At 55.6% G+C, this 51,419-nt stretch carries 50 protein-coding genes (1 of these 50 running past the window's edge); 27 read left to right on the top strand and 23 right to left on the bottom strand.

The window, feature by feature from the left end; translation table 11 throughout:
• Positions 1 to 209 precede the first annotated feature (209 nt).
• Entirely contained in the window at positions 210 to 1,142 is a 933-nt protein-coding gene (locus tag ACVLVH_RS21075; RefSeq protein ID WP_192414746.1) for a LysR family transcriptional regulator, read from the bottom strand.
• Between the two features lie 92 nt (positions 1,143 to 1,234).
• On the opposite strand from ACVLVH_RS21075, the gene ACVLVH_RS21070 reads away from it, so the two are divergent.
• The 4 genes from ACVLVH_RS21070 to ACVLVH_RS21055 all read left to right on the top strand — a co-directional run bounded on the left by ACVLVH_RS21070 (position 1,235) and on the right by ACVLVH_RS21055 (position 5,388).
• Positions 1,235 to 2,440, top strand: coding sequence for an MFS transporter (locus ACVLVH_RS21070; protein ID WP_309832774.1), 1,206 nt, complete (start codon positions 1,235 to 1,237; stop codon positions 2,438 to 2,440).
• Between the two features lie 53 nt (positions 2,441 to 2,493).
• On the top strand, positions 2,494 to 3,843 hold the full coding sequence (locus ACVLVH_RS21065; protein WP_192414748.1) for a cation:proton antiporter: 1,350 nt from the start codon (positions 2,494 to 2,496) through the stop codon (positions 3,841 to 3,843).
• A gap of 26 nt (positions 3,844 to 3,869) precedes the next feature.
• The gene (locus tag ACVLVH_RS21060; RefSeq protein WP_101762791.1) at positions 3,870 to 4,217 is read left to right on the top strand and encodes a hypothetical protein; all 348 of its coding nucleotides are present in this window, start codon (positions 3,870 to 3,872) and stop codon (positions 4,215 to 4,217) included.
• A gap of 274 nt (positions 4,218 to 4,491) precedes the next feature.
• Positions 4,492 to 5,388: an alpha/beta hydrolase gene (locus tag ACVLVH_RS21055; protein WP_192414750.1), complete on the top strand. Its 897-nt coding sequence runs from the start codon at positions 4,492 to 4,494 to the stop codon at positions 5,386 to 5,388.
• Here ACVLVH_RS21055 and ACVLVH_RS21050 read toward each other — a convergent pair whose 3' ends face one another.
• Together ACVLVH_RS21050 and ACVLVH_RS21045 are read right to left on the bottom strand one after the other, a co-directional pair.
• Entirely contained in the window at positions 5,389 to 6,306 is a 918-nt protein-coding gene (locus ACVLVH_RS21050) for a bestrophin family protein (protein WP_192414752.1), read from the bottom strand.
• A 108-nt stretch (positions 6,307 to 6,414) separates the two neighbouring features.
• Positions 6,415 to 7,317: a LysR family transcriptional regulator gene (locus tag ACVLVH_RS21045; RefSeq protein ID WP_192414754.1), complete on the bottom strand. Its 903-nt coding sequence runs from the start codon at positions 7,315 to 7,317 to the stop codon at positions 6,415 to 6,417.
• Between the two features lie 95 nt (positions 7,318 to 7,412).
• Here ACVLVH_RS21045 and ACVLVH_RS21040 point away from each other — a divergent pair, with 95 nt between their 5' ends.
• On the top strand, positions 7,413 to 8,234 hold the full coding sequence (locus ACVLVH_RS21040) for an SDR family oxidoreductase (RefSeq protein ID WP_192414756.1): 822 nt from the start codon (positions 7,413 to 7,415) through the stop codon (positions 8,232 to 8,234).
• Positions 8,235 to 8,309: 75 nt separating this feature from the next.
• On the opposite strand, the gene ACVLVH_RS21035 is transcribed toward ACVLVH_RS21040, so the two are convergent.
• The 4 genes from ACVLVH_RS21035 to gorA form a co-directional block, all read right to left on the bottom strand.
• Positions 8,310 to 8,678 carry a helix-turn-helix domain-containing protein gene (locus tag ACVLVH_RS21035; RefSeq protein WP_110867668.1) on the bottom strand — a complete coding sequence of 123 codons (369 nt, stop codon included), beginning with the start codon at positions 8,676 to 8,678 and terminating at the stop codon, positions 8,310 to 8,312.
• An 87-nt stretch (positions 8,679 to 8,765) separates the two neighbouring features.
• Positions 8,766 to 9,041, bottom strand: coding sequence for a type II toxin-antitoxin system RelE family toxin (locus tag ACVLVH_RS21030; protein WP_101762732.1), 276 nt, complete (start codon positions 9,039 to 9,041; stop codon positions 8,766 to 8,768).
• A gap of 163 nt (positions 9,042 to 9,204) precedes the next feature.
• A complete protein-coding gene (locus ACVLVH_RS21025; RefSeq protein ID WP_192414758.1) occupies positions 9,205 to 10,137 on the bottom strand; it encodes a nucleoside recognition domain-containing protein in 933 nt (310 codons plus the stop codon).
• Between the two features lie 220 nt (positions 10,138 to 10,357).
• Complete coding sequence (gene gorA / locus ACVLVH_RS21020) at positions 10,358 to 11,710, bottom strand: glutathione-disulfide reductase (protein WP_192414760.1); 1,353 nt, start codon at positions 11,708 to 11,710, stop codon at positions 10,358 to 10,360.
• A 126-nt stretch (positions 11,711 to 11,836) separates the two neighbouring features.
• Between gorA and rnz the strand changes: the two genes are divergently transcribed.
• A complete protein-coding gene (rnz, locus tag ACVLVH_RS21015; RefSeq protein WP_192414762.1) occupies positions 11,837 to 12,748 on the top strand; it encodes a ribonuclease Z in 912 nt (303 codons plus the stop codon).
• Here rnz and ACVLVH_RS21010 read toward each other — a convergent pair.
• Both ACVLVH_RS21010 and ACVLVH_RS21005 read right to left on the bottom strand, forming a co-directional pair.
• Positions 12,745 to 13,557: a CPBP family intramembrane glutamic endopeptidase gene (locus tag ACVLVH_RS21010; protein ID WP_192414764.1), complete on the bottom strand. Its 813-nt coding sequence runs from the start codon at positions 13,555 to 13,557 to the stop codon at positions 12,745 to 12,747. The genes rnz and ACVLVH_RS21010 overlap by 4 nt on opposite strands.
• A gap of 40 nt (positions 13,558 to 13,597) precedes the next feature.
• Entirely contained in the window at positions 13,598 to 14,440 is an 843-nt protein-coding gene (locus tag ACVLVH_RS21005; protein WP_101762727.1) for a 23S rRNA (adenine(2030)-N(6))-methyltransferase RlmJ, read from the bottom strand.
• 329 nt (positions 14,441 to 14,769) lie between these two features.
• On the opposite strand from ACVLVH_RS21005, the gene ACVLVH_RS21000 reads away from it, so the two are divergent.
• From ACVLVH_RS21000 to rsmJ, 3 genes are all read left to right on the top strand, one after another.
• The gene (locus ACVLVH_RS21000) at positions 14,770 to 15,219 is read left to right on the top strand and encodes a YuaE family lipoprotein (RefSeq protein WP_225614580.1); all 450 of its coding nucleotides are present in this window, start codon (positions 14,770 to 14,772) and stop codon (positions 15,217 to 15,219) included.
• A 317-nt stretch (positions 15,220 to 15,536) separates the two neighbouring features.
• The gene (gene prlC, locus ACVLVH_RS20995) at positions 15,537 to 17,579 is read left to right on the top strand and encodes an oligopeptidase A (RefSeq protein WP_192414766.1); all 2,043 of its coding nucleotides are present in this window, start codon (positions 15,537 to 15,539) and stop codon (positions 17,577 to 17,579) included.
• Between the two features lie 8 nt (positions 17,580 to 17,587).
• Complete coding sequence (gene rsmJ / locus ACVLVH_RS20990) at positions 17,588 to 18,337, top strand: 16S rRNA (guanine(1516)-N(2))-methyltransferase RsmJ (protein WP_176972605.1); 750 nt, start codon at positions 17,588 to 17,590, stop codon at positions 18,335 to 18,337.
• A gap of 66 nt (positions 18,338 to 18,403) precedes the next feature.
• Here rsmJ and uspA read toward each other — a convergent pair whose 3' ends face one another.
• A complete protein-coding gene (gene uspA, locus ACVLVH_RS20985; RefSeq protein WP_007889892.1) occupies positions 18,404 to 18,841 on the bottom strand; it encodes a universal stress protein UspA in 438 nt (145 codons plus the stop codon).
• A 418-nt stretch (positions 18,842 to 19,259) separates the two neighbouring features.
• On the opposite strand from uspA, the gene uspB reads away from it, so the two are divergent.
• Entirely contained in the window at positions 19,260 to 19,595 is a 336-nt protein-coding gene (uspB, locus tag ACVLVH_RS20980; protein WP_008108136.1) for a universal stress protein UspB, read from the top strand.
• A 43-nt stretch (positions 19,596 to 19,638) separates the two neighbouring features.
• Here uspB and pitA read toward each other — a convergent pair whose 3' ends face one another.
• On the bottom strand, positions 19,639 to 21,138 hold the full coding sequence (gene pitA / locus ACVLVH_RS20975; protein ID WP_137386695.1) for an inorganic phosphate transporter PitA: 1,500 nt from the start codon (positions 21,136 to 21,138) through the stop codon (positions 19,639 to 19,641).
• A 242-nt stretch (positions 21,139 to 21,380) separates the two neighbouring features.
• Here pitA and ACVLVH_RS20970 point away from each other — a divergent pair, with 242 nt between their 5' ends.
• Positions 21,381 to 22,565, top strand: coding sequence for a BaiN/RdsA family NAD(P)/FAD-dependent oxidoreductase (locus tag ACVLVH_RS20970; protein ID WP_137386694.1), 1,185 nt, complete (start codon positions 21,381 to 21,383; stop codon positions 22,563 to 22,565).
• Here ACVLVH_RS20970 and ACVLVH_RS20965 read toward each other — a convergent pair.
• Positions 22,562 to 23,557 (bottom strand): autotransporter domain-containing protein, encoded by a 996-nt coding sequence (locus ACVLVH_RS20965; protein WP_192414769.1) that lies wholly within the window; start codon positions 23,555 to 23,557, stop codon positions 22,562 to 22,564. The two genes, ACVLVH_RS20970 and ACVLVH_RS20965, sit on opposite strands and share 4 nt — an antisense overlap.
• A gap of 566 nt (positions 23,558 to 24,123) precedes the next feature.
• On the opposite strand from ACVLVH_RS20965, the gene ACVLVH_RS20960 reads away from it, so the two are divergent.
• The 6 genes from ACVLVH_RS20960 (at position 24,124) to yfaU (ending at position 29,599) form a co-directional block, all read left to right on the top strand.
• Positions 24,124 to 24,471, top strand: coding sequence for a hypothetical protein (locus ACVLVH_RS20960; protein ID WP_192414771.1), 348 nt, complete (start codon positions 24,124 to 24,126; stop codon positions 24,469 to 24,471).
• Positions 24,472 to 24,738: 267 nt separating this feature from the next.
• Positions 24,739 to 25,275, top strand: coding sequence for a CCDC90 family protein (locus ACVLVH_RS20955; protein WP_192414773.1), 537 nt, complete (start codon positions 24,739 to 24,741; stop codon positions 25,273 to 25,275).
• A gap of 177 nt (positions 25,276 to 25,452) precedes the next feature.
• On the top strand, positions 25,453 to 26,235 hold the full coding sequence (locus ACVLVH_RS20950) for an IclR family transcriptional regulator (protein ID WP_101762719.1): 783 nt from the start codon (positions 25,453 to 25,455) through the stop codon (positions 26,233 to 26,235).
• 13 nt (positions 26,236 to 26,248) lie between these two features.
• A complete protein-coding gene (rhmD, locus tag ACVLVH_RS20945; RefSeq protein WP_192414775.1) occupies positions 26,249 to 27,451 on the top strand; it encodes an L-rhamnonate dehydratase in 1,203 nt (400 codons plus the stop codon).
• A 47-nt stretch (positions 27,452 to 27,498) separates the two neighbouring features.
• Positions 27,499 to 28,785 (top strand): MFS transporter, encoded by a 1,287-nt coding sequence (locus ACVLVH_RS20940; protein ID WP_192414777.1) that lies wholly within the window; start codon positions 27,499 to 27,501, stop codon positions 28,783 to 28,785.
• Positions 28,786 to 28,798: 13 nt separating this feature from the next.
• Positions 28,799 to 29,599: a 2-keto-3-deoxy-L-rhamnonate aldolase gene (gene yfaU / locus ACVLVH_RS20935; protein ID WP_192414779.1), complete on the top strand. Its 801-nt coding sequence runs from the start codon at positions 28,799 to 28,801 to the stop codon at positions 29,597 to 29,599.
• A 109-nt stretch (positions 29,600 to 29,708) separates the two neighbouring features.
• On the opposite strand, the gene ACVLVH_RS20930 is transcribed toward yfaU, so the two are convergent.
• Positions 29,709 to 30,200 (bottom strand): helix-turn-helix domain-containing protein, encoded by a 492-nt coding sequence (locus ACVLVH_RS20930; protein WP_192414914.1) that lies wholly within the window; start codon positions 30,198 to 30,200, stop codon positions 29,709 to 29,711.
• A 317-nt stretch (positions 30,201 to 30,517) separates the two neighbouring features.
• Here ACVLVH_RS20930 and ACVLVH_RS20925 point away from each other — a divergent pair, with 317 nt between their 5' ends.
• Positions 30,518 to 31,540 (top strand): alpha/beta fold hydrolase, encoded by a 1,023-nt coding sequence (locus tag ACVLVH_RS20925; RefSeq protein ID WP_312464145.1) that lies wholly within the window; start codon positions 30,518 to 30,520, stop codon positions 31,538 to 31,540.
• A gap of 30 nt (positions 31,541 to 31,570) precedes the next feature.
• Here the strand turns inward: ACVLVH_RS20925 and ACVLVH_RS20920 are convergent, their stop codons facing one another.
• From ACVLVH_RS20920 to proP, 3 genes are all read right to left on the bottom strand, one after another.
• Positions 31,571 to 32,542, bottom strand: a complete 972-nt coding sequence (locus ACVLVH_RS20920; RefSeq protein WP_192236953.1) for a GGDEF domain-containing protein — start codon at positions 32,540 to 32,542, stop codon at positions 31,571 to 31,573.
• Positions 32,543 to 32,651: 109 nt separating this feature from the next.
• The gene (gene hemB, locus ACVLVH_RS20915) at positions 32,652 to 33,629 is read right to left on the bottom strand and encodes a porphobilinogen synthase (RefSeq protein WP_110867652.1); all 978 of its coding nucleotides are present in this window, start codon (positions 33,627 to 33,629) and stop codon (positions 32,652 to 32,654) included.
• A gap of 116 nt (positions 33,630 to 33,745) precedes the next feature.
• Positions 33,746 to 35,251 carry a glycine betaine/L-proline transporter ProP gene (gene proP, locus ACVLVH_RS20910; protein WP_101762711.1) on the bottom strand — a complete coding sequence of 502 codons (1,506 nt, stop codon included), beginning with the start codon at positions 35,249 to 35,251 and terminating at the stop codon, positions 33,746 to 33,748.
• A gap of 360 nt (positions 35,252 to 35,611) precedes the next feature.
• Here proP and ACVLVH_RS20905 point away from each other — a divergent pair, with 360 nt between their 5' ends.
• The 3 genes from ACVLVH_RS20905 to ACVLVH_RS20895 all read left to right on the top strand — a co-directional run bounded on the left by ACVLVH_RS20905 (position 35,612) and on the right by ACVLVH_RS20895 (position 37,490).
• Positions 35,612 to 36,412: a hypothetical protein gene (locus ACVLVH_RS20905; protein WP_101762710.1), complete on the top strand. Its 801-nt coding sequence runs from the start codon at positions 35,612 to 35,614 to the stop codon at positions 36,410 to 36,412.
• Entirely contained in the window at positions 36,405 to 36,875 is a 471-nt protein-coding gene (locus ACVLVH_RS20900; protein WP_101762709.1) for a hypothetical protein, read from the top strand. Before ACVLVH_RS20905 ends, ACVLVH_RS20900 begins: the two co-directional genes overlap by 8 nt.
• Positions 36,876 to 36,986: 111 nt before the next feature.
• A complete protein-coding gene (locus ACVLVH_RS20895; RefSeq protein WP_192414786.1) occupies positions 36,987 to 37,490 on the top strand; it encodes a hypothetical protein in 504 nt (167 codons plus the stop codon).
• Here the strand turns inward: ACVLVH_RS20895 and ACVLVH_RS20890 are convergent.
• Both ACVLVH_RS20890 and ACVLVH_RS20885 read right to left on the bottom strand, forming a co-directional pair.
• Complete coding sequence (locus tag ACVLVH_RS20890) at positions 37,458 to 38,417, bottom strand: D-2-hydroxyacid dehydrogenase family protein (RefSeq protein ID WP_192414788.1); 960 nt, start codon at positions 38,415 to 38,417, stop codon at positions 37,458 to 37,460. The genes ACVLVH_RS20895 and ACVLVH_RS20890 overlap by 33 nt on opposite strands.
• Positions 38,392 to 39,996 carry an EAL domain-containing protein gene (locus ACVLVH_RS20885; protein ID WP_137386682.1) on the bottom strand — a complete coding sequence of 535 codons (1,605 nt, stop codon included), beginning with the start codon at positions 39,994 to 39,996 and terminating at the stop codon, positions 38,392 to 38,394. The genes ACVLVH_RS20890 and ACVLVH_RS20885 overlap by 26 nt, the downstream gene beginning before the upstream one ends.
• A gap of 227 nt (positions 39,997 to 40,223) precedes the next feature.
• Here ACVLVH_RS20885 and ACVLVH_RS20880 point away from each other — a divergent pair, with 227 nt between their 5' ends.
• On the top strand, positions 40,224 to 40,988 hold the full coding sequence (locus ACVLVH_RS20880) for a class II aldolase/adducin family protein (protein ID WP_137386681.1): 765 nt from the start codon (positions 40,224 to 40,226) through the stop codon (positions 40,986 to 40,988).
• 11 nt (positions 40,989 to 40,999) lie between these two features.
• Complete coding sequence (locus ACVLVH_RS20875; RefSeq protein WP_101762705.1) at positions 41,000 to 41,950, top strand: ABC transporter substrate-binding protein; 951 nt, start codon at positions 41,000 to 41,002, stop codon at positions 41,948 to 41,950.
• A 78-nt stretch (positions 41,951 to 42,028) separates the two neighbouring features.
• Here the strand turns inward: ACVLVH_RS20875 and ACVLVH_RS20870 are convergent, their stop codons facing one another.
• From ACVLVH_RS20870 to ACVLVH_RS20855, 4 genes are all read right to left on the bottom strand, one after another.
• The gene (locus tag ACVLVH_RS20870) at positions 42,029 to 43,075 is read right to left on the bottom strand and encodes an AI-2E family transporter (RefSeq protein ID WP_498950012.1); all 1,047 of its coding nucleotides are present in this window, start codon (positions 43,073 to 43,075) and stop codon (positions 42,029 to 42,031) included.
• A 115-nt stretch (positions 43,076 to 43,190) separates the two neighbouring features.
• Positions 43,191 to 44,840 (bottom strand): ABC transporter permease, encoded by a 1,650-nt coding sequence (locus ACVLVH_RS20865; protein ID WP_498950011.1) that lies wholly within the window; start codon positions 44,838 to 44,840, stop codon positions 43,191 to 43,193.
• A 3-nt stretch (positions 44,841 to 44,843) separates the two neighbouring features.
• Positions 44,844 to 45,815: an ABC transporter substrate-binding protein gene (locus ACVLVH_RS20860; RefSeq protein ID WP_192414797.1), complete on the bottom strand. Its 972-nt coding sequence runs from the start codon at positions 45,813 to 45,815 to the stop codon at positions 44,844 to 44,846.
• Positions 45,793 to 46,506, bottom strand: coding sequence for an ABC transporter ATP-binding protein (locus ACVLVH_RS20855; protein WP_101762698.1), 714 nt, complete (start codon positions 46,504 to 46,506; stop codon positions 45,793 to 45,795). The genes ACVLVH_RS20860 and ACVLVH_RS20855 overlap by 23 nt, the downstream gene beginning before the upstream one ends.
• A gap of 226 nt (positions 46,507 to 46,732) precedes the next feature.
• On the opposite strand from ACVLVH_RS20855, the gene ACVLVH_RS20850 reads away from it, so the two are divergent.
• Positions 46,733 to 47,956 carry an MFS transporter gene (locus tag ACVLVH_RS20850; RefSeq protein ID WP_498950010.1) on the top strand — a complete coding sequence of 408 codons (1,224 nt, stop codon included), beginning with the start codon at positions 46,733 to 46,735 and terminating at the stop codon, positions 47,954 to 47,956.
• A 214-nt stretch (positions 47,957 to 48,170) separates the two neighbouring features.
• On the opposite strand, the gene ACVLVH_RS20845 is transcribed toward ACVLVH_RS20850, so the two are convergent.
• Positions 48,171 to 48,986 (bottom strand): TIM barrel protein, encoded by an 816-nt coding sequence (locus ACVLVH_RS20845; protein WP_498950009.1) that lies wholly within the window; start codon positions 48,984 to 48,986, stop codon positions 48,171 to 48,173.
• A 127-nt stretch (positions 48,987 to 49,113) separates the two neighbouring features.
• Here ACVLVH_RS20845 and ACVLVH_RS20840 point away from each other — a divergent pair, with 127 nt between their 5' ends.
• From ACVLVH_RS20840 to iolB, 3 genes are all read left to right on the top strand, one after another.
• Complete coding sequence (locus ACVLVH_RS20840) at positions 49,114 to 49,296, top strand: hypothetical protein (RefSeq protein ID WP_280172167.1); 183 nt, start codon at positions 49,114 to 49,116, stop codon at positions 49,294 to 49,296.
• A 114-nt stretch (positions 49,297 to 49,410) separates the two neighbouring features.
• On the top strand, positions 49,411 to 50,916 hold the full coding sequence (locus ACVLVH_RS20835) for a CoA-acylating methylmalonate-semialdehyde dehydrogenase (RefSeq protein ID WP_008107947.1): 1,506 nt from the start codon (positions 49,411 to 49,413) through the stop codon (positions 50,914 to 50,916).
• Positions 50,917 to 50,940: 24 nt separating this feature from the next.
• Positions 50,941 to 51,419, top strand: partial view of a 5-deoxy-glucuronate isomerase gene (iolB, locus tag ACVLVH_RS20830; RefSeq protein ID WP_192414804.1) — the 5' portion only. It continues 337 nt past the right edge of the window; only the first 479 of its 816 coding nucleotides appear in the window; it begins with the start codon at positions 50,941 to 50,943; the stop codon falls past the right edge of the window.

The raw sequence follows: 51,419 nt of genomic DNA, 5'->3' as shown, positions 1-51,419 counted from the left end.
GACCTGAAGAAAAAGTCGATCACCATGGGTAAAGGATGTTAAAAAGTGTTCACCATGTCCCCGAACACCTGTCTACCATGTCCCCGGACTGTACACAAGCGGGCGAGGGGGCTAACCGTGCTACCATCGGCACAAGCGGGCGAGGGGGCTGACCGCGCTACCATCGGTTCCCTCTCCCGTTGGGAGAGGGTTAGGGTGAGGGACAACCGCTACCGCGTCGCTGGCTGCGTCCCGGCTAACTTCGGCATCACGTCCCGAATCATGGCGAAAAACTTCTGTAACCGCGCCGGATAGTAGCTGGCCCACGGATAAGTTAGCCACACCGGCAGCGGCGGCGCTTGCCACTCCGGCAACAGCTGAATCAAATCCCCTTTCGCTAAATCCTCCTGCACCACCCACGATGACACCACCGCCGCGCCCATCCCGGCAACGGCGGCTTTGCGCACCGCGTATAAACTGTCGCTGGCGAGGCGCGGGGCAATCGCCAGGTTCACCGGCTGACCATCGTTAATACGCTGCAGGGCGATTTCGTTGCGATAAAAACTGGTCAGCGCCAGCCAGGGCAGGTTGGTGAGCTGCGAGACGTCCTCAACTGGCGGGTGCGCTGCCAGCAGCGACGGTGCCGCCACCACAAAGCGTGGCACTTCCGCCAGTAACACCGCTACGATTGAAGCATCGCTGGGCGCACCGACCTGAATGGCGCAGTCGATGTTTTCGCTGATGAAGTCTGGCGTGCGGTCATTCAGCGTCCACTCCACGTTTAAGCGTGGATAGCGATGCAGATAATCAATCAGCGGTTCAATCAGCTGATCCTGACCAAACGCATGCGGTGCCCGCACGCGCAGGGTGCCAATCGGGTCGTCGCTGGCACCGGTGAGGTCATCCTCCAGCGCGTGCCAGGTCGCGACCAGCTGACGCGCCTGCGCATAACAGCGCTCGCCATCGTCGGTGAGTTTCAGCGCATGCGTGGTGCGCATAATCAGTTTGAGACCAAGCCGCTGCTCAAGCGCCTGCAGCCGTCGGCTGATAGTGGGCTGCGTGGTGCCGAGCTGGGCGGCGGCGGCGGAGAGCGAGCCGCTCTCGACGATGCGGATAAAGGTCTGCATCAGTTCGATACGATCAAGGCTGGATGGGTTGTTCATACGCACCGCGCATAACAGTTCTGTGTTTGAGCAGTCTACCGCGTATGGCGGCAACGCGCTTTAATAAGCGCACTTTCACGGGGGAATCCACTATGTCAGCTATATCAACGTCAGCCATGCCAGCTGAAAAACTGCCCGCGCCGCTGGTCTTCACGCTCGCGGCCGGTGCCGGACTCAGCGTCGCATCGATTTACTACAGCCAGCCGATGCTGGATATCATCAGCAAACAATTCAACGTTGGGATTGGCAGCGTCGGCATGGTGCCAATGCTGACGCAAGCCGGTTACGCGCTGGGGATTCTGCTGCTGGCTCCGCTCGGCGACCGCCACGATCGTCGCACCATTATTCTGATTAAAGGTTTGCTGCTGGTTGCCGCGCTGCTGCTGTGTGGCTTCTCGGGCGGATTGAACGCCTTGCTGATCGCCAGCTTCGTCACCGGTTTAACCGCCACCGTGGCGCAGGACATCGTGCCCGCTTCAGCGGCGTTAGCGCCGGAGCGCAGCCGCGGCAAAATCGTCGGCACGGTAATGACGGGATTGCTGGTGGGGATTTTGTTGTCACGCGTGGTAAGCGGCGTGGTGGCGGAGTATTTCGGCTGGCGCACCATGTACATGATTGCGGCGGCGGCGGTGTTGCTGATTAGCGTGGCGCTGTGGCGCGTGCTGCCGCGCTTTACGCCGGGCACGTCGGTGAGCTATCCGCGTTTGCTGCTGTCGCTGGCGCATCTGTGGCAGCACCATCAAACGCTGCGCCGCGCCGCGCTGGCACAAGGTTTGTTGTCGGTGGGCTTTAGCGCCTTCTGGTCAACGCTGGCGTTAATGCTCAGCCAAAGCTTCCATCTGGATAGCGCGGTCGCTGGCGCATTCGGCCTTGCGGGTGCGGCAGGCGCTCTAGCCGCGCCGTTAGCGGGCAGCGTGGCGGATCGCATCGGTCCGGCGCGTGTTACGCAGTACGGTGCCACGCTGGTGATGGTGTCGTTCGCGCTGATGTTCCTGCTGCCGCTGCTGCCGATGCCGGCTCAGCTTGGTCTGATTATCATCAGCACCATCGGTTTTGATTTGGGGGTGCAGGCCACGCTGGTGGCGCATCAGACGCTGGTTTACAGCCTGGCGCCAGAAGCACGCAGCCGCCTTAACGCCTTGATGTTTACCGTTGTTTTCATCGGCATGGCGACCGGCGCGGCGCTGGGTAGCCTGGCGCTGGCACATTGGGGCTGGACCGGCGTGGTTGCACTCGCAACATTGGCCGCTGCGCTTGCCCTGATGATTCGCCTCGCAAGCCGTCATCTGAAAAACTGATCGCCTAACATGTGCCAGGCTTAAAGGAGAATGTTATTTAAAAACGGAGCGTTATGAATTTCCTGGCCTGGACCGCCGCCACCGGCGGTCTTTTACTTCTTATGTCACTGGCTTCCGGTTGGATACACCGCGGGCCAGTGACCTCATTTGGTCTCTACCTGTTCGCGGGCATTCTGTGTGGCCCGTGGATGCTCAATCTGCTGCAAGTCGACATCATCGGTCACGCCAACCTCGCCGCGCATCTTACTGAAATCGCGATGGCAGCCTCGCTGTTTATCACCGGGCTGAAACTGCGCTTACCGCTCAACGCGCATTCGTGGCGGCTTGGCGTCAGGCTGGCGTTTCCCGCGATGCTGCTCACCGTCGGCGGCATGACGGTGCTGGTGCACTGGATCACCGGCTTTGACTGGGCGATGTCGCTGGCGTTTGGTGCCATTGTCGCGCCGACCGATCCGGTGCTCGCCAGCCTGATTTCAGTGAACGATGCGCGTGACGACGATGCCCTGCGCGTGGCGCTCTCCAGCGAAGCGGGCATGAACGACGGCTCGGCGCTGCCGCTGCTGATGCTGGCAATTTTGCTGTTGCAGCCGGGCGAACTCAGCACCGCTGCGCTCGGTGAATGGTTCGCCAAAGATGCGCTGTGGGCGATTGGCGGCGGGCTGGGAATCGGCTTTGCGCTGGGCTGGCTGATCGGCCAGCTGGCGACGCATTTACGTACCGCCAATCAGGATCTGGCACCCAACGATCTGTTCGCGCTGGCGCTGATTGCGCTCAGCTATGCCGCCGCGCAGTCGGTGGATGCGTCGGGCTTCCTCGCCACCTTTGCGGCTGGCGTCGGTTTACGTCGTGCGGAATTGCGCGTGGTGAAGCACTATCCGCAAGATGAGATGTCTGAAGAGGAGCGTTTCTTACCGGCTGAAGCGCGCGTGAATACCGGTCAGCGGATGGCGCAGGGCAGCAGCGGCATGGTGAAATCGGTGGGTTTGGTGATCGGCGATGCGCTCTCCTTTGGTGATACTATCGAGCGTTTGCTGGCGGCGGGCATGATGGTGGTGCTCGGTATTACGCTGGCGCAGCACTGGAATCTCACCGGCATTGGCCTGGCGCTGCTGCTGTTTGTGGTGGTGCGCCCGCTGGCGGTGTGGATCACCACATGGCGCTGCGATATTCCGCTGATGCGACGCTTGCTAATTGGCTGGTTGGGTATTCGCGGCATCGGCAGTATCAATTATATTGCCTATGCATGGGTGCACGGCATGCGTGGACCGCAGGCGGAACAGATGGTGGACATGGCGCTGACGTTAGTGGTGTGCAGCATTGTGTTGCACGGCATCACGGTCACGCCATTGTTAAACTGGCGTGCTGCCCGTCAGGCCGCCCGCGCCGAACAGAACGAAAAATGATTTATTGGAAATTATTGGAGCCTATTATGAAAGCGTTATTACTCGCCCTCGTTGGGCTGTCGCTGTCGGCCGGTGCGTTGGCTGCCGACGGTGACAATAATCAGGAAGAGAATGTTTATGCCAGCCAGCTGTGTCATCTGGTGAGCAGTGAAAAGAAGACCAGCGATTTGGATGGCTACACCGAGAAGCTGAAGTCGCAACTCGCGGCCAGCCAGTCTTCTTCGGCCATGCAGCAGCCTGAATTCAATGAAGAAATCGCGCAGGAAGTGATTAGCGCGTGGCTGGAGTTGGGCGAGGATGAGCGCGGCAAACTGCGTAAAGATCAGCAGCAGTGCGAACAAACAGTGATGACGCAATTCCAGCAACAAGATTAATACCCGTCATACTTCGAGCTGCAGGTGCGTTGGCTGCGTGTGTTCACCCCAGTCACTTACTTTTGTAAGCTCCTGGGGATTCACCCCCTTGCCGCCTTCCTGCAGCTCGAATTATTTAGGGTATTCGAAAAAGCTCGCGCCTTTTTAGGCGCGTTTTTTATGGCTTTTTTGTACGATTTACGTACATAATCGCCAACGTCGAAATCAGACACGCGTCACATAATGAGATTCAGCTGTTGAAGCTGGCATTTTTTGCATACTGGCACTGGGCAAGATGATTACACGTCGTCACTTTTTGTTGGCTACTGGAGCAACCGTTCTCTCGATGACCGCGGGCAAGCTGTTTGCCCGCGATGACGTCATTCCGTTGTGGCCCGACGATCCGCCGGGCGGCGGCGGTCCTTCCGGCTTGCTTAAAGTGAATTCGCACGGCTCCTGGACCAATATCGTTTCACCCGCGATTCAGCGTTTCCGCCCGGAAAATCCCAACGGCGAAGCGGTGATTGTGGCGGCGGGCGGCGGCTATCGTTTTATCGGCATGGGCCGCGAAGCCTGGCCGGTAGCGCGCTGGCTTAATGCCAACGGTTATACCGTGTATGTGCTCAGCTACCGTTTGCCGGGTGAGAAGTGGCAGGCGGGCAATCTGGCACCGCTGCAGGATGCGCAGCGCGCCATTCGTCTGGTGCGTTCGATGGAGCGCAAAGTGCATGTGCTGGGCTTTTCTGCCGGTGGCCATCTGCTTGGTATGGCGGCGGCGCGTCCGGATTTCGAATCCTATCCGGCGCAGGATCCGCTTGACCAAATCAGGCCGAAGGTGGATAGCGTTGGCCTGATTTATCCGGTGATCACCCTTGAAGCGCCGTATCAGCACACCAACACGCATCTGATGATGGTGGGGAAAAACGCCACGCCAACCCAGGAAGCCAACTGGTCAGTGCAAAATTACGTCACACGCCAATATCCACCCACGTTCCTCGCGCAGGCCGAGGACGATCGCACCTCCAATCCTCATAATACTGAACTGATGCGCGATACCTGCCGCCGCATGCGCGTGCCGGTTGAGCTGATTGAGCTCAGCAGCGGCGGTCACGGTTTTGGTCTCGGCAAAGCGGGCACGCCTGCCGCGTTGTGGGATCAGGCGTATGTGCGTTGGTTGGATAATCAGAGTTAATTACGTCAAATTGAAATGCGCATCCGGCTGCAGCGGTTCCGGTAGTGGCATATCGCCATTCATCGCTTTCAAATTGCGTTCGATAGTGACGCACAGCGCATCGAGCGGCAGATGATTCGGTGCGGTGCCAAACGGATGTTCCAGCTCCTCCGCCAGCGCTTCCAGCGATAAAAAGGTGTAGGAGATAAACATCGACACCAGCGGCGTCATCAGGTGCAAATCCGCTACCAGCGCAAACGGCAGCAGCGTGCAGAACAGATAAACGGTGCGATGCAGAATTAGGCTGTAGGCGAACGGAATCGGTGTGCTGGCAATGCGATCGCAACCGCCCAGAATCGCTGATAGCTGATTCAGATTCTCATCAATGCTTTGCCAGACAATATCCGACACCAACCCTTCATCGCGGCGTAGCGCCAGCCATTCACTCAAACACACTAAAATCTGCGACGTCGGCATCGGATGATGCAACACCGCGCTGCGCCAGTTAGCCGGCAGCAAACGCTTTAAATCGGCCTGCACATCGGTTTTACGCAGGCGATGTTTCAGACACCAGCAGAACGCCAGCAGCAAGCCGGTAAATTCCCGCACCTGTTCTTCGCTCACGCCACGCATGCTTTTGATCTGCCGCAGCAGCGAGCGCTGGGTGATATGCAGGCTGCCCCACAAGGTGCGGGCTTCAAGAAAGCGCGCATAGCTGGCGTTATTGCGAAAGCCGAGGAAGATGGCGATCGACACCCCAACCAGGCTAAAAGGCGCGGTGGTGAGGTGAATGCCGAAAGTGGAGTACCACGGATAGCCAAAGATGGCGATCAGCGACATCAGCAGGTTAAGCGACAGGCGGAACACGATGTTGCTGAGCACCGATCCATGCCAGTCAAATAGCCGGAGAAACCAGTGTTGGTGAGGACGTACGATCATTTTGCGATGGTGTATTTTTTAGGTTTTGTGGCGACAGGTTACGCCGCCGGGCATGAGGTGATCAACGCCATTGCTACAGGTTTTAAGACAAAAGCCGTGCTGCTCGCCTCACGCATGACGCGGCAGGCTGATTTTCAGCGCATCGATAAACAGCCGCAGCGCCATGGATTGATGCCGGTTGGGTGGGAACCACAGCGCAATCCCCGCCGATTGCACCCGCCAATCGGCCAGCAGCTCCACCAACTGGCCGCTGCGCATCTCTTTCTCGACATACAGCGACGGCACATAAGCAATGCCTAAACCGGCGAGAGCGGCCTGCGCCATCAGCGCGTTGCTGTCCAAAGTCAGCGTGCCTGGCACGTCAATCTCCTGCTTTTCTTCCGCCTGCGCATATTCCCACTGATAACGTTTTCCGCTCGGTAAGCGCTGGCGAATGCACTGTTGCTGTAGCAGATCGCGCGGATGATTAACCGCCGCGTTTCTCGCCAGATAAGCGGGCGCGGCGACGGTGACAAACGTCAGCGGGCCGCCAAGCGGAACGGCCACCATATCCTGCGGCACATCCTCAATCAGCCGAATGCCGGCATCAAAACCGGCGGCGGTGATATCCACCAACGCACCTTGCGCGGCAAAATCGAGCTGGATATCGGGATAGCGCGCGCTAAAGTCCGCCACCACGTGCTCCAGCAGCAAAGCGATCGCGGCATCGCTGGCGCTGATGCGCAGCGTGCCGTAATGCTGATGGCGGCTGGCGGAGATGTCGTGCAGCACATCATCCATCTGGTTCAGCAGCGGCGACAGTCGATCCAGCAGTTGCTGCCCGGCATCGGTGAGCGACACGCTACGTGTGGTGCGTTGAAACAGCTGTACGCCCAGATTGTGCTCCAGCGTTTTCACCAGATGGCTGAGTGACGAGCGCTTGAGGCCGAGCATTTCAGCGGCACGACGAAAGCTGCGCTGCTCGCCCAGCGTTTTGATGGCCTGCAGTTCGTGCCAGGAAGGACGTCTCATTGGTGGCTTTTCCTCACCGGATCATGCGCGATTAGGTGGATTATCTCCACCAGTAAAGCGATCTACCATCAGGTTTTCAATATGAGGAGCACAAGATGAAAACCTGGTTGATTACTGGCGCCAGCAGCGGGCTGGGCCGATTGATGAGTGAACGTTTACTGGCGCGTGGCGATCGCGTAGTAGCGACGGTGCGGCGTGAACAGGTGATGGCCGATCTGCAGCAAACCTATGGCGAACGGCTGCAGGTTATTACGCTCGATCTGGCGCACACCGCCAGCATCGCGCCCACCATTGAACGCGCCTTTGCCGCCGTCGATCGCATTGATGTGGTGGTGAGCAATGCCGCTTACGGCCTGTTCGGCGCAGCTGAAGAGTTGAGCGATGCGCAGATTGATCGGCAGATCGCCACCAATCTTACCGGCTCAATCCAGCTGATTCGCGCGGTGATCCCGCTCCTGCGCCAGCAAGGCGGCGGGCGCATCGCACAGGTTTCCTCGGAAGGCGGCCAGGTCGCTTATCCCAATTTCAGCCTGTATCACGCCACGAAATGGGGGATTGAAGGATTTGTCGAGGCGGTACGCCAGGAAGTCGCCAGTTTCGGTATCGATTTCCTGCTGGTCGAGCCGGGCCCCACCGCAACCCATTTTGGCGCCGGGCTGGACGTGGCAGATGCGCTAGAAGTTTATCGTGAAAACGCTGCTGGCCAATTGCGGCAGGCAATTCTTTCAGGCGATTTCACCATTGCCGGCGATGCCGGGAAATGCGTTACGGCGATGATCGCCACGCTGGATCAGGCCAGCATGCCGCTGCGTTTAGCGCTTGGCAGTACGGCGTATCAGAACATCGAAGCGGCGCTGGAAGGGCGGTTGGCGGAGCTGCGCGGGCAACGCGATGTGGCATTCGGCGCGGATGTGTAATCGTATAATTTAAAAATCACGCGAGTGCCATGCAGAACGCGTGGCACAAAAAAGCCGGGAAGACCGGCTTTTTGTTTAATCATCGGTAAGTTGTTCTGGCATGCACTCGTAAAGCTCAGCGAGCTTGGCGAGATTAAAATCACGCGGTTTTTCGCTTTTTTCCATGGCGGAGACAGACGCTTGCGTGATGCCAAGCGCTTCAGCAACCTGCTTTTGAGTCAGCTTACGATAAATACGCCATGCGGCATGAAGGGTGACACCCTTATTAATGGCGATGTCTACGACGTCACCTGGAATCAAGGCGTCATCATTAATACCGGATTCGTAAGGGATTGATTCCCATAGTTCAGTGAAATCAGCATGTTGAGTCATTTTTTCGAACAGCTCGATGGGAACAATTGCCGCTTTGCGGTTGCCAGCACTGTCAGTGATGAATTCGATCATAGGATGTATGTTCCAGTATTCAGCGTTATCAGTTTTTTGAAAACGAGTTGAGAATCTGTGAATTAAGGCAGCAAATCTCTACCTTGATTATTTATATGTTCCGCTGGTACGTCTCATTACCTGCTGAATAGCGATGATTTTCGGTTCCTCGCCTTTGTTATAGTCGAACAAAACACGATAATTTCCCCATCTAAGCCGATAGTCAGCCTGACCATTTTTCAAAGACTTAACATCCAGATTGGGCGGAACAAGCGGAAACTTTTTTAACTCATTCACTTGCTCATTCAGCTTCTTCCTTTCGTTAGCGTCTGCAATGGCTCGCATCTGCTTCAGAGCAGCTTTGCGCCAATGTAGCTCTGGCATTCCCTTACCTCACTTGTTACAAACACTCCTCACTGGATTTAGATATTATAGATATTATTTTCTATATCTGCAATGTATATAGATTTTTACTGTGTTTTAGTTCTATATAATCACAAAGCAGAGGGTTTGGCGGCTATCCATCATCAACGCTTTTGAGCCATCTTCAGAATAGAATGGCGTGCACCGTCGCACGCAGCGCAATACCGAGCAGAATGCCAGGCACGGCAAAGCGGAACAGGCGCGGGAATCGGCTCGACAGGCCAAGGTAAATCCCGATGCCGGGCAGGTCAAAGGTCTGAATCAGTAATCCCGCCGAGGCGTTGATGTTGTGCGCGCTGTATAATCCTTTCTCCACCAATCCCGCCACCACGCCGTAATAGGCGGTGCCGCCCGCCAGACATTTGGTCAGCGCCGGAAGAATATAGACTTTGGAAATATTCAGCTTATCCAGCAGCGGCGACACCAGACGCGTAAGCATTTCAATCCCGCCCGCTTCTTTCAACATGCCAACCACCGATAATGAAATAATCAGCATCGGCAGCGAACCCAGCGCCAGACGAATCGCATCGGATCCGGCGCTATTAATGATGCCAATCAGCCCCATTTTATTTTCGCTGTTGGTAACGGCCTCATCTTCATTTAATAGCGCCGCATCGGAAAGTTTGCGGCCAAACAGGTGATAGGTTGCCGCCGCTGCTAATACACCGCCGCAGATCGAAATAATTAGCGCTGTGCTCCAGTGTAATCCCGCCGGAATCAGGGGATAAAAGGTGCTGGCCTGGCCCATCGCAAACAGCATCGCCAGCGTGGCCGCCATATGACGATCGGACGTACCGCGCTTTTCCATGATGGCCAGCGCCGCCAGCGGGGCCGCGAAGCTGACGAAATTAAGTTGAATCATGGCAAAAAATGCCAGCCCGGTAATACCGAAGGGTTTTAATAACGGTGTGGCATGACGTACAACAAAATCCAGTACGCCTTTGACCTCCAGATATTTCATGATGAATAACATCACCACCATAATAGGAATCAATGTGTAGAGCGCCACGTCTACCGAGGCTTTGCCTGCGGACATAATGATATCAATAATATTCATGCCCGATTCCGACCTTTGCTCACACCGTTCTCCCCGTAAAAATAAATAAGCTGGCAATGCCATGAAGTTTGCGGTGCGCATTAATGCGCGCCCTGCAGCACAGAAATAAATCTTATCCTGTGCGTGGATTATTGAGTAGTGAAGAAAAAGGTATATAAATTGCAGCCATAAAAAAACCAGCCATATTAAACGGCTGGTTTTTCAATTCCGGCGGGAAATATTAACGCATCGTCACAAACTCTTCCGCCGCCGTTGGGTGAATCGCTACGGTGTTATCGAAGTCTTGCTTGGTTGCGCCCATTTTCAGCGCCACCGCGAAGCCTTGCAGCATCTCATCCATACCGTTGCCGATACCGTGAATGCCGACAATCTTCTCTTCCGGGCCAACGCACACCAGCTTCATACGGCACGGCTGGCGATGCTGGGTAACGGCGGTATACATCGCGGTGAAAGAAGATTTATACACTTTCACCTGATCGTCGCCGTACTGTTCGCGCGCCTGCGGTTCGGTCAGGCCCACGGTGCCAATCGGCGGATGGCTGAACACCACGGTCGGCACGTTGCTGTAATCCAGATGCTCGTCCGGTTTGTTGTTGAACAGGCGCTCGGAGAGACGACGACCTGCCGCCACGGCCACCGGCGTCAGTTCCACCGCGCCGGTGTTGTCGCCCACCGCGTAGATGCCTTTCACGCTGGTGTTCTGGAACTTATCGACCTTGATGTAACCTTTGTCGTTCAGCGCCACGCCGGTTGCTGCCAGGTTGAGGTTGTCGGTCGCCGGCTCACGGCCAATCGCCCACACCAGGCAATCCACGGTTTGCTCGTGGCCGCTTTCCAGCTGCAGCGTCAGGCTGCCGTCGGCGTTTTTAATCACGGCTTTTGGAATCGATTCGGTGTGCAGCGTTGGGCCTTCGGCCTGCATCACTTCTACCAGCGTATCGACGATCAGCGGATCGAAGCTGCGCAGTGGCGCATGCTTACGCACGAAGAGATGCGTTTCCGCGCCCAGCGCATTGACCACGCCCGCCAGCTCAACCGCGATGTAACCCGCGCCCACGACCGCCACGCGTTTTGGCAGCGCATCGAGTTCGAAGAAACCGTCAGAATCGATACCGTATTCCGCGCCCGGCACCTTTGGATGGCTTGGACGCCCGCCGGTGGCGATCAGAATATGATCGGCAGTGAGTGTTTCACCGTTCACTTCCACGGTGTTGGCATCGATAAAGCGCGCGAAACCTTTGATCACCTCAACCTTGTTTTTACCCAGCACGTTGTCGTACGAGCTGTGAATGCGGTCGATGTAGGCGCTGCGGTTTTTCACCAGAATTGACCAGTCAAACCGGTTTACCGTGGTATCAAAGCCATAATCTGGCCCATAAAGATGAATAGCTTCAGCGATTTGCGCCGCATGCCACATAACCTTTTTCGGTACGCAGCCGACGTTGACACAGGTGCCGCCCAGCTCTTTGGCTTCAATCAGCGCACACTTCTGGCCGTGCATCGCGGCACGGTTAATCGAGGCGATACCGCCGCTGCCGCCGCCGATGGCGAGGTAGTCAAAATGTCTGGTCATCCGTTATGTCCGTCTGTTGGAAGAAAATTGGCATAGAGTTTAACGCTATGACGATTATTGACGCAAAGATTGCACCTATGATTGTAATAGCATTGATTTTTATGTCCGATTACAGGGAAGCATAGCATGCAACTGACATTCCTCGGCACCGGCGGCGGTGCGCCCAGCCTGCAACGTAACGTCACGGCGATAGCGCTGACGCTATCGAAACGTGGCGACACCTGGCTGTTTGACTGCGGCGAGGCGACGCAGCATCAATACATGCGCTCTGCGTTAAAGCCGGGCAAGCTGGAGAAAATCTTTATCACCCATCTGCACGGCGACCACATCTTTGGACTGCCGGGCTTGCTCACCAGCCGCTCCATGGCCGGCATCCCCGAACCGATGACCATTTACGGGCCGAAAGGTATTCGCCAGTTTATTGAGACGGCGCTCAGTTTGAGTGGCTCGTACACCTCTTATCCGCTGGAGATTATCGAGATCGACGCCGGTTTAGTGCTGGATGACGGCGAAGTGCGCGTGACGGCCTGGCCGATGAATCATGTGATTGAGTGTTATGGCTATCGCATCGAGCAGCACGATAAACCAGGCTTCCTTGATGCGCCGCGCCTGAAAGCCGAAGGCGTACCGCGCGGGCCGTGGTATCAGGATTTGAAAGCGGGTAAGCGTATCCAGCTGGAAGATGGTCGCGAGATCAACGGCGCGGATTATCTTGGCCCGGCAACCAAAGGCAAAGTGCTGGCGATATTTGGTGATACCGCGCCCACCGACGTGGCGCTCCAGCTGGCCGCGAATGCCGATGTGATGGTGCATGAAACCACGCTGGAGGCGGCGCTGCAGGAGAAAGCCAATGGACGCGGCCACTCAACCACCATTCAGGCTGCGGAAGTAGCGAAACAGTCGGGGGCGAAGCGCATGATCGCCACGCATTTCAGCTCGCGCTATTTATCGAAGGATCGGGAAAAACTGCTGGCGGAGTGCCAGTCGGTGTTTGCGGCGACCGAGCTGGCACATGATTTCGCGGTGTTCGAGGTTTAGTGCTGTAGCGCCGGATAGGTGAAGAACAGCAGATGCGTCATGTTGAACAGGAAATGGATGCCGGTGGCGACCCACAGGCGTCCGCTCCACTGCCACGCCAGGCCGTAAATCAATCCGGCGAGCGTGGCGAAGATCATCAGCAGCGGTCCGCCAGGGAAATGCGCCAGACCAAACAGCAGCGACGTCAACAGCAATGCCGCCACGGCACCAATGTGCTGGCGCAGACGCTGTTGCAGATAGCCACGAAAGAACGCTTCTTCTGCAAGTGACACGAAGAACAGGTTCGCCAGCATAAAACGGCCCAACCATTCCGGCCAGTGGGGTTCAACGGCCAGGCCACCCAACTGCACCGCGACATACAACAGCAGCGGAATCGCCGCCAGCAGCGCCAGCCACAAAATTTTAAGTCGCGGCGGCGCGGATTGGGTGCGGAACAGCTGCGGCAAGCAGATGAGCAGCACAAACGGAATCAGCGCTTTATCGAAGTTGTACGAGAAACTAAAGGGCAGGCTGAGCGGCCCGGCCTGCACATCTTCCACCTGGCGCGGATTTTTGAAGCCCGGGAAAAAGTGTACAAACAGGCCGATGGCAATGGCAACCAGCGCGGCTTCACTCACCCACTGAATCCAGCGCGCGTTATTTTCCACGCGAATCCAGGCGATGACGGCAATGGCGCCGAGCAGCAGCATCGCCGGCCAATCCAGCACATCCTGGAACAGCCCAAGAATGGTGGCGAGCGTGAGCAGCAGTACCGAAAAACGTTTGGCGGGCGATAGCATAGCAAGCGCGCCAGCCAGAATGATCCACATGATAATAGTCCTGATAGGCTGGCGACGCGGTAAGGCGAACTTACTCTGGCACGATCTGCGTGACGCTGAAGTGACCGGTTCCGGCGGGCACCAGCTTCTGATGCAGCCACGGCAGCAGCTCTTCCATCTGCGCTTTCAGCTTCCACGGCGGGTTAATCACGATCATGCCGGAAGCCGTCATGCCGCGCTGATCGCTGTCTGGACGCACCGCCAGTTCAATCTGCAGAATGTTGCGGATATTAGTGGCCTGCAGATCTTTAACCATGTGTTTGATCTGCTGACGCATCACCACTGGATACCACAGCGCAAACACGCCGGTGGCGAAACGCTTGTGACCTTCCTGAATGCCTTTCACCACATCCTGATAATCGCTTTTCAACTCATATGGCGGATCGATCAGAATCAGGCCGCGACGGCTCAGCGGCGGCAGCTTGGCTTTCAGCTGTTGGTAGCCATCACCACGCGCCACGCGCGCACGTGAATCTTTGCTGAACTCGGTGCGCAGCAGCGGGTAATCGCTGGAGTGCAGCTCGGTCAGCTCCATTTTGTCCTCTTCACGCAGCAGGAAGCGGGCAATCAACGGCGAACCAGGATAGTACTTTAAGGTGCCGTGCGGATTGAGATTACGCACCGCCGAAAGATACGGCTTGAGCAACTCCGGCACATCCGGCTGCTGCCAGATGCGGCCAATGCCTTCCAGATATTCACCGGTACGCTCGGCGTGCTCTCCGCTCAGCAGGTAACGTCCGGCACCGGCGTGGGTATCCAGATAGAGGAAAGGTTTTTCCTTCTCCATCAGGGCGGTGAGGATCAGGCTTTCAACGGTGTGTTTCAGCACGTCGGCATGGTTGCCGGCATGAAAACTGTGGCGATAACTCAGCATAAAAAAAGGGGGTCCGCGGTTGGATCAAAGGGAGTGAAAACATCGTGTGTGGCGCGATTATAGCCGCGCTGCATAAAAATTGCTGACGTTTTGGCTGCCGCTTAAGTTTTGCGCCCATGCGCCGCTATAGCCGGTTGCGATCAGACTTCTTGTCGGTAATTTGCTACGAAATGACGTGATACTCGAAATTTCATCACGGATTAAGTAAGTTAGTTTCCGATAACGAAGCGGTCATGAGCGAAATGCCAGGTGGTTCTGGCAGGAAACTTTCCGGTGAAGACCGTATAATTTTTTGCTTAAAGCATCTCAAACAACTCCTGGTGACAATAATGAAAAAAATGACTGGTGTCGCGGTGGCAAGCCTGTTGGTACTGACTGGCTGCGCGAAACAACAACCCGTTCATAGTTTAGTAACGCCGCCGACTGCGGACGAACAATCCGCCGCGCAAACCGCGCCAGAGCAGCAAGGTACGCCATTTGTGGCTTCAGCGCCGGCGCAACCCGCGACGGCTTCACTCAGTGACGACCGTTCCAGCAACATTCAGCAGTGCCGTAAAGAGCTCGACGCGATGCGTCTGTATAGCCAGGCGTCATTTGACAGCTATCAGGTCGAATTCCAGAAAATCGGTGCCCAGACCAATAAATACCTGCAAATTAAAGATTCCATTGGCGCGGATATTAACGACTTAGTGATGCCGCGTTATCAATTCCAGATTCGTGAATTGTGCTTCCGTATTAAGACACGTCTGTCACAGCTGATTATTCGTCAGGCCGGTTAAACATCTGTATTTAACCCCCTGAGCATTAAGCTGCCGTACGATAATTCCCGCTTTGCATGGGCTTCAGCACTATTAAACCAATAGCGCTGAAGCCTTTGTTGCTTTTTGGCCGTGACAGGAACATGTGATGAGACAACGTCATCGGCCGTGATGCTGGATTATTACCGTGTTTTTACTCTCCGCCTGAGTCTTAGCGCAGCCTTTTCTTCGTGGGTCCGGTCTCAGTGGCATTGATTTTCCTGTCATCAAGCCGCATGTTAGTAAAATGCGTCGCGCGAGCATTCGCGCCACTACTTCATCATGAAAGGACTGCGCTTATGACCAATCCGTTACTCACGCCTTTTTCGCTGCCCCCGTTTTCTGCTATCAAACCTGAACATGTGGTTCCTGCGGTTACCGAAGCGCTGAACGACTGTCGCGCAGCGGTGGAGCGCGTTGTGGCGCAAGGCGCGCCTTACACCTGGGAAAATCTGGTGCAGCCGCTGGCTGAAGTTGACGATCGCTTAGGTCGCCTGTTCTCGCCGGTCAGCCATCTGAACTCGGTGAAAAACAGCCCGGAACTGCGCGAAGCTTACGAGCAAACGCTGCCGCTGCTGTCCGAATACAGCACCTGGGTCGGCCAGAATGAAGGTTTGTATCAGGCCTATCGCAACCTGAAAGAGGGCGATAGCTACGCGGCGCTGGATACCGCGCAGAAGAAAGCGGTGGATAACAGCCTGCGTGATTTCGAGCTGTCCGGTATTGGCCTCGATAAAGAGAAGCAAAAGCGCTACGGCGAAATCGCGGCACGTCTTTCTGAACTGGGTTCGACCTACAGCAACAACGTGCTCGACGCCACCATGGGCTGGAGCAAGCTGGTGACCGATGAAGCGGAGCTGGCGGGTATGCCGGAAAGCGCGCTGGCCGCCGCCAAAGCGCAGGCCGAAGCCAAAGAGCAACAAGGCTGGCTGCTGACGCTGGATATCCCAAGCTATCTGCCGGTGATGACTTACTGCGACAACGCTGCGCTGCGTGAAGAGCTGTACCGCGCATATTCAACGCGTGCTTCCGAACAGGGCCCGAATGCCGGCAAATGGGACAACGGTCCGGTGATGGCGGAAGAGCTGGCGCTGCGTCATGAACTGGCTCAGCTGCTGGGCTTCGACTCTTACGCCGACAAATCGCTGGCAACCAAAATGGCGGAAAATCCGGCGCAGGTCATCGACTTCCTGACCGATCTGGCGAAACGTGCCCGTCCGCAGGGTGAAAAAGAGTTGGCTCAGCTGCGCGCCTTCGCCAAGAAAGAGTACGGCGTCGACGAGATGAATCCGTGGGATCTGACGTATTACGGCGAGAAACAGAAACAGCATCTTTACACCATCAGCGACGAGCAGCTGCGTCCGTACTTCCCGGAAGCGCGCGCGGTGAGTGGTCTGTTCGAGGTGGTTAAACGCATTTACGGCATCACCGCTAAAGAGCGTAAAGACGTCGATGTTTACCATTCAGACGTGCGCTTCTTCGACCTGTTCGACGAAAGCGGTGAACTGCGCGGCAGCTTCTACCTCGATCTCTACGCACGTGAACACAAGCGTGGCGGTGCGTGGATGGACGATTGCGTCGGCCAGATGCGTAAAGCCGACGGCAGTCTGCAGAAGCCGGTGGCCTATCTCACCTGCAACTTTAACCGTCCGCTGCAGGGCAAACCGGCGCTGTTCACGCACGATGAAGTGATCACGCTGTTCCATGAATTCGGTCACGGTCTGCATCACATGCTGACGCGCATCGAAACGCCGGGCGTGTCTGGCATCAGCGGTGTGCCGTGGGATGCCGTCGAGCTCCCGAGCCAGTTTATGGAAAACTGGTGCTGGGAGCCGGAAGCGCTGGCGTTTATCTCCGGCCACTACGAAACCGGTGAACCGCTGCCGAAGGAACTGCTGGATAAAATGCTGGCGGCGAAAAATTATCAGGCGGCGCTATTTATTCTGCGTCAGCTGGAGTTCGGCCTGTTCGATTTCCGTCTGCATACCGAGTTCGATCCCGCCCAAGGTGCGCGCATCCTCGAAACCCTGCGTGAAGTGAAGAAGCAGGTTGCCGTGGTGCCAAGCCCGGAATGGGGCCGTTTCCCGCACGCCTTCAGCCACGTCTTTGCTGGCGGATATGCGGCCGGTTACTACAGCTATCTGTGGGCCGACGTGCTGGCTGCCGATGCCTATTCGCGCTTCGAAGAAGAGGGCATTTTCAACCGTCAGACTGGTCAGTCGTTCCTCGACAACATCCTGACGCGTGGCGGTTCCGAAGAGCCCATGGAGCTGTTCAAACGCTTCCGTGGCCGTGAACCGCAGCTCGATGCGATGCTGGAACACTACGGAATTCAGGGATAAGCCGGCTTGTGAAAATTGGTTTAATCGATGAAACGGGCGCCGGAGACGGCGCCTTATTACATTTAGCCGAGCGCTGGGGTTTGCAGCAGGACGAACAGGCGACGATGGCGCTGGTGTTAACCGCTGAGCATCTCGAGCTGCGTAAACTGGATGAGCCGAAACTCGGCGGCATCTTCGTGGATTTCGTCTCTGGCGCGATGGCGCATCGGCGTAAGTTTGGCGGCGGTCGCGGCGAAGCGGTGGCGAAAGCGGTCGGCATCAAAAGCGGTTATCTGCCAGACGTGGTTGATGCAACGGCCGGTTTGGGGCGCGATGCGTTTGTGCTGGCGGCGCTGGGCTGTCGCGTGCGCATGCTGGAGCGCCATCCGGTGGTGGCGGCCTTGCTGGACGATGGCTTGCGTCGCGGTTATCAGGATGCGGAGATTGGCGGCTGGCTGCGCGATCGGCTGACGTTGCTGCACGCTGTTAGCCAGCAAGCGCTGAGCGATATCACGCCCGCGCCGGATGTGGTCTATCTCGATCCGATGTATCCGCATCGCCAGAAAAGCGCGATGGTGAAGAAAGAGATGCGGGTGTTTCAGTCGCTGGTCGGTGCGGATGATGATGCTGATGCGTTGCTGGAACCGGCGCGCCGTCTGGCGAAGAAGCGCATTGTGGTGAAGCGTCCGGATTACGCGCCGCCGTTAGCGGGCGTGGTGACGCAGGATGCGGTGGTGACCAAAAGCCATCGTTTTGATATTTATCCGCCGCTGGGGTAATAACGCAAACAATGCGCAATACATTGCGCCGCTACAAAAAATCAGGCCGGTAACCCGGCCTGATTTTTATTCTTCGTCTTCGTCGCGTAACGGCACAATCAACATGTCGATATGCACGGTGTTAATCAACTGGCGCGCCGATGACATCAGCTTGCTCCAGAAGTCCTGATGGTGACCACACACCACCAAATCCACATCATATTTCTTAATCGCATCCACCAGCACCTGGCCAAGATCGCCGCTGCCGCTCAGGGTTTCACTGATCGGATAACCGGCATTGATCGATAGCTCTTTCAGCGCGGTATGCGTCTCTTCAGAAATACGCTTCTGCATGTCGCCCAGATTGACATCAATCAGCCCGGTGTAGAGGTCTGAATAGTTCACATCAACGTGGATCAGCGAGATTTTTGCATCATAAGGACGGGCCAGCGAAACGGCTTTATCAACCAGCAACTGGCTTTCCGGGGAAAGGTCTACTGCAATCAGGATGTGTTTATAAGCCATGATAAAACTCCTTTCTCAAGATTCGGGGCAATCTTCCTGCTTTCACGGTCGGCGATTCCTTTGCGCGAGACGGCGATGAAGCGCCACCAACCAACTATTTCAGCCTTGCAGGCGGTTTTTGTTATGTCCTGAGTATAGCCAGAGTTGTTAACAAATGCTGCAAGCGCAAGTTCGCTTGTGAGGCAGATCAAGCGTTATCGGCTTTTTCACTCGCCCTGAACGAAAATCATCGCTGGAAAAAAATTCAACAGATCTCCTACACTGAAAATAAGTGCCACTGCCATATGCGTTGCGCACTCAGGTTCGCATAACAACAATGCAATCGACATCATTCAATGGCTGGTTTATTTCCCGTGCGGCGTCTACAGCAATTCCCCGCTGCGTTCGACGTCGTTGCGGCTCCAGCCGGGAGGGGAACATGATCAGCACTATCGCGCTTTTTTGGGCTCTGTGTGTGGTTTGTCTGGTGAATATGGCGCGCTATTTCTCTTCTTTGCGCTCACTTTTAGCCGTTTTGCGCGGTTGCGATCCGCTGTTATATCAATACGTGGATGGTGCGGGTTTCTTTACGTCGCACGGGCAGCCGAGTAAGCAGGTGCGGCTGGTGCGCTATATCTGGGAGAAGCGCTATCACGATCATCATGACGACGAGTTCATTCGCCGCTGTGAGCGCGTGCGCGGGCAGTTTGTGCTGACCAGCGGGCTCTGCTTTTTGGTGGTGGTGAGTTTGATTGCGATGGCGATCTGGCAATAAAAAGGGCGACATCGCGTCGCCCTCGAATATTTCTGCGCTTTGCTTAGATCAGTTTCAGTGCAATCCAGTAGAGCGAACCCGACAGCAAAATACACACCGGCAAGGTGAACACCCACGCCATAGCGATATTTTTGATGGTGCGACTCTGCAATCCACCGCCATCGACCAGCATGGTACCGGCCACCGACGACGACAGAATGTGCGTGGTAGAAACGGGCATACCGGTGTAACTGGCCACGCCAATCGATACCGCGGCCGTCACCTGCGCCGACATCCCTTGCGCATACGTCATGCCTTTCTTACCGATTTTCTCACCAATGGTGGTGGCAACACGACGCCAGCCAATCATGGTGCCGATGCCCAGCGCCAGCGCCACAGCCACAATAATCCAGATCGGTGCGTACTCAACGGTGCCCAGCAAATCGCTTTTCAGCTTGTTGAGGAAGCGCTTATCGTCCGCGCTGGTTTCCGGCAGCTTGGCCACTTTATCTACGGTATCGGAAACGCACAGCAGCAGGCGACGCATCTGGCTGCGTTGATCAACCGTCAGCTGATCGTAGCTCTGCAGATTGTTCAGCAGCAGCTGCGCACGATCGATAGCCTGCAGCGCACGGCTGCTGTCGCAATGGAACTCCTGCGGACCGCCAAGCGATTCATCTGGCGTTGGCACCACAGGCGGCGCCATCTGCACCATGTGCGTCAGTGATTCGTTGTGCTGCTGATAATACTGCTCCAGATGGTTTACGGCATCGCGCGTGCGGGTGATGTCATAACCCGACGCATTCAGGTTCACCACAAAACCAGCCGGCGCAACGCCGATCAGCACCAGCATAATCAGGCCAATGCCTTTCTGACCATCGTTAGCGCCGTGTGAGTAGCTCACGCCAATCGCGGAAACGATCAGGGCAATGCGCGTCCAGAACGGGGGCTTTTTCTTGCCATCAATCTTTTCACGGTCAGCAGGCGTCATGTGGATGCGTGAACGCTTGGTGGTTCCGCTCCAGTAGCGACGCAGGATAAAGATCAGACCGCCTGCAATCACCAGACCTACAATCGGCGAAAGAATCAGGGACATGAAGATATTGATGACTTTCGGCAGGTTGAGCGCGTCAACCACCGAGGTGCCGGTCATCAGGGCGTTGGTGAGACCAATACCGATGATGGCGCCAATCAATGTGTGAGAACTGGACGCCGGCAAACCCAAATACCAGGTGCCAAGGTTCCAGATAATCGCGGCCAGCAGCATGGAGAAGACCATGGCGAGTCCGTGAGCCGAACCGACATTCAACAGTAAATCGGTCGGAAGCATGTGAACGATGGCATACGCCACGCTCAATCCACCAAGCAAAACACCTAAGAAGTTGAAAACACCCGCCATGACAACCGCCAGTTGCGCCCGCATCGCACGGGTATAAATGACAGTCGCGACCGCGTTAGCAGTGTCGTGAAAACCGTTGATTGCTTCGTAAAACAATACAAACAGCAGAGCAAGAATCAGTAACAGGCTGGTACTGAGGTCGAGACCAGCAAACAGATGTAGCATAAACGTTACGCCATTTTGGGAGGACATGAACGCGGCGCATTATCTGCGACAACGTGCGCGATATGAAAGAAAAATATAGCTCTTTATTGTCTTAAAATTGTAATGCAGCGTATAGATTTAGCTGAAAACAGCTTAAAATTAGTAAGTTACATTATGACACATTTACGGCATTTTTTTGAAGCTGGCGCTAAAAGCCGCAAATCCCTACAATCAGCGCCTTTCGAGCAAGGCGGATAAAAGCAGTGGAAAAGTTTGACGTTATCATTATTGGTGCAGGCGCAGCCGGCATGTTCTGCGCTGCGCAGGCAGGGCAATTGGGTCGCCGCGTATTGCTGCTGGATAACGGCAAAAAAGCCGGTCGCAAGATTTTGATGTCGGGCGGCGGTCGCTGCAACTTCACCAACATGCACACCGAACCGGCGGCGTATCTGTCGCACAATCCGCATTTCTGCAAATCGGCGCTGGCGCGCTACAACCAGTGGGATTTCATCGATCTGGTCAATCGCCACGGCATTGCGTATCACGAGAAAACGCTCGGGCAATTATTCTGCGATGACTCCGCACAGCAGATTGTCGATCTGCTGTTGAAAGAGTGTGATGCCGGCCAGGTGACGCTGCGCCTGCGCAGTGAAGTGCTGAGCGTTGAGCGCGACGATAACGGTTATACCTTGCAGCTGAACGGCACATCGGTGCAGGCAGAAAAACTGGTGATCGCCAGCGGCGGGCTCTCGATGCCAGGCCTCGGCGCCACGCCGTTTGGCTATAAAGTGGCGGAACAGTTCGGCCTGAAAGTGTTCCCGACGCGTGCGGCATTGGTGCCGTTCACGCTGCATAAACCGCTGCTGGAACAGCTCAACACGCTGTCGGGCGTCGCGCTGCCCACCACCATCACCGCGCAGGACGGCACCTTATTTAAAGAAGCGATGCTGTTTACCCATCGCGGCTTATCGGGGCCCGCCGTGCTGCAAATCTCCAGCTACTGGCAGCCGGGTGAATTCGTCACCATTGATTTGTCACCTGCCACTTCGCTGGATGATTTCATTCATGTGCAGCGCGAAGCGCATCCCAATCTCAGCCTGAAAAACAGTCTGGCGAAAATTCTGCCAAAACGGTTGGTGGAAGTGCTGCAGGAGCTAAAGCAGATTCCTGACGTCACGCTGAAGCAGCTTAACAGCAAGCAGCAGGGCGAACTGGTCAGCACGCTGCATCAATGGCGCGTGCAGCCAAACGGCACCGAAGGCTATCGCACCGCAGAAGTGACGCTAGGCGGCGTCGATACCACCCAACTGTCGTCAAAAACCATGGAAGCGCGCGATGTGCCAGGTTTGTTCTTTATCGGCGAAGTGGTGGACGTTACCGGTTGGCTGGGCGGCTACAACTTCCAGTGGGCGTGGAGCTCGGCCTGGGCGTGCGCGCAGGCGCTTTAAAAGGTAATCTTTACACCCAGTTGTGTCTGCCAGTTGCTGGCACCTTCCTGACTTAGGCGATGTTGCCACTTAAGCTGGCTATTAAGCTGAACATTCTCAGTCAGTTGCCAGCCAACGTCGCCGCTATATTGCAGGTGCTTACCGCCTCGGCCAGTACGCAGATTATCTTTATCTACCGCAACATTGCCCGCATGGCCGCTGTACTGCACATAGCGTGTTTCAAGGCCAAATTTCAGGCTATCTGTTGGTCTGAAGTCATATTTCATACCGCCAGAGAACTGCAGCTGTTTTTGCTGTGAATAACCAATATGTAGATTGTCGTTGTCATGAATATCCTTGATGCGTGCCCATTGCATGGTGGCGCCCAGCACTGGGGTGAACGCATGTGAACCCTGCTGCCAGCGCCAGCCAACATCCATACCGATATTGGCGCTGCGGGCTTTTACCTGCGCCACCTTATCTTTTTCATCACTGCTTATATTGCCGCGATAGTGACCGACGCTAATCGGCAGAGCCAGTTGCAGGCCATGCTGTGGCTGCCAGCTCAACATGGCATTGATACCTTGAGTATCAACCTGCCCGTGGCTGTTGCCGCTGGACTGTGAGGGCTCCAGAGTGAAGTGACCTTTACTGATCGCCACACTCAGTGCCAGCTGTCGTTGCTCATCTTCCGTCAGTAATCCACGTAAGCCTACCAGCCAGCCGTAATAGCGGTTTTCACTCTGGTTGTGATTGGCTTCGCTGCGATAGCGCTCATCAACGCTAAAACCCGAAATGAACAGGTCATGGCGACCATCCCGACCTGCAAGTTGTGCATCATAGATAAAGCGTGCTTGCAGATTTTCATCCATACCAAAGAGTGCGGCAGGCAGAGCGGCATAAGCTGGGATTTGTGGCTTAGGTCCTGGCACGGAGGGCGGCGGCGGGGGAGGTGGATTGCCATCGAGCACGGGGTCGATCAGATCCGGATCGGGTGGAAGCGGAGCAATCATCGAGCTCTGCAGCCGGTAAAACCAAAATAAATGGGGCCTGCTACCGGCAAGCTTTCCCTGAATATGCGGGCGATTAGCCGCCGGATTGAAATCATCATACCAGCTGTTTCGTGCGAAAAATTTCCCCACCATTTTTAAGCTGTCAGCGGCTGCATGTTTAACGTTATGCAACAGCGAATCGGAGTGGGGATGCTCGGATAAAGGCGCTAAAACCGCTTCGGTTGATGAGTGAGAAAGGGGGGTTACAGGAAGCGGTGGAATGTCTGAAGAAAAGGGTTTTATCTCTTTAGCATATAACGGCTCGAAGCTACAAAGTGCACCGATAGCCAGCGTCAGCTGAGTCAGGTTCATCGTATCTGGTCGATTTATGGCGAAAGGGTTTGCAACTTATAGTGACCTGTTAGTCGAGCTATTTAAGACCTGTCTTGTTTTGACGGGCAAAATGAATCGCTCGGCAGCTGATCACAGTTAACTGGTTACGTTATGGATGCGGCCGGCAAAATATGTGCGGCCAGCCGAATGCTGTTACTATCGCGCGTTTCCTTTTTCCAGCGGATAAACCATTCATGTTAAAACTCAAATTTATTGTGCCGTTGCTGATCGTCATCAGTGCCGCGGTTTGGTGGCTGATGCCGCATTACAGCGATGAGGACAAAGGCTATTACATCGCCATGTTCTGTTCGCTGACTCACGACGGACGCGGCAATACCGCGCAGGATATGCAGCAGATTATTGAAGGCAGTAATGCAGATTACGCATTGCAGAAGATTCATTTCCAACAGGGTTTGGCTGATCATCTGCAAGCGGTGTGGCAGGATTTGTCGCCCGAACAGCAGCAACAAGCGCGGCAGGAAAGACTCTCCTGCCGCCGTTTGATGTCTGAGAAATTGCTACCGGGCCAGCCGGTTCAGTAATTATTGAACGGGCAGCGCAGGGATTAAAAGCTGCGCCGCCGTTTTAAGAAGCCGCTCAACACCTTCCCGCTCCCATATCGCAAAACGTTTCGCAGCAGAATCTGACGCCAATTTTGCGAGACGCCCCGCATCCGCTTGGACGTTACTTGTTGTACTAATTGATATTTTTCGCAGCGCCGCGCAAAATACACACAGTCACATGGTGCAGCAATCGCTCGCTGAGCATGATGTTGGCACGCGCCTCACATCAACTCAGGAGCTTCACGGATGACACTCGCGATGATGAACACACACAAAGCCTTTAAAGCACTGCAGTTGGCCGGCGTCAGCGACCAACAGGCCGAAGCCATGGTCGAGATCTTTACTGAGATGCAGCAGGATAATGCGTTATCTCGTGCTGATTTAATGAAGGCCGGTGAAGGAATTACAGGGAGCATTAAAGAACTGGATGTTCGACTTACCGGCGATATCAGAGAGCTGGATATTCGGCTTACTGGTGCGATTAAAGAACTGGATAAGCGGCTGAGTGGTGCGATTAAAGAGCTGGATGACCGGCTTAGTGCTGCTATTCGAGAACTGGAGGTTCGGCTTACTAATCTGGATGTTCGACTGAGTAGTGAGATTAAAGCAGTCGATGTTCGCCTGACCAGAGTCGAAGCTCGCCTTGATCGCATAGAAAAAGACATTGAAGTTATCAAAGCCGATGTCTCTGCTTTAAAAACCGATATGCGCTGGATCAAACGTTTGCTAATGGTGATGACCACCACGATGGTCATTGCAGCGATCAAATACATTTTCTCTTAGATCTTGTGCTCCTGCGGCAGGAGTACAGTCGGCTGTACTCTCAGCGCGGCGCGATTCACATTCCCGCACACGCGCTGCCAGCAAACGCGCTCAGCGCCGCGTAATTTGAAGCGGCGCACACTTATCACGAAGTAAAACTACAACACTGCGCTCCAGATCATCAGACTGGAGTCCAGCATGTTGGAAATTACGCCTGTCCCCGCGCTGACGCGCGCCATTGCGATTCTCGACTTTATTGCCCAGCACGGACCGTGCAGTGCCGCCGAGATCATCGAAACGCTGGCGCTTCCCAAAAGCAGCGCCTATCTGCTATTCGCTGAACTGAAAAAACAGCGTCTGATCACTATCGATCGCAACAACAACTATTGCCTGTGGACGCGGCTGGTGGAGTTTGCCGGTCACGCACTGCAGCGCATGGATATCCGCGATATTGCGCGTCCACCTCTGACACGTTTAATGCAGCAGACCAATCTGCTGTGCCACCTCGGCATCCTCGAGGGTGGTCACGCCTGTTACATCCTCAAACTCGAATCCGCCGCCACCATCAGCGTGCGCTCACACGAAGGCAAAAGCCTGTCGCTGTATCGCTCGGGCATTGGCAAATGTCTGCTTGCCTGGCAGCAACCTGAAGAGCAGGAACGCATCATCAGCGGCCTGCGTTTTGTGGCGGTGACGCCAACCTCGCTGCGTAATGCCGACGCGCTGCGTACCGAGCTGGCACGCATTCGCCGTCAGGGCTGGAGCTTTGATAACGGTGAAGATTATCCCGATGTGCGCTGCGTCGCCGCGCCGATTTTCAATGCCCGCCAGCAGCTCGTCGCCGCCATTTCGCTGGTGGGCACCCGACTCGACATTGACGACGACAAACGCGATTACCTTGCTGGCCAGGCGATTGCCTGCGCCCGCGATATTTCCCGTCTGCTGGGCTGGCGTAGCCCGGCGGAAAAACACGCCTCGTAACCAGGAGAAGAGCATGTCCCTACCTAAAATTAAAACTGTCCGCGCCTACTTTGCCGGTGGCGCTACCGCGGATAAAGCAGCGGCTGGCGGCGATTATCACGATCAAGGTGCCAATCACTGGATTGACGACCACGTCGCCACGCCCATGAGCAAATACAAGCAGTATGAGCAGTCGCGTCAATCCTTTGGCATCAACGTGTTAGGCACGCTAATTGTCGAAGTCGAAGCCGATAACGGTCAAACCGGTTTTGCCATTACCACCGGCGGCGAAATGGGCTGCTTCATCGTGGAAAAGCATCTCAACCGCTTCCTTGAAGGACGCTGCGTCAGCGATATCAAACTGATTCACGACCAGATGATGAACGCCACCCTGTATTACGCCGGATCGGGCGGCCTGGTGATGAACACCATTTCATGTGTCGATTTGGCGCTATGGGATCTGTTCGGCAAAGTCACCGATCTGCCGGTGTACAAACTGCTGGGCGGCGCGGTACGCGATGAACTGCAGTTCTACGCCACCGGTGCGCGTCCGGACCTGGCGCAGCAGATGGGCTTTATCGGCGGCAAAATGGCGGTGCAGTGGGGACCGCACGATGGCGATGAAGGCATCCGTAAAGAGGTGGCGCGCATCGCTCACTATCGCGAAAGTTGCGGCCCGGATTTCTGGCTGATGCTTGATTGCTGGATGAGCCAGGACGTCAATTTCGCCACCAGGCTGGCCCACGCCTGCGCACCTTATAACGTCAAGTGGCTGGAAGAGTGTTTGCCGCCGCAACAGTTCGAAGGATACGCCCAGCTGAAACAGCAAGCGCCGCAGGGCATGTTGATCACCAGCGGCGAACATCACGGCACGCTGCAATCTTTCCGCACGCTGGCTGAAACCGGCATCGATATTTTGCAGCCTGATGTCGGTTGGTGCGGCGGCCTGACCACGCTGGTGGAAGTGGCGGCGCTGGCGAAATCACGCGGCCAGCTGGTGGTGCCGCACGGCTCCTCGGTTTACTCGCATCACGCGGTGATCACCTTCACCAACAGCCCATTCAGTGAATTCCTGATGACCAGCCCGGATTGCAGCACGCTGCGCCCGCAGTTTGATCCGCTGCTGATCAACGAACCGGTACCGGTTAACGGTCGCATGCACAAATCGGTGCTGGATAAACCGGGCTTCGGCGTGGAGCTGAATCGCGATGGACTGAAGCGTCCTTATCAACACTAATCGCAGCGGCTGCGGCGACGCGTCGCAGCCCTGCGTGAGGGTTTACCATGAATAATCTGGTGTTAAGCGCGGTTAAAAAGAATCGCGCACGTCTTATTCCTTTCATGTTGATGCTCTACGTGCTGGCGTTTCTCGATCGCGCCAACATTGGTTTCGCCAAAGAGGCATATCAACTTGATACCGGCCTGAGTAATGAAGCTTACGCGTTAGGTGCTGGAATCTTCTTTGTGGTGTACGCGCTGCTTGGCGTGCCGGCCAATTTGCTGATGCGACGCTTTGGCGCGCGCAGCTGGATTGGCGGCACCACGCTGCTGTGGGGATTGCTTTCGGCGGCGATGGCATTTGCTGATACCGAAGCCAAATTCCTGCTGGTGCGTACCTTGCTCGGCGCCGCTGAGGCGGGTTTCTTCCCGGGCATGATTTATCTGACCTCGCTGTGGTTCCCGCAACAGCAGCGCGCTAGCGTCATGGGACTGTTCTACATGGGCGCGCCGCTGGCGTTGACGCTGGGTTCACCGCTCTCTGGCGCACTGCTGGAAATGCACGGCGTGCTAGGCCATCCCGGCTGGTTCTGGATGTTTATCATTGAAGGATTACTGGCGGTGGCAGCCGGCGTTTTCACTTTCAGCTATATCGACGACACACCGGCGAAAGCGCGTTTTCTCAGCGCCGAGGAGAAGCGGGCGCTGCAACGTCAGCTGGAGAGCGAAGAGCAGCAGAAGCCGACTTCACATCTGCGTGATGCGCTGCGCAATGGTCGCGTCTGGCAGCTCGCCATTATCTATATGACCATTCAGATAGCGGTTTATGGCCTGATTTTCTTCCTGCCTTCTCAGGTCGCAGCGTTGTTGGGCACCAAAGTCGGTTTCCTCGCCTCGCTGGTGGCGGCCATTCCGTGGGTGGCCGCGCTGTTTGGCACCTGGCTGATTCCGCGCTATTCCGACCGCAGCGGCGAGCGTCGCCGGGTCGCGGCGTTCACCTTGCTGGCTGCTGCCGTCGGGATTGGTTTGTCCGGATTGGTTTCGCCGCTGTTGGCCATCATTGCGCTTAGCGTCGCAGCGGTGGGTTTTATTGCCGTGCAGCCGGTGTTCTGGACCATGCCGACGCAGCTGCTTTCTGGCACTGCGCTGGCGGCGGGCATCGGCTTCGTCAATTTGTTTGGTGCTGTAGGTGGCTTCCTCGCACCGCTGATTCGCGTAAATGCCGAAATGCACTTTAACAGCAGCGCTGCCGGATTGCTGGCGCTGGCGCTAATTGCCGCCATCGGTTCACTCATTATCCTCAGCCTGAAAGTGGAGCGTCAGTTGCCACACTCTCAGCAGCCAAGTCATTAAGTAAGGAGCAGCTATGCAGGATCCGTTAAATAATCCCTTCAAAGCCGGATTGGCGAAAGGCGAAACGCAGATTGGTTTGTGGCTGAGCAGCACATCGTCGTATCTGGCCGAAATTGCTGCCACCAGCGGCTACGACTGGTTATTGATAGATGGCGAACACGCCCCGAATACCGTACAGGATCTCTATCATCAATTGCAGGCCGTTGCGCCTTATCGCAGCCAGCCGGTGATACGGCCAATCGAATTCCAGACCGCACTGATTAAGCAGGTGCTGGATATCGGTGCGCGCACCTTGCTGGTGCCGATGATCGATACCGCTGAGCAGGCACAGGCGCTGGTGAAGGCGACGCGCTATCCGCCTTATGGCACGCGCGGCGTCGGCGCAGGCGTGGCGCGGGCGGCACGTTGGGGGCGCGTGGAAAATTATATGGCGCGCGCCAATGAAGAGTTATGCCTGCTGATTCAGGCCGAAAGCAAAACGGCGATTGATAATCTCGATGCGTTGCTGGAGGTTGAGGGCGTTGACGGAATCTTTATTGGTCCGGCTGATTTGTCAGCCTCATTGGGCTATCCCGATAATGCCGGGCATCCTGAAGTGCAGAAAGTGATTGAGCAGAGTATCAAACGCATCCGCAGCGCAGGAAAAGCGGCCGGTTTTCTGGCGGTTAATCTGGAGATGGCGGAACGCGCTATTCATTGGGGAGCTAATTTCGTTGCCGTCGGTGTGGATACCATGCTGTATACCGATGCGCTGGATAATCGGCTCGCGCATTTTAAAAAGAGCGTAAATGCGCTGAATAAATCGAGTTACTAATTGAGAAACGGATGGTATGCCATCCGTTTCTATTCAATTAAAGCGTTCATGAATTGGAATGAAGAAGTCTGTTGGCGTCAAATGGCGCCAAAAAAGAGTCAATTATTTATCAACGCATCGCACAACCAATTCGCGGCATATATTTATCGTTACGTACCGCGGGCGTGATAATTGCTTTATTGCGTTCCGTGGCGTCAAATTCCGCCTGACGGCAAAGCACACAGGGATCGCTACTTTCACGCATTGCAAGTTTGGCTTCCTCATCCAGCTGGCGCTTACGGCAATAAAGAGGCGTGCAGCCCAGCACATGTTTAAATGAGCGCGTGAAAGATTGTTGGCTTTCAAAATGATATTTCACTGCCAGGCTAATAATTGGCACATTGCTGTCTTTTAAGTCATTAATGCAATGAGCCAGTTTCTTTTTTCGGATGTAGCGTGCCAGCGTCTCATTGTGATAACGGGCGAAGAGTTTCTGTAAATACCATTTCGAATAGCCAGACTTCAGTGCAATATCATCAATCGTTAAACGTTGATCCAGGTTAGCCATAATCCATTCGGTTACCGAATCAATTACCCCTTCATTATATTTTTGCTGTGTCATCATAGTCCTCCATTAACAGTGGCAGAGTGTAATTTAATTAATCTTTCCAATCTGCAATTAATGTAAAGTTTTCTGGTTATTTGGCTGTTTTAATATTTGTCATCAAGACCGGTCTTGGTTTTCGTGAATTTACAGGTTTTCTTGTTGTGATGATGTTGAGTATTTATCGTAATAACGGGCGTTATTATTAACTCAAATTTTTCATCGCTTCGCGGCGCTTAATAGTAAAAGGTGTGCTTTCTGGCGGCACACCTCATCAATACTTAACGCGGATTAACGTGCCACACTGAAGGTTTTCACTGTTGAGGAATCACCTAATGGGTTTTCGTTTCAAGCCAAAACAGTCACTTGCCGTGATTCTGGCATCAGTGGCGTTAGGCGCTGTTGCTCCGGCGCTCGCCGGCAATGTGTATGGTGAACAGCTCGAAGGCTTTAACTATCCCTATCCGCTGCAGCACTTTAACTTCTCCTCGCAGCAGCAAGCGCTGAGTATGGGTTATATGGATGTCAAACCTACGCAGCAGGCCAACGGTGAAACCGTGGTGCTGATGCACGGCAAGAACTTCTGTGGCGCAACCTGGGATGACACCATCAAAGCGCTGAGCCAGAAAGGGTATCGCGTCATCGCGCCAGATCAGATTGGCTTCTGCAGCTCAACTAAACCAGCTAACTATCAATACACCTTCCAGCAACTGGCACAGAACACCCATCAACTGTTGCAGCAACTGGGTATCGACAACGCCATTATGGTTGGGCACTCGACCGGCGGCATGCTGGCGACGCGCTATGCGCTGATGTATCCCAGACAAACGCAGAAGCTGGTGCTGGTCAATCCCATCGGCTTAGAAGACTGGAAAGCCAAAGGCGCGCCGTGGCGCTCGGTGGATCAGTGGTATCAGCGTGAACTCAAGCTGGATGCGGCGGGCATCAAGAAGTACGAACAGCAGACATATTACAGCGGCCAGTGGAAGCCGGAGTATGACAAATGGGTCAATATGCTGGCTGGGCTAAACAGCGGGCCAGGCCACAAGAAAGTGGCGTGGAACTCGGCGCTCATCTACGACATGATTTTCACTCAGCCGGTGTATTACGAGTTTAAAGATCTGCGCGTGCCGACCACGTTGATGATTGGCACCGCAGATACCACGGCGATTGGCAGTGATATCGCGCCGCCGGAAGTGAAAGCAAAACTCGGGCATTACAATGTATTGGGCAAGCAGGTGGCGCAACTGATTCCCGGCGCACGCTTAATCGAATTCCCGGGCATGGGGCACGCGCCGCAGATGGAAGAACCGCAGACGTTTAATCAGGCATTGATCACGGATTTAGTGGGTCATTAATTGCAGGGTCGCCATTCACGGCGACCAACATCAACTCAGCTTCTTTTTCCCGTTCTTAGCGGCGTACATCCGTTCGTCGCTACCTTCCAGCAGCTGTTCCAGCGACTGCGGATGATCGGGATCGAACTCAACAATGCCCGATGAGAAGTGCAGAGCGTAGCGGCGCTCGAGGTTCTGGGTTTGCTGTTGCAGGAAACCATCAAAGCGCGCCAACACACCTTCGGCATCGGCTTGCTGCAAGCCATTAAACAGCACCACAAATTCGTCGCCGCCCAAACGGGCAAAGATATCCGCATGGCGAAAACTCACCTTCATGGCGTTGGCAAAGTCCATTAATGCGCGGTCGCCTTCGCGATGACCGAGCGTATCGTTAATGGCTTTAAAGCGATCGAGATCGAGGAAAGTCAGGCTGGCCGGTAACTGCTTCAGCTGGCACTCATTCAGCGCCAACTGGCCGAGCGTCATAAAGCCACGGCGATTGGTGATTTGCGTCAGTTCATCGGATGTTGCGGTCTGGAACGCCACCAGCTCCGCTTCCGCCATTGCGGCTAAATCACGCAATGTATGGATATCATCCGCATCGAACTGGCGCGCATGATGATCGATAATGCACAAGGTGCCGACTTTCGCACCAGCCGGCGTGCGCAATGGGCAACCGGCGTAGAAACGCACCGGATTTTCGGCATTTTTAACCAGTGGATTATCGAAGAAGCGCTCGTCATCAAGCGCGTTTTCTACCACCATCACATCATCCTGCAGCACGGCGTGGCCACAGAAAGAGGTATTGCGCGGTGCGGTGGTATCGCTTGAACCCGCAGTGGATTTGAACCACTGATGGTCCTCTTCCAGCAGGCTGACCAGCGCAACGGGTACACCAAACAAACGACGGGCAAGGCGGGTTAAACGGTCGAAACGCTCTTCGGCAGGCGTGTGCAGAATGTTGAGCGCACGTAACTGGGCCAGACGATATGACTCGTCTGCAGGCAGTGCAGGTGCTTTCATCGCGTTACTCTTATTAATTATGGAATTACAGAAACACTGGTGTTTAAGCCACAAAGGCTGAAAGCGCCTGGCAACGGTATGCGATGTCCGATGCCAGGCGTAACGATAATCAGAGCACTTTTTGCTCAGCGAGATCAAGGGCAAAATAGCTGAAAATGAGATCCGCGCCGGCACGTTTAATCGCGCCAAGGCTCTCCAGAACCACATTACGTTCGTCGATGGCACCCGCCTGCGCGGCGAATTTGATCATCGCGTACTCACCGCTCACCTGGTACGCAGCGAGCGGCAGCGTGGTGCGTTCGCGGATATCGCGCAGGATATCGAGGTAAGCGCCAGCTGGTTTTACCATCAGAGAATCTGCACCTTCCGCTTCATCAAGCAGCGACTCGCGCAGCGCTTCACGGCGGTTCATCGGATTCATCTGGTAAGTCTTACGATCGCCTTTCAGCGCGGTGCCTGCGGCTTCACGGAACGGGCCGTAGAAGGAGGACGCGAACTTCGTCGAATAAGACATGATGGCGGTATCGGTGAAGCCGGCGGCGTCGAGCGCCTGGCGAATGGCTTTCACCTGGCCATCCATCGCGGCAGAAGGAGCGATAAAGTCTGCGCCGGCTTGTGCCGCAACCACGGCTTGCTTGCCGAGGTTAATCAGCGTTTGGTCGTTATCGACGCCGTGATCGCACAGCACGCCGCAATGGCCGTGGCTGGTGTATTCGCAGAAGCAGGTATCAGACATCACGATCATTTCTGGCACGGTGTCTTTGCAGATACGTGACATACGCGCCACTAAACCGTTTTCATTCCAGGCATCGCTGCCGGTGGCGTCGGTGTGGTGGGAAATACCGAAGGTCATCACTGAACGAATGCCCGCTTTGGCAATACGTTCAATCTCATAAGCTAAACGTTTCTCGGGGATACGCACCACGCCCGGCATGGCGTTAATGGGCACATACTCGTCCACGCCTTCTTCAACGAAAATGGGCAGTGCCAAATCGTTGATGCTGAGGTGAGATTCCTGGAACATTTCGCGCATTGACGCGCTTTTGCGCAGCCTTCTTGGGCGCTGGATCAGATTAAATTCAGACATGCTTTACAACTTATGCAGGTTAAAAAAGTGGCAATAGTTTACCCCTTTTCGCGGCTGTGCATGAAGGATTGTGTGCGGAAACGAAAACTCCCGCCGGGTGGCGGGAGTAGGGAAGATTACTCGTTGATGTCCGGATGCTGCTGCACCAGGTTTTTACGTTTCGCCTCAAGCTTGGCGATCTCGTCATCAATATCTTCGATTTTCTGCTCGATGTTGTCGTGATGCTCCTGCAGGATCTCACGTGCTTCATCCATGTCCGACGCGGCTGGCGTAGCACCGCGTAGCGGCTTGTTGGCGGTCTCTTTCATGAAGATACCGGTAATCAAACCAATCACCGCGACAACCATCAGGTAGTATGCCGGCATATACAGATTGTTGGTGGCTTCCACTAAATAAGCGGCGAATGTCGGTGTTAGACCGGCAATCAGCACCGAAATATTGAAGGCACTTGCTAATGCGCTGTAGCGAATGTGGGTTGGGAACATCGCAGGTAGCGAGGATGCCATTACACCGGTAAAGGCGTTTAAGATCACAGCCATCAGCAACAGACCGGCAAAAATCAGACCCAGCACGCCACTGTTAATCAGCATAAAGGCCGGAATCGCGAAGGCAAACAGGGCGATACTGCCGATGATGACAAATGGACGACGTCCAAAGCGGTCACTCAGCATGCCCATTACTGGCTGCACAAACAACATACCCATCATAATGGCGATGATGATCAATACGCCGTGATCTTCCGAGTAGTGCAGGTTATGTGACAGGTAACTCGGCATGTAGGTCAACAGCATGTAGTAGGTCACGTTGGTGGCAATCACCAGACCGATACAGGCCAACAGGCTTTTCCAGTGTTTGGTCGCGATCTCTTTAAACGACACTTTCGGGCCGTCGCGCAGACCTTCACGGTCGCCTTGTTCCAGCTTGTCAACGTGCTGCTGGAACGCCGGCGTTTCTTCCAGGGCATGACGCAGATACAAACCGATAATGCCGAGCGGCAGCGCAATAAAGAACGGAATACGCCAGCCCCACTCGAGGAATTTCTCTTCACCGATAATGGTGGAGATCAGCACCACGACGCCCGCACCGAGCACAAAACCGGCGATGGAGCCGAAATCAAGCCAGCTGCCCATAAAGCCGCGCTTGCGGTCAGGCGAGTACTCGGCAACGAAGATCGATGCACCGGTATATTCACCGCCGACCGAGAAGCCCTGCGCCATTTTTGCCAACAGCAGCAGAATCGGTGCCCAAATACCAATTGAGGCATAGGACGGTATCAAGCCGATACAGAAGGTACTGATCGACATGATAACGATGGTAATAGAAAGGATTTTCTGGCGACCATATTTATCGCCCAACATGCCGAAGAACAAACCACCGAGTGGACGAATCAGGAACGGAACTGAGAACGTACCCAGTGCAGCAATCATCTGTACACTTGGAGAAGCATCCGGGAAGAACACCTTACCCAGCGCGTAAGCCACAAAGCCATAAACACCAAAATCAAACCATTCCATCGCGTTGCCCAGCGAAGCCGCGGTAATGGCTTTACGTAAACGGGAGTCATCGATAATGGTGACATCATCAATCCCGATAGGTTTTACACGCTTCCTACGTAGTTTCATGCAGATACCCTGTATTGGAATTCGAAAAATCCTCAACGCTGCGGACTCAAACAATGCCAACAGTCCGCGGCGTTGAGAAAATTAAAGCATAGCGGGGAAATAACGCTTTTTCCCTGCCCTGCCGGGCAATTATTAGGAAAGTAATGATTGCCAACCGCGACAGAGTATACCGATTTTGTGTGATATTTGTCATGTTCTCACCATTAACTGGCTATTTTTTAGCTAATGCTGTGGCCTGTTAGCGCTTAAAACGCGTCGAAAAAAGGCCGCAATTTCACGCAGCGATTTGCAGTAAGCGTGCGCCATCTCGCGAAACTACATATACTTGCGTGAGTTGCTTTTTTGGAAATCAGGTTTCATATGGCGCGCTTTGTTTTATTTGCCAAAAGTCTCTGTTTTGATGCCGACCAACAGGTGTTTTATCCACTCAATTCTCCCGCTCAACGCGTGGCATTAAGTCCGCTGCAAAGCGCGGTATTACGTCGCGTGCTCAATGCCCAAGGCAAGCTGGTGCGTAATCAGGCATTGCATGTGCTGTTTCAGCGCGAACCTTCTGAGATCCCCTTTGCCGATCGCTTAACGTTGACCATTGCTGAGATCAATCGTCTGGCGCAGCAGGCGCACGCGCCAGGTGCATTGGTACATCAGGTGCCGCTGATTGGCTGCGTGCTGGCCGAGCAGGTCGATGTCGAATCCTTCAATGAGGTCGCTACGCCTGCTGCTGAAGCTGAAAAGCCGGTCACGGTGCAGCCCGAACCTGCTGTGAAAGCGGTCGCCGTGAAGAAAAAATCCTGGCTGTGGCGTGGCGTGCTGGCGGGATTATTACTGCTAAATGTGGCGCTGGCACTAATTATCCGTCAGGAGTTTGCGCCAACCGAACATGATGGCATGCAATTTAAATTTTATGGCCAGGAAGCGCAGACGCAGGTCTTTATCAATGAAAGACTTTCTGCCGATTCTTTTGTCGTTCAGGATGCTATGCGCCGATTCCGCGAGTTAAAACCGCGCCTGCCGGATGGCTCAGTCCCGCCGTTGCTGTACATCAACCGTTCACGCATTCGTGCCTTCAGCAGTGCTTTCCTTTGCCTCCAACCCATCGAGCAAAAGAATAATGGATGTATTTCATGGTTGATATCTAATCAGGAGCTACCTGATGCGTAAGTCATTACTCACATTGGTTGTTATTATTGCGTTCATTCTTCCCTGGGCGTGGGTTCTGTTGGTCCGCCCAACCGTTGTGGTACCCGAATGGTGTGATGTTCCCTATCGCATTGATAATGAAGGGAAGCCAACGGGTACGCTGGATGCGACGGTACGCACACGTTTTAAAGCGGATGGTAGCGGCGCATCAACGCTAATCGGCACGGTGACATTGCCGGATCGTCAATATCGTTTAAATCGCGTTTCTGTCAGTAGCTGGCATCGTCAGGGCGATTTTATGCTGGTGAATACCCGTAAAGTGCAGGCGATGGCCGATGATACGGTGCCCGAGCCACTCGCTGCGCAGATACTTTTCACCTCGGCGCGAGAATCCCACAGTGATTATTATCAGATGTATCAACTCCCCAATGGCGATCAAATAATCAATTATTCTGGTATGCCGCGGCTTTATTGCCATACCTAATTGATGCGCAAATAAATAAGAAAAATTTACTATTAAGCGAGGCGGCAACCTCTGCTTGCCAGCTCCAAAACATTGGGTAATACTCTGCCGCCGTGCTTTGGTGGAGTGTTCATGTCGAGGATAAACGCCCAGTCTTTTAAGAATCCCTGGCTGTCGATGAGCGACAGTGTAGAAAGCAATCTTATCAATCTTGTGCCTGCGGCACAGCGTACGACTGCCGTTTCCATTAGCTCGGTGGCGTGGATTAACTGTGGCGAACGAACCGATGCGCAGCTGGCATTATTGGCGCAACAACCCGATGAACTGCTGCAGCGCCTGAAAAGCTGGCGTCAGGCCGGATTACTCTCCCGCCAGGCGACCGAGAGCTTGCGTCAGCTGCAACGGTTGACGCAAACCAGCATCGCATGTAACCAACCCATCACGCAGCTTGATGAATATCAGCAGTTCGTGGGGCAGTTAACGCCGACGCTGGAGCGCATTAATCAACGTCTCAATGCCCAGCGCGATGTGCCGAATGGCGCGCTGGCGGAAGACAGCCTTGAAGTGGCGCTGCGCATTGCGGAAAAACGGCGCGCAGGCCGTTCAGAGCAGCGAGCGCAGCGGCGCACCCGTTAACCATCCCTGAATATCTTCCACCGCCTGCGTGAAGTAGGTGCGATAATTGCTGTCGGCGACATAGCCGAGATGCGGCGTCGCCAGCACGTTCGGCAGCTGACGCAGCGGATGATTGGCGGGCAGCGGTTCCTGTTCAAACACATCTAATCCCGCACCGGCTAACTGACCCGATTGCAGCGCGGCGATCATCGCCTGTTGATCGACAATGCCGGCGCGCGATGTGTTAATCAGCAGCGCGCCGGGTTTCATCTGCGCCAGCGCCGCTGCATCAATTAAATGGCGTGAGCGCTCGCTCAATACCAGATGAATGGACACCACATCGCTGCTACTGAGCAGCGCCGCCAGCGATGGCGAACGTTCTGCGCCACACTCGGCGGCACGTTCGGCGGTTAAATTCTGGCTCCACGCACACACGCGCATCCCAAACGCCTGCGCCACTTTTGCCATCTCGCCGCCGATTTTACCCAATCCAATTAATCCCAGCGTTTTGCCCTGCAGGCCCATGCCAACGGTGTGCTGCCACGCGCCGTTGCTGCGCAGCGCCTGATTCTCCGGCACGATATGGCGCGCCAATCCCAGCAACAATCCCCACGTCAGTTCCAGCGGTGCCGCGCTGCTGCTGGCGGTACCGCACACCGCGATATAGCGTTCCGCGCAGGCATGTAAATCGATGGAGGCATTACGCATGCCGGAAGTGACTACCATTTTCAGATTGGGCAAGCGGCCAATCAGCTTGGCGCTGAGCGGCGTGCGTTCGCGCATAACCACCAAAATATCGGCGTGCGCGATGCGCTTAACCAATTCATCCTGGTCGGCGAAATGTTCAGTCAGGGAAGTGGTGTGCACCAGCGGGGCGAGAGACGCCCAATCGGCAAGCGACTGGGCGACGTTCTGGTAGTCATCAAGAATGATGCAGTTCAGGCTCATAATGTTCCTCAACGAGAAGTGGCTTGTGCCCTTGCTCGCTGAGCCAGGCACGCAGCCGGTCATTATCCAGCGGACGGGCATAATAGTAGCCCTGAATAAATATCACACCACGCTGCCGCAGGTACTCAAATTGTGTTGCGGTCTCGACGCCTTCGCCCAGCACATCCAGTTCCAGCTTGTGGCACAGATTAATAATCGCATCCAGCACCGGCGTTTCCACGTCGAGGCCTTCAATGGCATTGATAAAGCCGCGATCGATTTTCAGGTAGTCCAGCGGGAAGGTGAGCAGGTAGGTCAGTGAACAGTGGCCGGTACCGAAATCATCAATCGCCACCTTCATGCCCTGCGCGCGCAAATGACGCAGCTTACACGCCACCTTTTCACCCTCTTCAATCAGGCTGCGTTCAGTCAGCTCCAGCGTGATGCACAGCTGTTTGTCTTTGATGCGCTCAGCAAACAATTCAATATCGGCCACGAAATCGTCATGCTGCAGATGCTCCGCCGCCAGATTTAGCCCGAGGTGAAATCCGGGCTCGACCTGCCAGCTCTGAATATCTTCGGCCATCAACTCCAGCAGATGCTGCGTCAACGGCACAATCATCCCTTCGGCTTCAGCTGCGCTGATAAAGATATCCGGACGAATCATCACGCCATTGGGCCGTTGCCAGCGCAGTAAGGCTTCAACACCGGCGCAGGCGTGCAAGGTATTGCTGTATACCGGCTGATAATGCACTGAGAACTGGCGGGCGCGGATAGCGCGACCAATTTCATCGTGCCAGGAAATACGACGACGCAGCCAATTGGCGGTGAGGATCATCAGCAAAATCGAGAAAATCGCCGCCATCGGCAGGAAGATGAACAGCGCCTGACGCCAGGCTTTGAGCAGCTCAGAAGCCGGAACGGTTACATTAACGGTGATGGGATAGCGGCTGGAGTCGGCCTGAAAAGATTCACTTTTCATATACAGCTTTGGCTGCATGTCAGCCGGTCCGCTGGCGATCACTGCGCCACCGCTAAATTGCAGGCTCATGTGGTAACCGCGTGAACCGCCAATGGCGTTCATGAAATCCATCAAATATTGGCCGTCGATGACCGCCCAAAAACCGCTGGTATCGGGAAGCTGACGCATAAACACCACCGCCGGACGATTCGGCACGCCAACCGTTCCGCGCACCGAAATGCTCCACCAGGCTTTGCCGGTTATCGGCGGCGGCTGCATCATCATCTCAGTCAGGGTGCCATGTCGCAGGCCAAAGGCGGACGAGCAAATGATGTCATTGCCTTTCATCATACCAATGGATCGAAAATAGGGATTAAGCGTACCGGCGCGCTGCAGCTGATCTTCGATTTTGGCACAAGGCTGGTACTGATACTGGCGCATCTCAGTGATCATATTCCAGGCGTTGTCACTCATCTTTTCAGCCTGAGTAATCAAGGTATTGGCGGTTGAAATCTGCTGTTGGCTGACGGTGTGACGCGCTTCGATGGCCGTACAAAGGATGCCGAGCACCAACGGCAGCAACCCGGCACAAACGATTAAGACCCAATCAAAATCGTGATGTCGTTTTTTCAGTGGCACCAGACAATCCTCAGTCGGTTTAAGCTGCGCTTGCGGCGTCAGCAGCATACCATTTTCACAGGGCTGTGTAGGGTAGCGATTTAAGAATAAACCGGTCTGATACAGGTCAATGATCAATCTCACTTTGCGTTTAATGACATTGTTTTGCCGTTATTGGCATTTCCCAGCGGCAAAAACGCTATGCCACGATGTTAGGTAAGCACATTGACCTGAAATGAGGAGCGGAAATGAGCACGGAAACCCTGGATATCACATCATTACGGCAGCGCATCAGCGAAGGCGAATGGCAGGCGCGCATCAAACTGGCGCAGGCTTATCATCTGGCGGCGAAGCTACGCTGGACCGACCATATTTACACCCATTTTTCCCTGCGCGTACCGGGCGATCAGCCGCACTTTCTTATCAACGCTTTCGGGCAAACCTTCGATGAAATCCAGGCGGAAACGCTGGTTAAAATCGACATCGACGGCAATATTATTGACGACCCAACCGGGCTGGGAATTAACCTTGCCGGGTTTGTTATTCACAGTGCGATTCACCGCGCGCGGCCAGATGCCCATGCGGTGCTGCATACGCACACCGCGGCTGGCATTGGCGTTTCGGCGCAGCGAAACGGCCTGCTGATGATTTCGCAACACAGCACGCGTTTCCATAATCGCCTCGGCTATCACGATTACGAAGGTATCGCGCTGGATCTCGACGAGCAGCAGCGCATCGTTGCCGATCTCGGCGATCTTAACGCGCTGATCCTGCGCAATCACGGCCTGCTGACCAGCGGCGGCAGCATTGAAGAAGCTTTCTACAACCTCTATTACCTCGAGCGCGCCTGTCAGGCACAGTTGGCGGCACAATCGGGTGGCGCGGATCTGATCATTCTGCCGGACGCCGTTTCCGAGAAAGCCGCGCAGGCGTTTGATAACAGCATCCGCAATCGCAAATATCAGCTGCACTGGGATGCTTACATCCGCCAGCTCAACCGCAACGCACTCTGAGAATCTCCCCGATGAAATGGCTAAAACCGGTAGTTTCTGCGCTGCTGCTGTGCGCGGCGTTTGGCAGTCAGGCGGCGCCTGATTTGAGTAAAGTCACGCTGGTGCTGGGCGATCAGGCACGCAATCTGCGTTCGCTGATCGAAGCGGCAGATGTCATGAAAGACGCGCCTTATCACTATCGCTGGGCGAATTTCCAGGGCGCGGCGCCGCTGTTTGAAGCGCAGCGTGCGGGTGCGGTCGATACCTCGTACGCTGGCGATTTGCCGGTGCTGATGGCGGCGTCGGGCGGCGTACCGCTGAAGATCATCGCCACCAACGTCGGTGACGCCGGTTCGAACGGGCTGATCGTCCCTGCCGATTCGCCGATCCACAGCGTGAAAGATCTGGCTGGCAAGCAGGTTGTTGTCTCGTCGGCGCGCGGCAGTATCTCGCAGCACTTGCTGTATGAGGCGTTGGAAGAGGCGAAAGTGCCACGTGATACGGTGCCGGTGCGTTTTGTGTTGCCAACCGACGCCAGCGCGGCGTTTAACTCCGGGCAGATTACCGCATGGGCGACCTTCGATCCCTATTTAGGTATTGCGGAAAAGCATGGCGCGCGTCTGCTGCGTGACGGCAAAGGGCTGACAACCGCGCTGTCGTTTGTCACCGCCACGCAAAGCTCGCTCGACGATCCCGCGAAGCGCGCGGCGATTGCCGATTTCACCCATCGTCTGGCCAAAGCGCGCGAGTGGGCGCTGGCGCATCCGCAGCAGTATAACGAGGTATATGCGCAGTTAACGCGCCTGCAACCGGCGGACGCGCAGCAGATTACTGCGCGTATTTCCCACGGTGTACGTGGCGTGACGCCGGATGATGTGGCAAAGGTGCAGAAGGTGTCGGACTTGTTTAGCGAGTTGAATATCCTGCCAAACAAAGTTGATGTACAGGCGATTACCGACAACAGCGTGTTTCAAACGCAATAACGTAAAATCACGCCGCTACGACAACGTGAACTGAACCGTAGCGGCGCAATCTATTGCGCGACCTTGAGTAAAAGAGCCTTAACGCGCCCGTTTGCCCGGCCGCCCATTACCCAACATAATCGCCAATCGGCTTCCGCCCGGCGTGGTTTCCATCAAAATCTTGGTCACGCTGGTGAGCGGCACCGACAGCAACATGCCGACCGGACCCAGCAGCCAGCCCCAGAAAATCAACGACAGAAACACCACCAGCGTCGAGAGTCCCAGCCCGCGCCCCATCAATCTTGGCTCCAGCATGTTGCCGAACACCATATGAATCGCGCTGAACAGCGCCGCCACCAGCATGGCGTCATAAATATCATTTAACACCAGCGCCTGAATAAATGGCGGAATACCGGCGATGATCGGGCCAATGTTGGGGATGAAATTAAGGATGAACGCCACCACGCCCCAGAACAGCGCGAACTTCACGCCGAGCAGCAGCAGCGACAGCCAAACGGCCAGGCCGGTAATCAAACTCACCAGGGTTTTCAGTGCCAGATAGTGCGTCACACCTTTCAGCGCGCGGTGCAGACCGGCGATGCGGATTTGTGGATTAACCATCGCATTGCGCATCTTGTACGGCAGATGACGCACTTCAAACAGCATAAACACCACGGTGAGGATCAGCAGCAGGACGTTGGTCATCGCGCCGGACAGCTGCTTCAGCACCGATGTGGCCATGTCCATCACCACGTTGGGATCGAGGCGCGCAGCCAGCGCTTCGGTAGAGATGTTGATATGAAAACGCGCGGCAAAATGTTGCACCACCGCCAGTTTCTGCTCCAGCATGGCGCGGATTTGCGGATAGGTATCGCTGAAGTCACTGGCCGAGCTGGCGAGTACAGCAATGAGTAACAGTACGACGATAAAAATCACGGTGATCACCAGCGTAATCGCCAGGCCACGTTTGACGCCGCGTCGCATTAGCATCGTAACCAGCGGATTGAGCACAATAGCTAAAAAGCTGGCGAGTAAGAAGGGCACCAGAATGTCCGAGGCGGCGCGAATGCCCGCCAGAATAATCACCAGCATCGCCAGTTTTACCAGGATGTTCTGGCCAATTTTTTCCTGAAGCAGGTTATTCATTCTCTCTCCTGAGACAAAATTTCTCAGGAGAGTGTAGTTGATGAAAATTAACCATCTGTTTTTTAAGATAAAGAGAAATCCGGATCGCCGTGCCGTAGGGGCGCCATTATTATCATCACCGGGCATGACGCCGCATTAGCACCGTGGCCGCCAACATCAAACTCAAACTGGCGCAAAGCGTCAGCGTGGCCATCGCCATACCTTGTCCCACCGAGCCCTGTTCGAACTGACGCCAGATAAAGATCGCCACGGTTTGCGTGCCTGCCGGAGCCAGCAGCAGCGATGTCACCAGCTCGCGCGACGCTACGGCAAACACCATCATCATCGCCGCCAGCAAGCTGGGCGCGACTAGCGGCAGCACAATCAGACGCAGCGCCTGCACACGTGATGCGCCGTGCACGCGCGCCGCCGGTTGCAGCGTGGGTGCCAGCTGGCGCAGCGCGCTACTGACATAACGCACCGGCCACGGCAGCAGCAAACAGCTGTACGACAGCAGCAGAATAAACATCGTGTTGTAGGGCGAAACCGGCCAGAAACCGCGGTTCCACAGCAGAATCAACCCCACGCCCACCACCACGCCGGGCATCGCCGCAGGCAGCAGCGCCAGGCCATCCATCATTGCCAGCAAACGGGTTTTCCCTTCCGATACGCGCCAGGCGATCAGAAAACCCAGCGCGCCGGTCAGCAGCGCCGCGCCGAGCGCCAGGCCAATGCTGGTGGAGAAGGCCGCCAGCGCATCGCCTTGCTGGCTGAACAGCGCGCCGAAGTGGCGTAGCGTCAGATTACTCAGATGTAATCCGCCGGAGAGCGTATTCAGCAAGCCGCTCAGGGTCATCGCGCCGAGCGGCAGCACCACCGCCAGCAGCACGGTGACAGCAAACGGCAGCAGCATTAAGATTTGTAAGCGTCCCGCATGCGCCAGTTCCTGACTCACCGGTTTGCCACCAACCGCCGTCACATCGCTGCTGCCGGTCAGTTTGCGCTGTAGCAGCCACGCCGTGAGCGCCATCAGGCTCAGCATCAGTGACAGCGACGCCGCGCCAGGCAGATCGATCGGCCAGTCGGCGAGTTTGGTTTCAATGCCAACGGTCATCAGCGTCAACTTCGCCTGCGCACCGAGCGCCGCAGGCACGCCGAACTCCTCAATCGCCAGCGTAAACGCCAGCAGCACGCCGCCCGCCAATGCCGGTAAGGTGAGCGGCAAGGTGATGTGCCAGAAGCCGCGCCACGCCGATGCGCCATGCACGCGCGCCACCCAGGCGAGACGTTGCCCGCTGGCCAGCAGCGAACGCGACACCGCGAAATAGACCACCGGGAAGATGTTCAGCGTCATCACGCCAATCATGCCGCTGCTGCTAAACAGCAGGCTGTCGAAGTTGATGCCGGTGAGTTGTTCGATATACCCGTTGCGTTGCAGCGCCAGCGTCCATGACAGCGCCACAATATAGGGCGGCGTCAGAAAGAGGATCAGAAACAGCAGATCCCACAGCGCCGCGCCCGGCAAGCGGAACAGGCCGCGCAGTGCGCCGAGCGGCAAGCCCAGCAGCAAACTGCACAGCGCCACGCCGCCGCCGATTTTCAGCGTGCCCAGCCACATCGCTGCCAGCTGCGGATCGTCCAGCAGCGCCGGAAAAGCACTAAAAGCGCCGCGCCAACTGCCTTCACCTAAGTAGGGAAACAACGCTTGCAGCACGATAAACAGCAGCGGCAGCGCCACCAGCAGCAATAACGCCAGCAGAATCACGCCATTCAGGGCACGCGACATCGCTTACTGTCCGAACAGGGCGCCAAAGCGCTTCAGCACCGCCGAACGTTCGCTGCTGCCATCCTGATTAGACGGCAATAACTTGATCTCGGTAAACAGCGGACGTTGCGCTTTGATATCGGTACGCGCCGGCATCAGCCAGGCTTTCGCCACTTGCTCCTGACCTTCATCTGACAGCACGTAATCAACGAACTTTTTCGCATCGTCTGGGTGCTGGCTGCTTTTCAGGATCATCATCGGACGCGGTGCGACCACGGTACCGTTTTCCGGGAAGATCACTTTCACGCTCTCGCCCTGCGCGATGTTGTTATAGGTGACGTAATCGACCGCGCCAAACACCGCCGCTTTCGCGCCTTGCAGCACCGGCGTCACCGCCTGCGCGTTGGGGCCGCTCATCACCATGCCGTTGGCTTTCAGCTGGTCAAACAGCTGCCAGGCTTTTTCGCCTTCGCTGTTTTGCAGGCCAATCAGCAGATCGAGTGACGCGCCAGACAGCGCCGGATCCGGCGTGGTGACGTTATCTTTGAAGGCGGGCGCGGTGAGATCCTGCCAGGTTTTCGGCTCTGGCGTGTTGCTTTGCGTATTCCACACGATGCCGAGCGCGGAAATGCCTTGCGCGACATAGTTGGCGGTTTTGAACTGATCCGGCACCTTCGCCGCGTTGGCGCTGTTGAACGGCAGCAGCCAGCCGCGCTGTTGCAGATCTTCGGCGGTATCCCACGAAGCCGAGATCAGCACGTCGGCTTGCGGATTGGCCTGTTCCGCTTCCAGACGCGCCATCACTTTGCCGGTGGTGGCCTGGAAAATATTCACTTTGATGCCGGTCTGTTTTTCAAATCCGGCGGCAAGACTTTTCGACAGCGAACCCGGACCGGCGGTGTATACAGTCAGCGCCTGGGCGTCGTTGATCATGATGGCGGAAGTCAACATTATCGCGCTGATGGCTCCTGTTTTAACTGACTTGAGAGATGGCATTGCAGTCCCCTGAGAGGTGAGTAACGGAAACAATCTGGCCCTGCGCCAGGTGAATGATGCGGTCGGCCAGCGTGTTGGCTTCGTCGCGATCGTGCGTAACGTAAACAGCGGTGATGCGCGCCGCGCGCAGCAAATCCGCCATGGTGTGAACCAGAGTTTCACGCAGGTCGCGGTCGAGGTTGGAGAGCGGTTCGTCGAACAGCAGAATGGCCGGTTTCGCCACCAGCGCGCGCGCCAGCGCCACGCGCTGCTGCTGGCCGCCTGAAAGCAGCGCCGGTTTGCGATCGCCAAAATCCTCAAGGCCCACCTGCGCCAGTGCGGCATCGGCCTGTTGCCGCGCGGCGGCTTTTTTCATGCCGCGCATACGCAGCGGAAAGGCGACGTTTTGCGCCACCGACATGTGCGGCCACAGCGCGTAATCCTGAAACACCATGCCAAGGTTACGTTTTTCCGGCGCATCACAGTGGCGCGGTGAGGCCACGCAGCGTTGGCCGATCCACAGTTCGCCGGCGGTGGGCTGCAACAAACCCGCCAGCAGTTTCAGCAGCGTGCTTTTGCCACAGCCGCTCGGGCCGAGCAGCGCCAGAATTTCGCCTGCGGGAATGGTCAGGGAGAGATCGTGCAGAATAGTCAGGTTATCCACCGACCATCTGAGATTTTTCAGTTCAATAGGCAGCGCGGCATGCGTCATCGGCCACCTCCCGCGAAGGCGTGAGCGTTACGCACGCGCGCCTGAGAAATCAGGGGCGTCATCAGATTGTTATCCTCTTTGGGATTTGATTGGGGGCGAGTCTACGAGCGCGATATGACGAAATGATGACCATAAAACTGGGCATTTCACTGATGCGGATAAAACCAAATGGCGTATAGTTATCCTCTTGTTATAAAAATTCCGTCACCCACGAGCGCAATCACTCATGCCTGACTCGCCTGCCGCCGCACCTGAACACGGCCGTTTTCGCCTCAATTTACTGATCCTTTCCATCGTGAAGTTCAACTTTGCCAGCTATCTCACCATCGGCTTGCCGCTGGCGGTGCTGCCCGGTTTTGTCCATGACGGACTGGGCTACAACGCCTTCTGGGCCGGATTGGTGATCAGCCTGCAATACATCGCCACGCTGCTCAGTCGCCCACACGCGGGACGCTATGCCGATCTGTGGGGGCCGAAAAAAGTGGTGGTGCTGGGGCTGGTGGGATGCTTGCTGAGCGGCATCTGTATTTTGCTGTCGGCGCTCAGCGATGGGCAGGGCGTGCTGAGCCTGGTGCTGCTGTGTCTGGGGCGCGTGATTCTCGGCATCGGACAGAGTTTTTCCGGCACCGGTACGTCGCTGTGGGGCGTGGCGCGCGTCGGTTCGCTGCATATTGGCCGGGTGATTTCGTGGAACGGCATTGTCACCTATGGCGCGATGGCGATTGGTGCGCCGCTCGGCGTGGTGATTTTCCGCAGCGGCGGCTTGCTGCTGCTTTCCAGCATCATCATTGCCATTTGTGTGCTGGCAATTGCGCTGGCGCTGCCGCGCGCATCAGTGAGAGGCAGCAAAGCCAAGCCGCTGCCGTTCCGTGACGTGCTGAGCAAGGTGTATGGTTTCGGCCTGATTCTGGCGATGGGTTCCGCCGGGTTTGGCGTGATCGCCACCTTTATCACGCTGTTTTATCAGGATAAAGGTTGGGATGGTGCCGCCTTCGCGTTGACCATGTTCAGTGCCGCGTTCGTCGGCACGCGTCTGCTGTTTCCGAATGCCATCAACAAGCTCGGTGGTTTGCGCGTGGCGAGTATCTGCTTTGCGGTAGAAGCGATGGGCCTGTTTCTGGTGGCCGGTTCATTCGACCCGTGGATGGCGAAGATGGGCGCGTTCCTCACCGGCGCGGGTTTCTCGCTGGTATTCCCGGCGATTGGCGTGGTGGCGGTAAAAGTGGTGCCGCAGCAGAATCAGGGCAGCGCGCTCGCGACTTATACCGCGTTTATGGATTTATCGCTGGGCATCACCGGGCCGATCGCCGGTTTCATCATGAGTTATGCCGGCGTGTCCCTGGTCTATTTCCTCACCGCACTGCTGGTGTGTTTAGCGCTGTTCTGCACGCTGCGCATGATTAAGCGGATGCCGGAAGAGCCGATGGTGGAGGTTAAAGAGAACGCATAATTTTGCTATTGAACTCAGGCATACCCTAAATAGTTTAAGTCAGAGCAAGGCGGCAAGCGTGAGAATCCCCAGGAGCTTACGCCCGTAAGTGACTGGGGTGAGCACGGGCAGCCAACGCAGCTATGGCTTAAAATATGACGGGTATGAAAAAAAGGCCTCCGACCGAGGCCAACACTAACAAAAGTGCCTTGTTTAGACACAGATAAGGGTTCGTTTAGGCTTGCAGCAACTCAATGCTGTAGCGAATTTGGCGCTCAATGTCTGCTGGCTTCCACGTCTCCAGCGCGGATGAAAACGGCTCAAAGGCATACACGCCTTTATAGCCCAACATCTCCAGACGTTTCACCTGCGCCACGCTGTTAAGCACATCGCGGTCGCTGAGCATGATGCGTTGTTCATCGGTCAGCTGCGCCGTTGAGCGGGTATCTTCCACGCCGGATAAATGCACCAGACCAATATGGTTGATATCAATCTCCTGCGGGAACTCGTTTTCGGCGTTCTCATACAGGTGATGATGGAAGGTATCGAGCAGCACCTTAAACGGGACTTTTGCTTGCTGAATCAGTTGCTGCGTCTGCACCGCCGAGCGCAGCGAGCTGACCGGGAAGCCCAGCGGTTCAATCAGCCCCTGAATGCCATACTTTTCAAAGCGCGGCGCCAATACCTGCAGCGCTTCCAGCGTCTGCTGGGGCGGAATCTGAATCCCTTCATTGAGCGGACACATCACCAGCGCTTTTGCGCCGATGGCCCGAGCTTCCTGTAGCAGCGCGTCGGCTTTAACCAGCAGCGACTCATCGGCACGGTTAAACGGATAGAGCGCGTTAATCGTCACGATTTCAATGTGGTGCTTATCCGCTAGCGCGCGCAGCTGCGCCGCGCTGAGATCATCGGTTACCTTGCCGCTCTGCATGTCGTTACGCAGTTCAACCTTGCTCAATCCCAGGCGTTGCACCAGCTGAAAGAAGGCTTCCAGCGTTAGCCTGGGCGCAATTTTACGGTTAATACAGAAACGGGTCGGATCGATGGCCATGTGCGGCTCCTGTAAACGGATACGGATTAGGTGCTGCAAAGAGAACATTTATTTCATTATTATTGAATTATGAAATATCAGATATTGGATCTGCCTCGCAAAAATTTCATATTTCGTTTCGCGTTGCATGGGTAAGCTGGATTTCAGACATAAATTCGGTGCGGGCAACGGCTTAACGGCAGAGCGGTTTGGCGAGCCTTTAGCGCCAGCAGTGCAGCGCTACGAGCTGATTTACACCCGGCTGTCAGCGCAGGCGGAAAAAATGCGATCCATGCCGCTAAAAGGAAATTTTCTAAAAAGAAGTATTTGAAAAATTCATTTCATTACGATAGCTTCATAGCACGCTTTAAGTATTGCCTGCACACGCAGCGTCGCGGTTCGAACGGGCTATCTGCAGGGAACTTCACATCTAAGAGGCAACGACATGACTATCGTAGGAAACTTTATCGGCGGCAAAATTACCCACAGCGCCAGCAATGAAACCATTCCCGTGTACGATCCGGCGACCGGCAAAGTCGTGCGTGAACTGACGCAGAGCACCGCTGCTGAAGTGGAAAAGGCGATTGAAGTCGCGCATGCCGCCTTCCCGGAATGGTCGAAAACCGCGCCGTTGCGTCGTGCCCGTGTGATGTTCAACTTTAAAGCGCTGATGGAAAAACATCGCGAAGAGCTGGCGGCACTGATCGTGTCTGAGCACGGTAAAGTGTGGTCCGATGCGCTGGGTGAACTGACGCGCGGTATCGAAGTGATCGAGTATGCCTGCGGTATTCCGCATCTGATTAAAGGTGAGAACTCACCGAGCGTGGGCACCGGCGTTGACAGCTATTCGCTGATGCAGCCGGTCGGCGTTGTCGCCGGTATCACACCGTTTAACTTCCCGGCGATGGTGCCACTGTGGATGTTCCCCATCGCGCTGGCGTGCGGCAACACCTTTATCCTCAAGCCACCGGCGCTGGATCCTTCCGCATCTGTGCGCATGGCCGAACTGCTGAAAGAAGCGGGCCTGCCGGATGGCGTATTCAACGTGGTGCATTCGTCTAACGAAGATGCCGAGCAGCTGTACAAAGATCCGCGCATCGCCGCAGTCAGCTTCGTGGGTTCTTCCGGCGTAGCGGAGCACATCTATAAAACTGCCAGCGCCCACGGTAAACGCGTGCAGGCGTTTGGCGCGGCGAAAAACCACGCCATCGTGATGCCCGATGCCGATCTCGATGCCACCGTGAACGCCATTATGGGCGGCGCGTTTGGTTCAGCGGGTGAACGCTGCATGGCGCTGCCGGTTGTGGTTGCCGTGGGTGACGACACCGCAGACAAACTAATTGCGCGTCTGACGCCGCTGATCAAAGCGCTGCGCGTCGGTCCTGGCATCCAGAAAGGTGCCGAAGAGAATGAAATGGGGCCGGTGGTTTCTGCTGCGCACCAGAAGAAAGTGCTGGGCTACATCGACAAAGGTGAGCAGGAAGGCGCGAAGCTGGTGGTTGATGGCCGCGGCATACAGGTTGCTGGCCATGCAGAAGGTTACTACGTTGGCGGCACGCTGTTCGACAATGTGACGTCGGATATGACTATCTGGCGCGAAGAGATCTTTGGGCCGGTGCTGAGCATCATGCGTTCCAGCGATTACGACAGCGCACTGCAGCTGGTTAACAGCCACGAATTCGGTAACGGTAGCGCCATCTTCACCAGCAACGGCCACACCGCGCGTGAGTTCGTGCAGAACGTCGAAGCTGGCATGGTTGGCGTTAACGTGCCGGTTCCGGTGCCGATGGCGTTCCACAGCTTCGGCGGCTGGAAGCGTTCGGTATTTGGTGCGCTGAACGTGCACGGTCCAGACGGCGTGCGTTTCTACACCCGCATGAAAACCGCCACCGTGCGTTGGCCGAGCGGTCAGCAGACCGTATCTGAGTTCAGCATGCCGACGCTGGGCTAATTTCGCTCAACAAGGAGGAACAGGATGTCTCTGATTTCGAAAGCGCAAAAACCCGACAGCAACGGCCGCATCCAGCACGTCACGCCGGAAAGCGCGGGCTGGGAATATGTCGGCTTTGATGCCTATCTGCTGAAAAAAGGGCAGAGCCTGAAGCTGATTAGCGGCGACAAAGAGTTGTGTCTGGTGCTGGTGGCGGGCTTTGCGTCGGTGAAAACCCGTCACGCCGAGTTTCCGAATCTGGGTAAGCGTCTGTCGCCGTTTGAACGCACTCCGCCTTACTCAGTTTACGTACCGCATAACGACGAAGTGGAAGTGTATGCGGATAGCGATCTGGAGCTGGCGGTGTGTAATGCACCGAGCAGCGGCAACCTGCCGGCGCGACTGATTGCGCCGGAAGATGTTGGTGTTGAGCAGCGTGGTAAAGGGCGTAATCAGCGTCTGGTACACAACATTCTGCCGGACAATAAAGAGGCCGACAGTCTGCTGGTGGTGGAAGTTTACAC

The organism is Kluyvera sp. 1366, from assembly GCF_054823405.1.
The sequence above is the reverse complement of the archived record's forward strand: the minus strand, read 5'-3'. Positions and strand labels throughout refer to the sequence as shown.

Coding starts and splice junctions, on each gene's coding strand:
- ACVLVH_RS21075 (WP_192414746.1), bottom strand. CDS start 1,142: ATGAACAACCCATCCAGCCTTGATCGTATCGAACTGATGCAGACCTTT.
- ACVLVH_RS21070 (WP_309832774.1), top strand. CDS start 1,235: ATGTCAGCTATATCAACGTCAGCCATGCCAGCTGAAAAACTGCCCGCG.
- ACVLVH_RS21065 (WP_192414748.1), top strand. CDS start 2,494: ATGAATTTCCTGGCCTGGACCGCCGCCACCGGCGGTCTTTTACTTCTT.
- ACVLVH_RS21060 (WP_101762791.1), top strand. CDS start 3,870: ATGAAAGCGTTATTACTCGCCCTCGTTGGGCTGTCGCTGTCGGCCGGT.
- ACVLVH_RS21055 (WP_192414750.1), top strand. CDS start 4,492: ATGATTACACGTCGTCACTTTTTGTTGGCTACTGGAGCAACCGTTCTC.
- ACVLVH_RS21050 (WP_192414752.1), bottom strand. CDS start 6,306: ATGATCGTACGTCCTCACCAACACTGGTTTCTCCGGCTATTTGACTGG.
- ACVLVH_RS21045 (WP_192414754.1), bottom strand. CDS start 7,317: ATGAGACGTCCTTCCTGGCACGAACTGCAGGCCATCAAAACGCTGGGC.
- ACVLVH_RS21040 (WP_192414756.1), top strand. CDS start 7,413: ATGAAAACCTGGTTGATTACTGGCGCCAGCAGCGGGCTGGGCCGATTG.
- ACVLVH_RS21035 (WP_110867668.1), bottom strand. CDS start 8,678: ATGATCGAATTCATCACTGACAGTGCTGGCAACCGCAAAGCGGCAATT.
- ACVLVH_RS21030 (WP_101762732.1), bottom strand. CDS start 9,041: ATGCCAGAGCTACATTGGCGCAAAGCTGCTCTGAAGCAGATGCGAGCC.
- ACVLVH_RS21025 (WP_192414758.1), bottom strand. CDS start 10,137: ATGAATATTATTGATATCATTATGTCCGCAGGCAAAGCCTCGGTAGAC.
- gorA (WP_192414760.1), bottom strand. CDS start 11,710: ATGACCAGACATTTTGACTACCTCGCCATCGGCGGCGGCAGCGGCGGT.
- rnz (WP_192414762.1), top strand. CDS start 11,837: ATGCAACTGACATTCCTCGGCACCGGCGGCGGTGCGCCCAGCCTGCAA.
- ACVLVH_RS21010 (WP_192414764.1), bottom strand. CDS start 13,557: ATGTGGATCATTCTGGCTGGCGCGCTTGCTATGCTATCGCCCGCCAAA.
- ACVLVH_RS21005 (WP_101762727.1), bottom strand. CDS start 14,440: ATGCTGAGTTATCGCCACAGTTTTCATGCCGGCAACCATGCCGACGTG.
- ACVLVH_RS21000 (WP_225614580.1), top strand. CDS start 14,770: ATGAAAAAAATGACTGGTGTCGCGGTGGCAAGCCTGTTGGTACTGACT.
- prlC (WP_192414766.1), top strand. CDS start 15,537: ATGACCAATCCGTTACTCACGCCTTTTTCGCTGCCCCCGTTTTCTGCT.
- uspA (WP_007889892.1), bottom strand. CDS start 18,841: ATGGCTTATAAACACATCCTGATTGCAGTAGACCTTTCCCCGGAAAGC.
- uspB (WP_008108136.1), top strand. CDS start 19,260: ATGATCAGCACTATCGCGCTTTTTTGGGCTCTGTGTGTGGTTTGTCTG.
- pitA (WP_137386695.1), bottom strand. CDS start 21,138: ATGCTACATCTGTTTGCTGGTCTCGACCTCAGTACCAGCCTGTTACTG.
- ACVLVH_RS20965 (WP_192414769.1), bottom strand. CDS start 23,557: ATGATTGCTCCGCTTCCACCCGATCCGGATCTGATCGACCCCGTGCTC.
- ACVLVH_RS20960 (WP_192414771.1), top strand. CDS start 24,124: ATGTTAAAACTCAAATTTATTGTGCCGTTGCTGATCGTCATCAGTGCC.
- ACVLVH_RS20955 (WP_192414773.1), top strand. CDS start 24,739: ATGACACTCGCGATGATGAACACACACAAAGCCTTTAAAGCACTGCAG.
- ACVLVH_RS20950 (WP_101762719.1), top strand. CDS start 25,453: ATGTTGGAAATTACGCCTGTCCCCGCGCTGACGCGCGCCATTGCGATT.
- rhmD (WP_192414775.1), top strand. CDS start 26,249: ATGTCCCTACCTAAAATTAAAACTGTCCGCGCCTACTTTGCCGGTGGC.
- ACVLVH_RS20940 (WP_192414777.1), top strand. CDS start 27,499: ATGAATAATCTGGTGTTAAGCGCGGTTAAAAAGAATCGCGCACGTCTT.
- yfaU (WP_192414779.1), top strand. CDS start 28,799: ATGCAGGATCCGTTAAATAATCCCTTCAAAGCCGGATTGGCGAAAGGC.
- ACVLVH_RS20930 (WP_192414914.1), bottom strand. CDS start 30,200: ATGACACAGCAAAAATATAATGAAGGGGTAATTGATTCGGTAACCGAA.
- ACVLVH_RS20925 (WP_312464145.1), top strand. CDS start 30,518: ATGGGTTTTCGTTTCAAGCCAAAACAGTCACTTGCCGTGATTCTGGCA.
- ACVLVH_RS20920 (WP_192236953.1), bottom strand. CDS start 32,542: ATGAAAGCACCTGCACTGCCTGCAGACGAGTCATATCGTCTGGCCCAG.
- hemB (WP_110867652.1), bottom strand. CDS start 33,629: ATGTCTGAATTTAATCTGATCCAGCGCCCAAGAAGGCTGCGCAAAAGC.
- proP (WP_101762711.1), bottom strand. CDS start 35,251: ATGAAACTACGTAGGAAGCGTGTAAAACCTATCGGGATTGATGATGTC.
- ACVLVH_RS20905 (WP_101762710.1), top strand. CDS start 35,612: ATGGCGCGCTTTGTTTTATTTGCCAAAAGTCTCTGTTTTGATGCCGAC.
- ACVLVH_RS20900 (WP_101762709.1), top strand. CDS start 36,405: ATGCGTAAGTCATTACTCACATTGGTTGTTATTATTGCGTTCATTCTT.
- ACVLVH_RS20895 (WP_192414786.1), top strand. CDS start 36,987: ATGTCGAGGATAAACGCCCAGTCTTTTAAGAATCCCTGGCTGTCGATG.
- ACVLVH_RS20890 (WP_192414788.1), bottom strand. CDS start 38,417: ATGAGCCTGAACTGCATCATTCTTGATGACTACCAGAACGTCGCCCAG.
- ACVLVH_RS20880 (WP_137386681.1), top strand. CDS start 40,224: ATGAGCACGGAAACCCTGGATATCACATCATTACGGCAGCGCATCAGC.
- ACVLVH_RS20875 (WP_101762705.1), top strand. CDS start 41,000: ATGAAATGGCTAAAACCGGTAGTTTCTGCGCTGCTGCTGTGCGCGGCG.
- ACVLVH_RS20870 (WP_498950012.1), bottom strand. CDS start 43,075: ATGAATAACCTGCTTCAGGAAAAAATTGGCCAGAACATCCTGGTAAAA.
- ACVLVH_RS20865 (WP_498950011.1), bottom strand. CDS start 44,840: ATGTCGCGTGCCCTGAATGGCGTGATTCTGCTGGCGTTATTGCTGCTG.
- ACVLVH_RS20860 (WP_192414797.1), bottom strand. CDS start 45,815: ATGCCATCTCTCAAGTCAGTTAAAACAGGAGCCATCAGCGCGATAATG.
- ACVLVH_RS20855 (WP_101762698.1), bottom strand. CDS start 46,506: ATGACGCATGCCGCGCTGCCTATTGAACTGAAAAATCTCAGATGGTCG.
- ACVLVH_RS20850 (WP_498950010.1), top strand. CDS start 46,733: ATGCCTGACTCGCCTGCCGCCGCACCTGAACACGGCCGTTTTCGCCTC.
- ACVLVH_RS20845 (WP_498950009.1), bottom strand. CDS start 48,986: ATGGCCATCGATCCGACCCGTTTCTGTATTAACCGTAAAATTGCGCCC.
- ACVLVH_RS20840 (WP_280172167.1), top strand. CDS start 49,114: ATGGGTAAGCTGGATTTCAGACATAAATTCGGTGCGGGCAACGGCTTA.
- ACVLVH_RS20835 (WP_008107947.1), top strand. CDS start 49,411: ATGACTATCGTAGGAAACTTTATCGGCGGCAAAATTACCCACAGCGCC.